Genomic DNA, 57,671 nt, shown 5'->3' on the forward strand with positions numbered 1-57,671 from the left:
CCTGTTCGCTCCCCACGCTTTCGCGCCTCAGCGTCAGTTACAGACCAGAGAGTCGCCTTCGCCACTGGTGTTCCTCCACATCTCTACGCATTTCACCGCTACACGTGGAATTCCACTCTCCTCTTCTGCACTCAAGTTCCCCAGTTTCCAATGACCCTCCACGGTTGAGCCGTGGGCTTTCACATCAGACTTAAGAAACCGCCTGCGCGCGCTTTACGCCCAATAATTCCGGACAACGCTTGCCACCTACGTATTACCGCGGCTGCTGGCACGTAGTTAGCCGTGGCTTTCTGGTTAGGTACCGTCAAGGTACCAGCAGTTACTCTGGTACTTGTTCTTCCCTAACAACAGAACTTTACGACCCGAAGGCCTTCATCGTTCACGCGGCGTTGCTCCGTCAGACTTTCGTCCATTGCGGAAGATTCCCTACTGCTGCCTCCCGTAGGAGTCTGGGCCGTGTCTCAGTCCCAGTGTGGCCGATCACCCTCTCAGGTCGGCTACGCATCGTCGCCTTGGTGAGCCGTTACCTCACCAACTAGCTAATGCGTCGCGGGTCCATCTGTAAGTGATAGCCGAAACCATCTTTCAATTTCGAACCATGCGGTTCAAAATGTTATCCGGTATTAGCTCCGGTTTCCCGGAGTTATCCCAATCTTACAGGCAGGTTACCCACGTGTTACTCACCCGTCCGCCGCTAACCTCAGGGAGCAAGCTCCCATTGGTTCGCTCGACTTGCATGTATTAGGCACGCCGCCAGCGTTCGTCCTGAGCCAGGATCAAACTCTCCAATAAAGAGTTGATATAGCTCATAATTAAATCTTTTAAAACGTTGACGTTTCTGTTTTGTTTAGTTTTCAAAGAACTACTTTAGCTGATTACTTTATCAGCGACAAAAATTATTGTATCAAACATTTTCTTTGTTGTCAACTTCTATGAACCATTTTTCTTAGAAAGAAAAATTAATATCATATCTTGTAGCAACAAATATTATCTTACCATTTCACTTCGCAGAAGTCAATGGTGTTTTTAAATCTTTTTTGTCTTCATATCGCCTTAATTAACGACAAGTAATATCTTATCATCCATCATCACCTATGTCAACTTCCATGAAAACATTTATTTTATTATGATAGATACTCTTCATTATAAAAGATAATTAAATACATCAAATACTAATGAAGCAATTCTATATTCTTTGCTTGATTAAGACTGTTCCTCCTAGTGTCGAGAAAGTTTCATTTCTTGATTTTGATAACTGATTAAACTTTTCTTGCGTTTCTAGAACATCAACATTTATTCGATGTAAGCATTGAAAGGAGATGAAGAATATAATAAAATCAAGTTAACAGGAACACATGTTCTTAACTTGAATAATGGCGGTGATACATATGAAGGCATGGGAAGCAGCATATTTAGCTGGTATTATCGATGGTGAGGGATCAATCACACTAACTAGAATTCATAAAAATGAACATCGGAGACCTTGTATTACAATTGCATCCACAGACAAAGAACTATTAATTTACACTAAATCTTTGACTGGAGAAATTATTAGCAATAAAAAAAATTATAATCCTGAAAAACATAAGGATTCTTTTACTTTAAACATAAAGAAAAAAGAAAAGGTTATTAGTATACTTACCCTTGTTTTACCGTATTTAAGAGTCCCTTTAAAAAGAAAACGTGCACTATAGATTATAGATCACTACGATAATGTCACAATTAGAAACGGTAAATACAGTAAGGAGCGTTTAGAACAAAAGTTAGCTTTTGAAAAAGCATTTTTTGAAAACTGATTAAAAGACAAAATAAAAACCACCAAATTTGTATTTGGTGGAGACGGTGGGACATGCTATTCCATGCTTTCGTCATGGCACTGACTATATCTTGAACCTCTTTAAGGTCCTTCGGCGTCTTATACGAAAAGTAGATTTACCTGAGTTTCAGGCAGATTTTCGTATCCTAGTACTACCAAATACTTGATAGCCTATAAGTCGATACACGGCTGTTGGATTACTCCACATACCGCTCGGCATTGCCCTATCACAATGAGTGACTTAGGTTTCACCGATAAAGCCGAATTTTCACTTATGTGTTACCACATAAGGCGACTAATACTTAATCGAACCCACGTCCAGACATATCGGCACTTAAGCGTCTACGAGCGTAGTCGATATATTCGCGGTTTCGCTAACTCATATGCCTATCGACAGGCGTCAGAGCAGCTAGTCTGATTGGTCTCTTCCATCATCCCCAGACGGAGGAATTAGGCGTAGTCCACTAAGAGTGAGTCCCTTACCCTACCACATGGACGATGGAGGGAGGAACAGCTAAGCAGTTATTAAGCTGCTAAAGCTAAGTTATTGTTAGATTTGCCAGTTATTATTGGCGTGACGTTTTTACGAAGACGATCCCTTCGGCCCGCAACCTAAGCTCGAACTACCCCTGTCGAATCCGTAACGTCCCCATGTAAGCCGTATATACCAGCTAGGGAATACGGGAAGTTTAAAGATAGGTAAGCTTAATTGCTTATTAAGTTTTTAAAAAGTAAGTTGACTGTCTTACAAAACTTATTATATCAGACTGGCTCAAAAATGCAATTGTAAGGTTTTCCCACTACATTTTTTGACGTTCTCTAAAGGCACGTTCGATATCACGCTTTGCTTCCTTCTTCTTCAGATCTTCACGTTTATCGTATTTCTTTTTCCCTTTACCAAGACCGATTAGCACCTTTGCATAACCATTTTTCAGATACATCTTTAAAGGAACAAGGGCATAACCTTCTTCTTTGGTTGCACCAATTAGTTTCACAATCTCACGCTTATGAAGTAATAGCTTCCTTTGTCTTAGTGGATCGTGATTATAGCGATTTCCTTGTTCATACGGGCTAACGTGCATGTTCAATAGAAATACTTCTCCACGATCGATACGTGCATAGGAATCCTTTAAGTTTACACGTCCATTACGAATTGATTTAATTTCCGTACCTTGAAGGACAATGCCAGCTTCAAATGTTTCTTCTATTGAATAGTCATGATTTGCTTTTTTGTTTTGGGCGACTACTTTTCCCATACCTTTTGGCATTGTGTTCACTCCCCTCGATCTAGCGATACGTTCTATTTTAGCAAAAATTGGACTGTAACTCAATAAATAGAGCTAAAGAGAGACTGACACTAAGGATTGTCAGTCCCTTCAGATCATTAGCGTTTTTTCTTACGTTTTGCTTTTGGTGCATTTTCAAAGTGCTTTTTCTTCTTTTTACGAGGAGGACGTGTTGACCATTCGCCATCTTTGTCATTTCCACGTGTTTTGCTGTTATTACCGCCGCCACGACCATTGGAATCTTTTCTTCCTTTACCAGCAATGATGACTTTTGGTTTGTCTTTTTCAGGACGTCTTCTTGTCCCTTTCATACCAACAATTTCGAAATCAATAGCGCGCTCGTCTTTGTTTACATTTACTACACGTACAGTAATTTCGTCACCAATTCTGTAGACATTACCAGTACGTTCACCAATCATCGCATAATGTTGCTCATCATACCGGTAATAATCATCTGTCATATAGCTGACGTGAATAAGACCTTCTATTGTATTTGGAAGTTCCACGAACATACCGAAGTTTGTAACAGAACTGATCATACCGTCATATTCTTCGCCAATTTTATCAAGCATGTACTCCGCTTTTTTCAGTTCATCTGTTTCACGCTCTGCCTCTACCGCTCTTCGTTCCATGTTGGAGGATTGTTCAGCGATCACAGGTAAGCTTTCCGCCCAATGTGCACGAGTTTCTTCATCAACTTTTCCTTCTATTAGATATGTGCGGATTAAACGATGCACAATTAAATCAGGATAACGACGAATTGGTGATGTAAAATGTGTGTAAAACTCCGTAGCTAGTCCAAAGTGACCTAAGCTTTCTGGATCGTATTTCGCCTGTTTCATTGAACGGAGCATAACTGTTGAGATAACTGTTTCTTCTGGTTTACCCTGTACTTCTTCTAAAATATCTTGCAATGCTCTTGGATGAATTTCATTTCCTGCACCCTTTACTGAGTACCCAAAATTCGTAATGAACTGAAGAAATTTTTGTAGTTTTTCAGCATTTGGATCTTCATGAATTCGATATATAAACGGTACATTCATCCAATGGAAGTGCTCTGCTACTGTTTCATTGGCAAGCAGCATAAACTCTTCAATAAGACGCTCTGCTACTGAGCGTTCGCGAATCACAACTTCCGTTGGCTTTCCTTCTTTGTCGACAAGCACCTTTGCTTCTTTAAAATCAAAGTCAATGGCACCACGCTCCATACGCTTTTGGCGCAGTACTGCTGCAAGCTCACCCATTTGTTCAAACATTGGAATAAGACTTTCATATTTTTTTAGAAGCTCTTCATCGCGGTCTTCTAAAATTTTATTTACATCAGAGTACGTCATACGCTCTGTTGTTTTTATCACACTCTGGAAAATTTCATGTTTAACAACTGTTCCTTTTTCATCGATTTCCATCTCACAAGAAAGTGTTAAACGATCCACTTTAGGATTTAAAGAACAAATTCCATTTGATAAACGATGTGGAATCATTGGAATCACACGGTCAACAAGATACACACTTGTTGCGCGGTCTAATGCTTCGCGATCAATTGGTGATTGCTCTGTTACATAATGACTAACATCAGCGATATGAACACCCAGCTTATAGTGGCCATTATCTAACTTTGTTACTGTAACTGCGTCATCTAAATCTTTTGCATCGGCTCCATCAATTGTAACAATTGTTTCGTTCCTTAAATCACGTCTGTCTTTAAGATCTTCTTCTTTTATCGTCTCTGGAACATCGTTTGCTTGCTCGAGTGCTTCAACCGGGAATGGGCCTGGCAATCCGTGCTTATGAATAACGGATAAAATATCAACACCTGGATCATTTTTATGACCAAGAATATCAATAACTTCCCCTTCTGCACTCATGCGTCCTTCAGGATAAGTTGTTAATTTCACAACAACCTTATGTCCCTCTACAGCACCCTTTGATGCATTTTTAGGAATAAAAATATCATTGGCGATTTTTTTATCATCAGGAACAACAAAACCAAAGTTTTTGCTTTCCGTATAAGTACCAACAACCTCTGTTATTCCACGCTCTAAAATACGGACAATCGTTCCTTCTTGTCTTGTCCCACCTGTGCTTGCACTGACTCTGACCATAACAACATCACCGTGCATAGCCGTTTTCAATTCAGTAGGTGGAATAAAGATATCATCTAAAGCAGTGTCCTCAGGGTCAACAAAAGCAAATCCTTTTGAGTGACCAATTAGCTTCCCTTTAATTAAATTCATTTTTTCTGGCAACCCGTAACGGTTGCTTCTTGTTCTTACAACGAGGCCCTGATCCTCCATAACAACTAATGCTTTCACAAAGTCTTTAAACTCCGTTGAATCCTCTATTCCAAATGCTTGCTCAAGCTCTTGAACAGTTAGGGGCTTATAAGCTTCCTCTTTCATAAACGAAAGCAGCTTATCAATATGTACTTGAATTTCTTGATCCATTTTCATCCTCCTTTTCTCGTTCTAAAAAAACCTTACCAATCAAGGCTTTCTAAAAATTGATACACATCCTCATGGAGTTGATCACGTTCTTTATCAAGTGTTAACACATGTCCAGACTCTTCGTACCACTTTATTTGCTTATGATCATTTTCTACTTCATTGTAGATGATGTTTGCACTGTCAGTGTTAATCATATGATCATGTCTACCTTGTGCCACAAACGTTGGCGAATAGATCATGTCTACATTATTTCGGACATCTGCAATTAACTCTTGTAAGGCTTTTAATGTATTCATTGGAGTCTTCTCAAACTCCTTCATCTCTTCTTCTATTTCCTCAGGAGACTTCCCTTCAAACTTTTTATAATTTCTCGCGTACTCGAGAACTCCTTGATACATAACTTCCTCACTTTTAATGTACATTGGTGCACACATTGGGACAATTCCCTTTACAGGTAAAGTGTAACCCAATTTTAATGAGAAAACTCCACCAAGTGATAATCCCCCAACAGCTATGTCCTCAAAACCCATATTTTTCAAATGTTCATACCCTTCTTGTACGTCCTTCCACCAATCTTCAGGCCCTGTATGAACGAGCTCCTCTGGCGGTACACCATGGCCTTTATACTGTGGTGCATGACATGTATAGCCTTTTTCACTAAGAAAGCGTGCCAGCATTCGAACATCCGCTGTGTTCCCTGTAAATCCATGTAATAATAAAACAGCTCTATCGCCGCCTTCAAATGTAAACGGCTTTGGTAAAACTCTTTTCATTCTTACTACTCCTTACTATCTTTTATTTAGTTTATCCCATAAATGCCATCAGTATTACTAAACTAACATTAAGCTATGTATTCTTTACACTTCTATTTAATCAAACACTTTAGCTCTTGAACAATTGTTTGCTTAGTAGCATCTAGCCCCAAACAAAAAAGAGCCTGTTTCTACAGACCCTTTACTTATTATTTATTGAACTACATATGCTACTAAAACAGTTAAAACAAAGAATAAAACAGAAAGTACGACTGTGGCACGGTGTAAAACTAAGTCTAGTCCACGAGCTTTTTGTTTTCCAAAAAGCTGCTCCGCTCCACCAGAGATTGCCCCTGATAACCCTGCGCTTTTACCAGATTGTAATAACACAACTGTAATTAAAGCAACTGAAACGATAACAAGTAGAATAATTAATGCTGTATGCATGAGTTGACACCTCCTGAAATGCGCACAAATAGATAGTTTAAATGTACCATACTTCTTTTTGATTCACAATAAAACATTCATCTGTATATGTTTTTTTCTTAGCAAAACGAAATGTTACTTCCCCGTTAATCATTGATGCAAATGGGGATGTACGGTAAATGTACTTACGTTTCTGTATATGAGCAAAGTGTAAAGCACGCAGAAGGAGGACTTTTTACAGATTTTTTTGTTAAGGCTAACTAGTAATTTCGTGGGTTAACCACGAATATGGGTGGTTATCCGCGATGATGGAGCTTTTATCCGCGATTATTGGAATTTATCCGCGGTGATGGAGCCTTTATCCGCGATTATCGGAATTTATCCGCGGTGATGGAGCTTTTATCCGCGATTCAACTAATTTCGTCCATCGTTACTGACGCTTCCCATTTTCCAGATTGTCCAAGAAATAGATTCTATTTTTATTTTGCCCTGTACTCCTCAAATTCATAGTCTGAAACAGTCTAGTAGCAGTGTCAGAAGAATGTAACTTCAAAAACTCTCTTAGTTCCCTATTAGAAATTGTTGTCTTAATTAAAAGTTGATAATCTTCAACCGCCTTAATATGAGCATGTTTATCTTTTGCCCTGCAACTGGGACAAAACCAATTCCCTTTAACACGTTCCATTGGAAGTGCAGCACATTTAGGACAAAAGACACCTTTAAGAAGGTTACTTTCTATTAAATTAAATTTTTCTAGAATGGAGGAGTCTCCTTCTGTATGTTTTTTTAGTAATAATTTAAATATCTTTTTTAAAGCTTTTTCTTCTAATTGGTTTGTGGTTTTGGATTTTTCTAATTGAAGTATTTTAGTAGGTAACTCTTCTTTGTGGATCACTTTGTGGTGAATATGACGTTCATCTGGGGACGTGGTTATAATTGTGTAGGGATTACTAATAACGACTAATGATTGTATTTCTAATTTTTCTAATTTGTTGATACACAACCATTCTTTTAAGTTAGACTTTTGACGTTCAAGCTGAGTCAATGGATAAGCATAGGCAATCTCTTTCCCGTCTTTTGTTTGAATAAGTTGTTTAAATTTAGGATCAAAATAAATAGTTCCGGAGAAATTCTTTATCTCGAGGATAATCGCCATTTTGTTAGTGAAAATTAACGTGTCCATTTGAAAGAAATGTTTGTCTGTTTTTAATCTTAAATGGTGAAAAACAAAGTAGTTTTTTTCATCAAGGTAGCTGAGCGGATAGTCAATGGACTGCTCCCCTTTATAACCAGCCATTCTCTTGTTGTACTCTTCAGTAATGATCGGCAAAGTTGGATGGTATTCGGGTATCCGTGGAAGTAACGCTTCTAATTGAACGATAATACGGGGCTTTTCACGGTGTTTTATGATCATTTTTTCACTCCATATGTAGTTTTGATGTATGTATTCAATATTTTTTGAGAAAATCCTTCTAGTTCCGGGTAAAAAATCTGTTTATCCGCTATTTCAAGGGGCTTTCCGCGATTCTGGGCTTTTATCCGTGATTCCAAGAGGCTTATCCTCGGTTCTGGGCTTTTATCCGCGATTTCAAGAGTCTTATCCTCGGTTCTGGGCTTTTATCCGTGATTAGACAATTTCAGACAAAAACCGAGCTCCTTCCTTTGCCAGCTTCCACATTCCAGTACGAAGCCTCACGAGCAAAACAGGTTTCGCGCATGCAGTACAGATTATGGTACCCAAAGTTTCCCGCACTCCCTATCTTTCATACACCACAAAAAAACTGCCGCACCACGCGGCAGTTCTCCAACTCAACTTAAATTATTTCTTTAAGTTATAGAAAGTTTTAATTCCATCGTATCTTGAAGCGTCTTGTAATTGATCTTCGATACGTAGTAATTGGTTGTACTTCGCAACACGGTCAGTACGTGATGGAGCACCAGTTTTAATTTGACCAGCGTTTGTTGCAACTGCGATGTCAGCAATTGTTGTATCTTCAGTTTCACCAGAACGGTGAGAGATTACTGCTGTGTAACCAGCGCGTTTAGCCATTTCGATTGCTTCGAATGTTTCAGTAAGTGTACCGATTTGGTTAACTTTGATAAGGATTGAGTTACCGATTCCTTTTTCAATACCTTCAGCAAGTTTTTTCGTGTTTGTAACGAATAAGTCATCACCAACAAGTTGAACTTTACCGCCAAGGCGTTCAGTTAATAGTTTGTGACCTTCCCAGTCGTTTTCATCTAAACCGTCTTCAATTGAGATGATTGGGTATTTAGAAGCCATTTCTTCGTACCAGTCAACCATTTCAGCAGAAGTTTTTACAACACCTTCTCCTGAAAGATGGTATTTACCGTCTTCTTTGTTGTAGAACTCAGAAGAAGCAGCATCCATAGCAAGCATTACTTGCTCACCTGGTTTGTAACCAGCTTTTTCAATTGCTTCGATAATTGTTTGAAGAGCTTCTTCGTTTGATCCTAAGTTAGGAGCGAATCCACCTTCATCACCTACAGCTGTGTTAAGACCTTTAGCAGAAAGAACTGATTTTAGGCTGTGGAAAATTTCCGCACCCATACGTAGTGCTTCACGGAAGTTTTCAGCACCTACAGGCATAACCATGAATTCTTGAATGTCAACGTTATTATCAGCGTGCTCTCCACCGTTAACGATGTTCATCATTGGTACTGGAAGAGTTTTCGCGCTGAATCCGCCAAGGTATTGGTATAAAGGAACTTGTAGGTAATCTGCAGCAGCACGAGCAGCAGCCATAGATACACCAAGGATAGCGTTAGCACCTAATTTACCTTTGTTTTCTGAACCATCAAGCTCGATTAAAGCTTGGTCGATTGCGATTTGCTCAGTAACATCGAATCCAAGTAATTCTGGAGCGATTAATTCGTTTACGTTTTTAACCGCTTGAAGAACACCTTTTCCAAGGTAACGTTCTTTGTCACCGTCACGAAGCTCAACTGCTTCATATTCACCAGTTGAAGCACCACTTGGTACTAACGCGCGTCCCATAGCGCCTGATTCTGTGTGTACTTCTACTTCTACCGTTGGGTTACCACGAGAGTCTAATACTTCACGAGCATATACGTCTACAATGTATGGCATATTGTTTAATCTCCTTTTTTATAAAGAATTTTTTAGTTTGATTTAGTTCTGCCTTTTCATCAATCCATTGTTTGATATCGGAGGTCAGAGGCCGGATTTGAGGCATTCGGAGAAACAACCGATTGCTTTATTTAAAATTACTTTTTAATTAGTGTTGTTCCAGTCATTTCAGCAGGCTTTTCTACATTAAGTAGATCTAGCATTGTTGGTGCTAGGTCACCTAAAATACCATCTTCACGAAGTGTAACTCCCTCTTGTGTCACAATGACAGGTACAGGGTTTGTTGTGTGAGCTGTCATTGGCTCACCGTCTAATGTTACGACTTCATCTGAGTTACCATGGTCAGCTGTGATGATCGCTTTACCGCCTTTTGCAACAATAGCGTCCACAATTTTTCCTAGGCACTCATCAACTGTTTCGATTGCCTTGATTGTAGGTTCAAGCATTCCGGAGTGCCCAACCATATCAGGGTTTGCGAAGTTTAAAAGTATTGCATCAAATTTGTCAGCTGCAATTTCGCCAAGTAACGCGTCCGTTACTTCGTAGGCGCTCATTTCAGGCTTGAGATCATATGTTGCAACCTTCGGAGAATCAATTAAGATTCTTTCTTCGCCTGGAAACTTCTCTTCACGTCCGCCACTCATAAAGAATGTTACGTGAGGATATTTTTCCGTTTCAGCAATTCGAAGTTGAGTTAGATTATTTTGAGATAATACTTCACCGAGCGTATTATCAAGATTAGTTGGCTTGAATGCCACATATCCGTCGACTGTTTCACTAAAGTGTGTTAAACACACAAAGTGTAGGTTTTTCGGATGATTTTCACCACGATCAAATGAACGGAAATCTTCATTTGTGAACGTGTTGGAAATTTGAATCGCACGGTCAGGGCGGAAATTATAGAAAATCACCGCATCATTGTCTTCAATCGTTGCAACTGGTGAACCGTCTTCTTTTGTCATAACAGATGGAATGACGAATTCGTCAAAAATTCCATTGTTATAAGAATCGGCAACAAGCTCATCTGGTGTGCTGTAAGTTGGGCCTTCACCGTATACCATGGCACGGTAAGACTTTTCAACACGATCCCAACGCTTATCGCGGTCCATAGAGTAGTAACGTCCAGATAATGTCGCAATTTCCCCGACACCGTATTCTTTGATTTTTTCTTGAAGTTCATCCAAGTAAACTTTTGCCGTTTTTGGACCAACGTCACGACCATCTAAGAAGCCATGAATGTAAACATTATTTACGCCTTCATCTGCTGCAAGCTTTAAAAGGGCATATAAATGTTGAATATGGCTATGAACGCCACCGTCAGATAGCAAACCGAATAAGTGAAGATTTTTACCTGTGTTTTTCACATGATTAATAGCTTCAACAAACGTGTCGTTTTTTGCAAACTCACCTTCGCGAATTGCTACGTTTACACGTGTTAAGCTTTGGTACACAATACGACCTGCACCAATATTTAAGTGACCTACTTCAGAGTTCCCCATTTGACCTTCTGGAAGACCTACTGCCTCACCTGAAGCGATTAATTGAGCATGAGGATATTGATTCCAAAAGCGATCAAAGTTAGGCTTTTTCGCTTGTGCAACAGCATTACCTTTCGTTTCTTGGCGGCAAGCAAAGCCGTCAAGAATAATTAGTGCAACTGGTGCTTTACTCATTTTTGCTACCCTCCAAAAGTTGAAGGAAAGATTGAGCTTCTAAGCTAGCTCCACCTACTAATGCACCATCAATATCAGATTGTGCCATATATTCTTTGATGTTAGCAGGCTTTACGCTACCGCCGTATTGAATACGAACTGCTTGTGCAACGTCAGAAGAGAATTGCTCTGCAATCACTTGACGAATGTGAGCACATACTTCGTTAGCATCCTCAGCAGAAGAAGATTTTCCTGTTCCGATTGCCCAGATTGGCTCATACGCAACAACAGTTTGTTTTACTTGATCTTCTGATAAACCTTGTAAAGCTTTCTTTACTTGGTCTCCTACTAGATCATTTGTTTTTCCTGCTTCACGCTCTTCTAATGTTTCACCACAACAAACGATTGGCGTTAAACCATGCTGGAATGCAGCTAGAGTCTTTTTGTTTACTGTTTCATCTGTTTCAGCAAACATTTCTCTACGCTCAGAGTGACCTAAGATCACATAGCTTACACCAAGATCTTTTAGTGCTACTGGGCTAATTTCGCCAGTGAAAGCTCCATTTTCTTCAAAGTGCATATTTTGTGCACCTACTTTTAGGTCACTGCCTTCTGTTGAAGCTACAAGGCTTTCTAAAAATAGAGCTGGAGCACAAACTACTGAGTCAACGTTTTCAGCAGAAGGCACTAGACTTTTTACTTCCTCTACAAAGCTTTTTGCTTCTGAAGAAACTTTGTTCATTTTCCAGTTACCTGCGATAATTGGTTTTCTCATTCTTTACACCGTCCTCTTCCGAGTGCAATTTTTCAGCAGAATAGATGTCGCGACAAATCTACATTTGCGAAAAACGCATTCGATTTTTATTTATCGTTTAATGCTACAACACCTGGAAGCTCTTTACCTTCCATGAATTCTAGAGAAGCTCCACCACCAGTAGAAATGTGGCTCATTTTATCAGCCAAATTGAACTTTTCTACAGCGGCAGCTGAATCTCCTCCTCCAATTACGGAATATGTATCATTTGCTTCAGCTAATGCTTCTGCAACTGCTTTTGTACCACCAGCGAATGCTTCTAATTCGAATACACCCATTGGTCCATTCCAGATGACAAGCTTAGAGTTTTTAATAACGTCAGCGTAGATTTCACGAGTTTTTGGACCTGCATCAAGACCTTCCCAATCACTTGGAATGCTATCGATTGATACAATTTGAGTGTTCGCATCGTTTGAGAAGTCATCTGCTACAACAACATCAACAGGCATGTAGAAGTTAACGCCTTTTTCTTTTGCTTGATCAAGGTATGATTTTGCTAAGTCAATTTTGTCTTCTTCTAATAATGATTTACCAACATCATGACCTAAAGCTTTGATGAATGTGTAAGCTAGTCCACCACCGATGATTAGGTTGTCTACTTTATTAAGCAGATTATCTATTACACCGATTTTGTCTTTAACTTTTGCTCCACCGATGATTGCAGTAAATGGGCGCTCTGGGTTTGATAAAGCTTTCCCAAGAACTTCAAGCTCTTTTTCCATTAAGAAACCTGCAACAGCTGGAATATGTTTAGCGATACCTTCAGTTGAAGCATGTGCACGGTGTGCTGCTCCGAATGCATCGTTCACATAAATGTCAGCTAATTCAGCAAAAGCTTTCGCTAATTCTGGATCGTTTTTCTCTTCACCAGGATAGAAACGAACGTTTTCTAATAATAGAAGTCCGCCTTCTTCTAATTTTGCGATTTCAGCTTTAACAGTTTCGCCGTATGCTTCATCTGTTTTCACAACATTTTTACCAGAAAGCTCTTGTAGTTTTTCAGCTACTGCATTTAAGCGAAGCTCTTCAACTACTTCACCTTTTGGACGACCTAAGTGACTTGCTAAAACAACTTTAGCACCTTGCTCACTTAAGTATTGGATTGTTGGTAAAGCCGCACGAATACGTGTTTCGTCTGTTACTTGTCCATCCTTCATCGGTACGTTGAAATCAACGCGACAAAAGACGACTTTTCCTTTTACATCAATGTCTTTAACTGACTTTTTGTTCATGGAAAGCCCTCCTAATTTGAAATGCGGAAGCGCCTCGTTCAGGCCCGACAAGCACAAGACGAGCCTCACAGAAAGGTGTTCTTTACTTTTATGTGAGGATTGGCTTGTGAATCGAGGGTCTAGGCGCTGAAGCTAGACACCAAAACTAGTATAAAGCCTATTTTTCTAAAATAAAAGAGGAAAGGGGATACTCCCCTTTCCCCATTTGAGTATAGCTATAAAGTTTCGTTATCTTTTAAGAATTAAAGACCTTTAGAAGCAAGGTAGTCAGCAAGGTCAACTACGCGGTTAGAGTAACCACTTTCGTTGTCATACCAAGAGATAACTTTTACCATTTGGCCTTCCATTACCATTGTAGATAATGCGTCGATTGTTGAAGAGTGAGGGTTACCATTGTAGTCACCAGATACTAATGGCTCTTCGCTGTAAGCAAGGATTCCTTTAAGATCACCTTCAGCAGCTTCTTTAAGTGCTGCGTTTACTTCATCAACAGTTACTTCTTTGTCTAACTCAGCAACTAAGTCAACTAAAGAAACGTTAGGAGTTGGAACACGCATAGCTCCACCGTTTAATTTACCTTTTAATTCAGGTAATACTAGAGAAACAGCTTTTGCAGCACCAGTTGAAGTTGGGATGATGTTTTCAGCTGCCGCACGAGCACGACGGTAGTCTTTGTGTGGTAAATCTAAGATTTGTTGGTCATTTGTGTATGAGTGAACAGTTGTCATCATTCCACGTTTGATACCGAATTTATCATTTAATACTTTAGCGAATGGTGCTAAGCAGTTAGTTGTACAAGAAGCGTTAGAAATTACATCGTGGCTAGCTGCATCGTATTTGTCTTCGTTAACACCCATAACGATTGTGATATCTTCATCGCTTGCTGGAGCAGAGATGATTACTTTTTTAGCGCCTGCTTCTAAGTGTTTTGCAGCGTCAGCACGCTTAGTGAAGAAACCAGTAGATTCAACAACGATTTCAACACCTTGCTCACCCCAAGATAATTTCGCTGGGTCACGCTCAGCAGATACTTGGATTGTTTTTCCTTCAACTACAAGGTTGTTACCGTCAACAGAAACTTCTGCATCTAATTTTCCGTGAACAGTATCATATTTTAAAAGATGAGCTAACATGTTAGCATCTGTTAAGTCATTAACTGCTACAACGTCAACGTTAGGATTTTTTAAAGCTGCACGGAATACATTACGACCAATACGTCCAAAACCATTAATACCGATTTTTACTGCCATGATAAATTTCCTCCTTTAATTTTGTTCAGGCTATGTACCTTGAACACTTACATTAAGTTTGTTTCACCTTACTTAACACTTAAACAGTATAAAAAATTTATACCTAGTGTAGTTGTCTAGCTTCACCGCCTAGCCCCTCAAGGTCATAAGCCGCAAGTGAATAAAAGACAGAGAACGTCTTCCATTCACTTGCATCTTATGCTTGTCGGGGCTTTGCAAGGCGCTTCCGCTTTTTTTAAGCGAAACATATATAATCAGGGGTGTTTAGTCCCTTATTAACTCATTTGCTGCCCCTTCATCAGTGATAAGGACAGAGTCTAACCCTTGTTTCATATAGGCCTTTATTGCCTTTGCTTTTGATGCACCACCTGCTACAGCGATAACATTAGGTACTTCATCAATATCATCAAGCTGAATTCCCACAGTTTGAACTTTATGGACTATTTCTCCCTCTTGATCAAAATAGTAACCAAATGCCTCTGCAACAGCATTTCCTTGCTCAATTTTAAGGAAATCTTTCTCCGGAGTTTTCCGGCGCTCTGCCATTGTTTTAGCGTCTCCTATTCCATGGATGACCATACTTGAGGATTTCAGAATCGCTAAAAGCTCTTTTATAGAAGGCTCCTCGATGATTGATTGATATGCTTCTTTACTTAGTTGATCTGGTACATGTAACAGTCGATAATTTCCGCTTGCACGCTCTGCCATTTTTGCACAAATAGTGTTTGCTTGATTTTCCACTGTTTCACCAAGTCCTCCACGTGCTGGGACGAATAATATTTCACGGTTTTTACTATCAGGTGTCATCATTTCTGCTACCGATACGAGCGTTGTCCCACCAGTAACGGCGACGATATTTTTACCATTTAACCGTTCTTTTATACATGTCACACATGCTCTTCCCATTTCTTTTTTTACCCATGGAGATTGATCACTATCACCCGAAACAACGATAACTCTGTTTAATTGGAACTTCTCCTTTAATGTATTTTCCAAAGAAGATAATCCTAAAACATCTTTCATCATTTCTTCGAGATTAATAAGTAAAGAAGTGCCATCGTTTGTTAACGTCATACCTGATGTGTGGATCTCAATCAAATTCTGATCTTTTAAAAACTGAACTTCATTCCTTAGAATTCGTTCACTCAGGCCAAGACTAGTAGAGAGACTTCTGCGTCCAATCGGCTGCATTAATCGTATGTATTGAAGAATTTGATAGCGTTTTTGCATAACCGTTAACAGGTCAGGCAATAATTTTCTTTGTACTTCTATAAGTGATTTCATTTGCTATCCCTTTCTGAGTCGATATGGACCTATTTCGTCCCGCTATGACTTATTATGTCCCACCCACTCAAAAAAAAATCTCCCTGCTACAACTTTTATTTTAACAGGGTAAATTTGCATATTCAAGAAATGTTTATTGACTTTTTAAAGTAAGCGATTTCTTATGGAATCTTTATCCAAAATACCATAAGAAACAACCTCATTATCTATTTCCACCACTGGAATCATGATTTGGAACTTTTCCAGCAGTACATCATCTTTGTAAATATCCACCACTTCATAGTGAAAATCCAATTCTTTTTTTAGTTCATGTATGATCGTTAACCCTTTCTCACATAATGAACAGTTCTCTTTTGAATAAAAGGTTATTTTCTTCATTTACTGCTGCACTTCCATTTCGATAATTGGTATTAATACTCTTTTCTTATTGCTGATGTTGGAATATTTAATTGCTCTCTATATTTTGTTACGGTTCTCCTTGAAATACTAATATCATACAAGGTTTTTAACTCATTAGCTATTTTTTGGTCTGAAAGAGGTTTTTTCTTGTTCTCTGAATCTATTAATTTTTTCAGCTTCATTTTCACTGAAGCTGAGGAGATATCTCCATTTTCTTCAGCTACCTTGTTCGTAAAAAATGTTTTCATCATCACTAAGCCATGTGGAGTTTGAATGAACTTATCCTTCACCGTCCGACTAACTGTTGATTCATGAATATCTAAAATATCAGCAACTTCCTTTAATGTTAAGGGTTTTAAATGACTTTTCCCATGAATAAAAAAATCTTGTTGCTTTTGAATGATCACTTTCATTACATTAATCATCGTTTCTTTTCGCTGCTCAATCGCTCTTTGCAACCATTTTCCTTGTGTTAATTTTTTGGAATAATAGCTTTGAGCTTCTTCATCCAGTGAAAAGGGACCACTGCATTCGATTGGCTTGCTTATGAGTAGCTGGGGAATTAATTCATCATTATAAAGTATTCGCCACTCTCCATTAATCTGCTTAATTGTCATATCGGGCTTTACATATGTGCAGTCATCTGACTCATACTTTAAGCCTGGACGCGGTTCTAACTGCTTAACCAGATCATGTATCTCTTGTATCTTACTAATCTTAATATTTAACTTTTTTGACAAATCTCTCCAAGACTTCTCGGCAAATGAACGAAAGTGCTCAGAGATCATTATTTCAGCTAACTCATTGCGAATAGGCAGACGCCTTAACTGTAATAAAATACATTCTTGTAGTGAACGGGCACCAATACCTGCAGGCTCAAGGCTTTGTAAGAAATATAGTTTACTCTCCAGTAACTCCTCACTAACACCCAACACACTAGACAAATCTGTAAGGGAGTCCTTTACATATCCATTTGAACCAATTGCCTGAATTAACAGCTCAAGGCAAGCACGATCGTTTTTATTTAAGGAAAAATCGATCAGCTGTTGACGCAAATGCTCTCGTAAACTTGTTTTTTCTCTTAATGTATTCTCTATAAAGGATTGTTTAGTAGAAGATGATGGTTTCTGACGAAATGGAGAACGATCGTTTTCTCTTACTTCAATAAGTGGATTTTCCATTGTAAGTTCTTGCACATATGATAGAAGATCATCTGAGGAATACTGCAATAACGAAATGGCTTGTTGCAATTCTTGAGTCATATTTAGTTTTAAGGCTTGATGTTGCACTAACTCTATTCTCATTAAAAATCCCCCTAACACATTCTACACTATGCCTTCAAAGAGTAAGCGCTTACAGTTTATTTTACTAATATTGTAGTCTCTATGACAAGTACTTTTATTAAACTGGAAATAAAAAACGATTCCTCACAGCATACTGTTGGTCTTTACATAGTATGTCGGGATTATAAAATCATACGTTTTTTTGTCAGGTTTGGCGCTTAAGGTAATAGCCCAAACCTGACAATTTCTAACGATCTATAATGGGAAAAGTCTTATTCTAGTGAATTTGCGATATTATCAAAGAAGTGAATACCTTTATTTGATACCTCTGCGTTTACCACGTTGCCAAGGTTTGTACGCTGGATTAACCCTTCTTCATACATCTCTTCACATATTTTTTCGAAATCTTCTGAGGTTAAATTGCACTCTTCGGCAGTAGGAATATTACCGTTTATTAGAGAAGATAAAATGGCTGCTTTTCCGTTTATTACATATAGGTCATCGTACATACTCACACCTCCTCGACTACATTATCAGTCAGTGGTGGAAACGATATACATGCTTGTAAAAATTTAAAGTTTATAGTTGGCATAACGAAAGAAGCCTCCTGAAATATCGTATTCAGGAGGCTTCTTTCATGTGACGCGCTCGGAGGGATTCGAACCCCCGGCAGACGTGGTACCGGAAACCACCGCTCTATCCGACTGAGCTACGAGCGCACATTAATATATCAGTATGGAAAATTATACGGGAACTTTAACTTAATTTCAACTGCCTTTTTCTGTGATTATTTCCAACACAAAATCAAAAAATCAATTCACAAAATGTTGTTCTAATTTTATACATTTTAGGTATAATTTAGGGTGTAGTAAAAAAGGAGGAGAAAAAGCATGACTATTTACACATTTTTATTGATTATCCATCTTGTTGCGGCTGTTGTAGGGCTTGGGGCTACATTTGGTATGCCAGTATTAATGAGCAATGTAAAAACTGTATCACAAGCTCAGTTTGCTCATAAGGTTTCTAAAGGCATTGAAAAGTTCGCAAAGGTGGGAAGCATCACATTATTACTTACAGGAATTATTATGGCCATCATCAATCCTTATCTTTTTAAAGAAGTTTGGTACATAGCTTCTCTTGTTATTTACATAGCTGTTCAACCAATCACAGCTGGAATTCTCCCTAAAAAAGAAAAGCAACAATTAAAGTCGCTTGAAAACCATGAAGGTGAGGAGTTACCAGAAGAGTATACAAAACTGGCAAAACAGCTCATTCCATTTAATAATGTTTTACATGCATCAGCGGTTATTTTAATTGTTTTAATGACCGTGAAACCATTTTAATCGTTTTTGTTTTCGGCAGGCCTTTTGTGGTCTGTCTTTTTTATGATTCCGTTAAATTCACAATTTTAGAAGATCTATTAAGTATCGAAAAAAGTATTCACTCAGTTTGAAAAACAACAAATGTGGGAAACATGATTACATGTTATCGTGACCGCATACATAGTATAGTATAGACATCAATGATGGCAATTAAAAATTCATCGTAAAGCATTGGTCTTTTCGTTTGACCTTTATTGACCATAGTTGTATGATGGAGATACATAAGATTTACCTATTTCAAAACATGTTTTATGTGTGAAGTTCTAAAGGATTACATATTAAACCTTATACCCTTTAGAACAAACCTAATCTTTCTTAAAATAAAGGAGGAATATGAAATGAATTTAATCCCTACAGTTATTGAACAAACAAACCGTGGTGAGCGTGCTTATGACATTTACTCACGTCTTTTAAAGGACCGTATCATTATGCTTGGAAGCGGCATCGACGATAATGTTGCAAATTCAATTGTATCACAGCTACTGTTTTTAGAAGCTGAAGATCCAGAAAAAGATATCTCAATTTACATCAACAGCCCTGGTGGATCCATCACAGCAGGTATGGCAATCTACGATACAATGCAATTCATTAAACCACAAGTATCAACGATTTGTATTGGTATGGCTGCTTCAATGGGTGCATTCTTACTTGCAGCTGGTGAAAAAGGTAAACGTTATGCTCTTCCAAACAGTGAAGTGATGATTCACCAACCACTTGGTGGCGCACAAGGTCAAGCAACGGAAATTGAAATTGCTGCAAAACGTATCTTATTCTTACGTGACAAATTAAACAGAATTCTTTCTGATCGTACAGGTCAAGATCTAGAGGTTATCGAACGCGATACAGAGCGTGACAACTTCATGACTGCTGATCGTGCGTTAGAATATGGTTTAATTGACAAAGTGTTAGATCGTAATACGTTAAGTAAATAAGATTAGATGAAGTAGGTCCCAATCCGATTTGATAGTGATTGGGGCTTTTTTGTTTTAGATTGAGGGCATATAAGCACTGAGTCACGGAGGTAGGAGATGGAGCTTATGTCTTATGTGATCAGTTGCTCTTTCTTGTAATTGAGTCACATCTTCTCTTTCCTGGTTTAGTCTTGTCCTGATTCTCGTACTATCGAGACATAAGTGCTCTTTCCTACCCTGGGTTTGTCCCGATTGTCGCACTATCCAGACACATCTTCTCTTCCCTATCCTATTTGTGTCCCGATTCTCGCACTATCGAGACACATCTTCTCTTTCCTCCCCTTTGTTTGTCCCGATTCTCGCACTATTGAGACACATCATCTCTTTCCTGCCCGATTTGTGTCCCGATTCCCGCACTATCCAGACACATCTTCTCTTCCCTATCCTATTTGTGTCCCGATTCCCGCACTATCCAGACACATCCTCTCTTCTCTCTCCCATTTGTGTCCCGATTCCATCACTATCGAGACACAATTCCTATTTCCTCCCCTATTCGTGTCCCGATTCCCGCACTATCGAGACACATCTTCTCTTCCCTGCCCGATTTGTGTCCCGATTCCCGCACTATCGAGACACATCTTCTCTTCCCTATCCTATTTGTGTCCCGATTCCTGCACAATCGAGACACACCTTCTCTTCCCTCCAGATTAAGTCCGTATAATTGTGTAAAAAGAAAAAGGGTTCATTTTATTCACTCTTGGCTACAATGTTTTCAGCTACGATAAACATGAAAAGAGGAATAAGATGACCCAGTTACAGTTTAACCTAGATTTGGAAGTTTTAAAAGATTCTGTATTAAATTCTGATATTGATGCAGTAGTTAAATCAGCAATTGTTTTGGTCTTAAATGAGTTTATGGAAAAAGAGAGAGATGATTATCTACATGCTGCTTCTTATGAACGCTCTGCAGCCCGTCGTGACTATCGCAACGGCTACTATGAACGTGAATTAATTATGAGTATCGGCAAGATACAACTCAAGGTGCCGAGAACTCGTGATGGTGAGTTTTCGACTACAGTTTTTGAAAAATATGCTAGATGTGATCAAGCTTTAGTGATCTCCATGTTGGAAATGGTTATTAATGGGGTCTCAACACGCAAGGTAACACAAATAGTTGAACAGCTATGTGGTAAATCTGTCTCAAAATCGTTTGTTTCTTCATTGACCTTGAAATTAGATCCAATCGTAAATGATTGGGCAAAGCGTCCTTTAAACGTCAAATATTATCCCTATCTTTTTGTAGATGCCATGTATATCAAAGTGAGAGAACACCATAAGGTGGTCTCAAAGGCTGTTTATATTGCCACAGCTATTACAGATAAGGGCCAGCGTGAAATACTTGGTCTAAGTATTGATCATGCAGAGAATTACGAGAGTTGGAGTCGCTTCCTTCAACAGCTAAAATCACGAGGACTTCAGTCTCCGAAACTAGTGATATCAGATGCTCACCAAGGCTTACAAAAAGCCATACAACGTGAATTTTTAGGTACTAGCTGGCAAAGGTGTAATGTTCATTTTAAAAGGAACATTATTGAAAAGTTGCCCAAAAAGGATTCAGCTGATATTCGTATGATGATCAAGCGTGTGTTTGAGGCAATCACTGTTGAAGATATCAGAACCTTTAAGAATGAACTGATGACTCAATTTGGAAATAATCCAAAGTACGAAAAGGCTCTTACTATTTTCGATGAAGGGTTCGAAGATACCATTCAATATATGAATCATCCAGTGAATATGCGCCCTCATATACGAAGTACGAACTCTCTTGAACGATTAAATCAAGAAGTACGAAGAAGAGAAAGAGTTATTCGTATCTTCCCAAACACACAATCTGCTTTTCGTTTAGTAGGAGCTGTTTTAATGGAATACCAAGAATCTGTTTACTCTACAAAATCTATAAGAAGATGCTAATTTTTTCGTAGCTTCCATTATGGAATGATCACATATCCAGGAAAGACTGTCAAAGTGAGGAACCTTTGACAGCCTTCCCTGGATATGTAAGTGAAAGCCCATGGAATTTACGCAAAAAAAAATGTAGGGGATAATACACATATCCAAATGTAGTAGTTGAAAACATTGTATTAAATTTACACAATATTCTGGACTTGACTTCCCTCCACGATTTGTGTCCCGATTCTCGCACTATCGAGACACATCTTCTCTTCCCTATCCTATTTGTGTCCCGATTCCTGCACAATCGAGACACACCTTCTCTTCCCTACACGATTTGTGTCCGATTCCCGCACTATCGAGACACATCTTCCCTTTCCTCCCCTATGATTGTCCCGATTCTCACACTATCGAGACAGTACTCCCACACTTCCCCCAAAAACATAAAAAAAAAGCAGACATTATAATCAATGTCTGCTTCTTCTAACAAATTACCCTTCTTGTTGCACAAACTTCGCTAAAGCTTCAACAGCCTCTTGCTCGTCGTTCCCCTCTGCAATTAAATTAATAACTGCACCAGTGCTAACCGCTAAGCTCATGAGTCCCATAATACTTTTTGCGTTTACTTTTTTGCCGTCTTTTTCTAAAAACACATCAGATGCAAAACGATTTGCTTCTTGAACAAATAATGCAGCTGGACGTGCTTGTAAACCTGTTTTAAGATTTACTTCTACTTGCTTTTCAACCATAGTAATCTCCTCTTCTCTTCTTTAAATTTTTTATTTTTATTTTAGTGAAAACGGTTGACCAGTTCTTAATTGCTCAGCTATTTGATCTAGCTTACGTAGTCGATGATTGATACCCGATTTGCTGATGGTACCACTTGATACCATTTCACCTAGCTCTTTTAACGTGACATCTTGATATTCGACTCTAAGCTTGGCGATTTCCCTTAGTTTATCCGGTAAAGCATCTAAGCCTATTTTATCATCAATAAAGCGAATATTCTCTACCTGTCTGAGTGCGGCACCAATTGTTTTGTTAAGATTGGCTGTTTCACAGTTCACCAGACGATTCACCGAGTTTCTCATGTCTCGAACAATGCGGACATCTTCAAATCGAAGCAGTGCTTGATGGGCACCAATGACATTTAAAAACTCTGTGATTTTTTCTGCTTCTTTTAAATACGTGATAAAGCCTTTTTTACGCTCTAACGTTTTGCTATTCAAATCAAATGTATTCATTAACTCACAAAGAGAATCGTTATGCTCTTTATATAGTGAGAAAATTTCAAGGTGATAGGATGAGGTTTCCGGGTTATTAACGGAGCCTCCAGCAAGAAATGCGCCTCTTATATAAGAGCGTTTGCAACATTTCTTTTTCACAAGATCTTCAGAAATTCTATGATAGAAGGTAAAACCCTCATCTAAAATATTAAGATCCTCTAATATCGTTTTTGCTTGTTCAACAAGTCTTACAATATAAACATTGTTTTTCTTCAAACGCATTTTCTTTCGAACAAGAAGCTCCACTGATACTTGATATTGCTTTTTTAACAAAGTATAAATTCTTCTGGCAATCGCTGCATTTTCTGTTTGAATATCTAAAACCAGCATTTTGTTTGAAAATGACAACGATCCATTCATTCGAATTAAAGCTGATAACTCAGCTCGTAAGCAGCATGGTTTTAGTTCTAGATTCGTTAATTCTTTTTTCGTTTCAGATGCAAATGACAACTCTGCACCCCCATTCTTTACCTGGAACCCGCGTTAGTCTTCTTGAAGAATTCCATATAATAGCTTTGCAACTTTATTTGTGTCATGTCGAATGACACTATTCTCATAACAAACAATATTGTCTGTTATCACTTCAAGACCTAGTGATTTTAACCTTTCAATATCATAATGAACAGGCTTCGCAAGCTCCTCTTCATATAATGACTTTATGTTCTCAGGTATTTCTTCTTCATTTACGAGAATGGTATCAATAAATGATTCATTCATATGCTCATACAATGCTTTCACATGGTCACTTGCAGAGTAATTTAATGTTTCTCCTGCCTGTGTCATCACATTACAGATGTATACCTTTTTCGCTTTTGCTTTGCAAACTTCTTCTCCTATTTTCGGTACAAGAAGATTCGGTAAGATACTTGTGTACAAGCTGCCTGGACCAATGACAATTAAATCAGCTTCTCTGATCACATCAATTGTTTCAGGAAGAGGCTCAATTTCGGTAGGGCTCAAAAACACCTTTTTAATTCTTTTACCTGAGAAAGGAATTTTTGATTCTCCTGATACAATTGTGCCATCTTCCATTTCTGCGTTTAACACAACACTAGAATTAGCAGCTGGTAAAACTTTTCCTCGTACATTTAAGACAGTACTCATTTCTTTAATTGCATGAACAAAATCACCAGTAATGTTCGTCATAGCAGCTAAAATGAGATTCCCTAAGGAATGGCCAATGAGATTATTCCCTTTATTGAAACGATGTTGAAATAGCTCTTCAACGAGTGGTTCAACATCAGATAAAGCAGCTAATACATTTCGGATATCTCCAGGAGGTGGAATATTTAACTCATTTCGGAGCCTGCCCGAGCTCCCGCCATCATCAGCAACAGTCACAATGGCCGTAATATCAACAGGAAAGTGCTTTAACCCTCTTAATAAAACGGATAACCCTGTACCGCCACCGATAATCACAACTTTAGGCAAATGTTCTGTCATCCTTAGTGATTCTTTCTCTTCTCAATATCTCGGTGTGAGACTTGAGTATGATAGTCTTGGTGAAAATGTTTTACAAGATATTCAGCGAGTGTTACTGAGCGATGTTGACCTCCTGTACAACCAATCGCAATAACAATTTGACTTTTTCCTTCACGTTTATAATAAGGCAGTATGAATGTGAGCAAATCTATAAGCTTTTCAAGAAACTTTTGTGTTTCATTCCACTTTAACACGTATGAAGAAACCTCTTCCTGCAAGCCCGTTTTTGGCCTCATATGCTCTATATAATGAGGATTTGGTAAGAAACGAACATCAAAGACAAGATCAGCATCGATTGGGATTCCATATTTAAATCCAAATGATGTTACATTCACGGTAAACGTGTGTTGAACACTTGAAGAAAATTGCTTAAGGATTTTTTCACGTAACTCTCTTGGCTTTAAATCTGATGTATCATAGATTAATTGTGCTCTACCCTTCATCTCTTCTAACAGTTCTCGCTCTAAGCCAATCCCTTCTAATGGAAGACCTTTAGAAGCTAACGGATGTGAGCGCCTTGTTTCCTTATATCTTGTGACAAGAGTAGAGTCTTTCGCATCAAGGAATAAAATATGGGGTGTTACCCATGAGTTTTCCGGTAGATCATCAAGTGCTTTAAATAAACTATCGAAAAACTCTCTTCCACGAAGATCCATAACTAATGCGACTTTATTCATTTTAGAGCCTGATTCTTTCATTAACTCCAAAAACTTTGGTAATAGGGTTGGCGGCAAGTTGTCCACACAGAAGTAACCTAAGTCTTCAAAACTTTGAATAGCAACTGTTTTTCCTGCGCCAGACATGCCAGTAATAATTACCATCTGCACATCTTGCTGTAACATCTGTTGCTCGTTTTGCTCGACAGTCATTCCATCTCTCCTCCTCTCATTTCTCCTGCTACATGTAACGTATCATAATTTCATTCATTCTTTGTAAATTTTGTAAGCAAATATGCCGGTTTATTGTGGATCCAAACGATAAGATAGTAGTTCAAAATCTGGAGTATATGTAAAGGTCCCGTAAAGCATTCCTGTACCTTTCATCACATAATCCAGGATGTGGTGGTCTCCAGGTGCCATCGGTAACTCCTGAACCGCTTCTTTATCATGCCATTTAATTGTTCCTTCTTCTGATTCTCCTACATTCGTTCCTTGATAATCAGTCGCTAAGAAGGTAAACATCATCCATTCTGAAACAATATCTTTTCCGTCTTGTATGATGAACGTAAAAATACCTTTTAATTGAGGGTTTTTTATATAGATTCCTGTTTCTTCCCTATATTCACGTGTGACAGTATCCTTTACAGATTCCCCCAGTTCCATTTTCCCACCGGGAGCTACCCACCAACCTCTTCTAGGCTTTTGTAGGAGAAGAACCTTGTTTCCTTCCATTAAGACGCAGTTGGTTACTCTTTGCAAATTCTTCACCTCTATTATTCACATGACATTGGAATTTTTCCTCATTTTATCTCGTACTTTACTTTTGTTTATTATACTATGTTCAAATAATCTATACAACGAACACGATTAGCTTTTCAATTGGTAAAAAAAGAGGAATTTACTATATGTATATACGGATAAGATGGAAATCTGTTTCATTTTTTTAAAAAGAAATAAAAACAGGTTGAAGAACAAAAAAAGGGAGCACGGGAAAGGGCGCCCATGCTCGAAATTAAGTCTATTTATAAAAGGGGGTCAATTACTATTTATATAGTACCTCATAATTGTTTCAGTCATGTTACAGGAGAGTTAAAACACAATTACGAAATTGTTAACCGCCTTTCGACATTCTTTTACGTTTGTAATATTTATTTATTCACCTTAAGTTTTTCAACTAATTCCTCTACATAGTGTTGAGCACTTTGAGCCGCAATACTACCGTCACCTGTAGCTGTCACAATTTGACGGAGCATTTTTTCACGGATATCTCCTGCTGCAAAAATCCCCTCAACTCTTGTTTCCATACGGTCATTTGTTTCAATATAGCCCATTTCATTCGTAATCCCAAGGCTTTCAAACGGCTTTGATAGTGGAACCATTCCGATATAGATGAACACACCATCTGTTTTGAATTCTTGCTCTTCTCCATTTTGTGTGTTCACTAAGGTCACTTTGCCAACCTTGCCGTCTACATCATGAATTTCTTTTACTGTATGATTCCAGATAAAGTCAATCTTTTCATTATCAAATGCACGTTGCTGAAGAATTTTTTGCGCTCTTAATTCATCACGACGGTGAACAATTGTAACCTTTGAAGCGAATCGAGTTAAATAAACACCCTCTTCTACTGCTGAATCACCGCCACCAACAACAACTAATTCTTTTCCTTTAAAGAAAGCACCATCACAAACTGCGCAATAAGATACGCCACGTCCACCTAATTCTTTTTCTCCAGGAACACCGATTTTCTTGTATTCTGCACCTGTTGCAATAATGATGCTTCTTGTTTTATATTCTTTTTTCCCAGCTTTTACTGTTTTGTATTCTTCACCATCAATAATTTCCTGTATATCACCGTACGCATATTCAGCACCAAATTTTTTTGCATGATCAAACATTTTTGTTGATAATTCAGGTCCTAATATATGATCAAAGCCCGGATAGTTTTCAACTTCCTCTGTATTTGCCATCTGGCCTCCCGGTATTCCACGCTCAATCATTAACGTTGATAAATTCGCACGAGACGTATAAACAGCAGCTGTCATTCCAGCGGGACCTGCTCCTGCAATGATAACGTCATAAATTTTTTCTTCTGACACGTTGTTCACTCCTTAAAATGACCTTTACTTTGATTATCTGCCAATACGAGAAGACACATACACCCTTTTACTACCGTCTTCATCATTTTGCCTTATAGACATCGTATAAAATATAGTGAAATCATGCCATATTTTTGCTCATTACGGAGCGGGAGGATGAATTTGAACTTAAATCGTAGGGATTTCTGATGAGATGATGTATTCCAAACAGCCATGTTACGGTTTATCCGCGATTTTCCTACTTTTATCCGCGATTCTGTGAATTTATCCGCGATTTCACACTTTTATCCGCGATTCTGTGAATATATCTGCGTTTTTAATTCACACATAAAAAAACCCGCCCTCTCTTAGGCAGGTTTCATTTAAGCTAAAATACTTTTCACAAGCTTTACATACTTTCCTACAGACGAGACCGATGTGCCATACTCAGAAGCAATAACAGTTTGTGTAATTGACTGGTTCGCTTGGCTTCTCCATACATAGTCCAGAGCAGCAGCCCAGCCTTGATAGTTTTTTAGCGAGTAATTTTGTTTATAAGCTTTCATTAAAATACGGAATGAGAACAAAAATAATTCATCATGCTCGGAATGAACGAATAAAGACTCTGCTATTTGATAGAGAGACGAGACCTGATCATATGAATCAAAATGTTTAGATAAAGCTAGTTTGATGAATTCCTTTTCAAGCTGTGATTGTGGGACAGCTGATGATTGATATTCATGTAGTTGATCGAGATTTTTTGTTTGTATGGCCAAGAAAATTGCGTATAGGCGCTCTTCTAGTGTCATATTGCTCACTCGCTGATTTGAATCTGCGTTCAAATTCCACGGCTCTGAGCCTGCTTTATCTTTATTTTCCTTTAATACTCGCTCCCACATTTGCTCAGAGAATGATACATTTCCTGTAAAATAAGCTGCATATGATAGCCAATAGTAGAATACTTCATCACCTTCGTAGCCTTGCTTGTGTAGTGAACGAAGCCATTTGTATGCTAAAGGATAATAGCCAACTAAAGCAAATGTTGCCCCCAATTTATAGCGATGTTCGAATAAAAGCGGGTGTACAGTCGATAGAGTATTTGCAAGCTCCTCAACCTTGTCATCCTGGCGTTCATAATAATAGAATACTAAAAGATTACAATAAGCATGTAAATTGCCTGGATTCCGTTCAAGGACAGTTTGCAGGTACTCTTTGGCTTTTTCCACTTCTCCGACATAAAAATAGGCTAAAGATAAGTTGTTGTGTGCCGACCAAAATTCAGGGTATTCAGCAACAATTTCCTCAAGAAGTAAAATCGCTTCTTCAAACTGACTTGTTTCAAGTAGTGATTTGGCCGCATCCTGTTTTAAAATTAAATCATCAGGATCTTTTAAAAATGGCTCTTCATCATCATCTTCCATCGTTAAAAGATCAATAAGATCTTCATTTTCTTCAGTAAACTCACCATATGGCTCTTTATTTGCATATTCAGTCGCACACTTGTAGGCTTCCTGAAATAACCCAAGATGTGCGTAGTTATTTGCCATTAAATAATGACATTCCGTCATATCCTGATCAAGCTCTTTAAGTATGTGTGATAGCAATTCATTTGATTGGCTGTATTTCCCCATATCTGTATAAATGGCTGCTAGCTGTGACAGCTTCATTGAGTCATTCGGATCTAACTCAATGCTCTTTTGTAAATATTTACTTGCCTTTTCATAGTTATATTCACGATATGCCTTTAGGCCCTTATTATAATAATATTGTCCATCTTGGAGAAACGGGACAACCTGTGCTCTTTTTTGTTGTTTGCTCAATTGTCTTCCCACTGAGATCCTCCATTTCATTAAATTCCCGTACGTAAGTATACCACAAGATTCTTCATCAAAATAGTAGATATTTCGATGCACATAGAGATATCTCAACAACATGGCTTCATAAAACGTTGGATTTTTCAAAAAGACATATCATTATATGCAGAAGTTAGTGTAATATTCTTTTTGTAACAACATAAAGGCAATCGCCCTTATAAACGATTGCCTTCATCAGCCTATTTTGAAGCATGTCTCTCCTCTAAAACCTTTAACACATCATCTAGAGGTAATTTCTGCTCTCGCAATAAAACCATTAAGTGAAATACCAAATCAGCCACTTCCCATTTCAACTCGTCATGGTCACGGTTTTTAGAAGCAATAATGACTTCCCCTGCTTCTTCTCCAACCTTCTTCAAAATTTTATCTACACCTTCAGTGAATAAGTAAGTTGTATACGAACCTTCTGGAAGCTCACTTTCACGTTCAGCAATTAATTTCTCTAATGTATTTAAAATCTGGAAACGATCTTGTGCTGGTGTTACTTCTTGTTTCTCAATGGTTTCACTAAAGCATGTATATGCACCTGTATGACATGCTGGACCTTGAGGCTGAACAAGAACAAGAATTGCATCTTGATCACAATCATATCTCATTTCAACCACTTTTTGTGTATTCCCAGACGTTGCACCTTTGTGCCAAAGTTCTTGTCTAGAACGGCTGTAAAACCAAGTTTCCTTCGTATCCAACGTTTTTTGTAACGATTCTTCATTCATATAAGCTAGCGTTAACACTTCTTTACTCGCTGCATCTTGTACGATTGCCGGAACCAAGCCATTTTGGTCAAATTTAACGTTCATCGTACATTCACCCCCTGTTGATCTAAATATGCTTTTACTTCTTTAACCGATGTTTCTTTGTAATGAAAAATCGAAGCAGCTAGAGCAGCATCTGCTTTTCCTTCTTGAAAAGCATGTAAAAAGTGCTCAGCATTTCCAGCTCCACCTGACGCAATAACTGGAACAGTGACCGCTTCACTAACCGCTTTATTTAGGGCGATATTAAAGCCGCTTTTTTCTCCATCACTATCCATGCTTGTGAGGAGAATTTCCCCGGCACCACGTTTCACAGCTTCCTTTGCCCAGTCCACAACTTCCCATTCAGTTGCATTTCGGCCACCATGAGTAAACACTCTCCAGCTGCCTAATTCTTCATCATATTTCGCATCAATTGCGACAACGATACACTGAGAGCCAAAGAAGCCAGCTCCCTCTGTAATAAGCTCCGGATTTACTAAAGCCGCTGTGTTTAAGGAAACCTTATCGGCACCTGCACGAAGAATTCTTTTCATATCTTCGAGTGAGTTAATTCCTCCTCCAACTGTAAAAGGAATCGCTAGCTGAGCAGCAACCTGTTCTACAACATCAACCATTGTTTTTCGGCCTTCATGTGAAGCTGAAATGTCCAAAAAAACAAGCTCATCTGCACCTTCTTGGTCATAAAACTTGGCAAGCTCAACTGGGTCACCTGCGTCTCTTAGTCCTAAAAACTGAATTCCTTTTACAACTCGTCCTTCTTTTACATCTAAGCATGGTATGATTCGTTTTGTAATCATGATGTTTTTCCTACCTTTAAAGCATCAGTAAGAGAAAATTGATTTGTGTATAGCGCCTTTCCTACAATCGCTCCCGCAACACCTTCTTGCTGATATTCAGCAAGAGTCTCTAAATCTTTTAATGAGCTTACCCCACCAGAAGCAATTACTTCTTTTCCTGTTGCTTTTGCCATTTCAACGACCGCATCCACATTAGGTCCAGAAAGCATTCCGTCTGTTGCGATATCTGTAAAAATAAACACCTCGGCACCTGCAGCAGCAAGCTCTTTTCCAAGATCTGTTGCTTTCACATTTGATGTATTCAACCAGCCCTCTGTTGACACATAACCATCTTTCGCATCAATACCAATTGCGATTTTTTCTCCATATGTAGCTAGCATTTTTTTCACAAAATCAGGATTAGAAATTGCTGCACTACCTAAAATCACTCGGCCAACTCCGTTTGAAAGGTAGAACTCTACATCTTCCTCCGTACGAATGCCACCACCAATTTGAATTTTAGCTGATAGTTTCGTAGCTGCATCAATGACATGCTGATGGTTTACAAGCTTACCTGCTTTCGCTCCATCTAAATCTACCATATGAATCCAGCTTGCTCCTTGGTCATCAAACGTCTTCGCCATATCAAAAGGAGAGTCACCGTACACCGTTTCCTTGTTATAATCACCTTGAAGCAATCGCACGCATTTGCCGCCGCGCATATCAATTGCCGGATAAATAATAAATTGGCTCATCGTTTTTCTCCCTCCACAATGCTGATGTAATTTTCTAAAATGGCTAATCCCAGTTCACTGCTTTTTTCCGGGTGGAATTGTGTCCCATACACATTATCACGTCCAACAACAGCTGGGACCTCTACCCCATAGCTTGCCGTGGCTAACAATGTATCTTGATCTGCTGCATCCACATAATAAGAATGAACAAAATAAGCATAACCACTGGAAAGACCTGCAAGTAACGGGCTGTCATTTTTCATATTTAAGTTGTTCCAGCCCATATGTGGCACTTTAAGTTGCTCACCGCCTGCTAACTCAGGTATTCTAATAACTTTACCAGGTAAGAAAGCAAGCCCCTTCGCTTCCCCGTTCTCAATACTTTCCTCAAAAAGCAACTGCATCCCCAAGCAAATACCTAACAAAGGTTTGCCTTCTTCTACAACTTTTTGAATAAAGCTTGTTAAGCCTGTTTCGTCTAAAATGGACATTGCATCTTTAAAAGAACCTACTCCAGGTAAAATGTAGCCGTCAGCTTTAGCCAGTTCCTTTTCATCACTTGAAAGAATATAGTCAGCATTCATACGCTCTAACGCTTTACTTACGCTGTATAAATTACCCATTCCATAATCAATAATCGCGATCATGCTTATAACATCCCTTTCGTTGAAGGAAGTACCCCTTCCATACGCGGGTCAATACTTGTTGCCTCATCCAATGCTCTTGCTAATGCTTTAAAAATCGCTTCAATAATGTGGTGTGTATTATGACCGTAGTGAACAATCACATGTAAATTCATGCGTGCCTCAAGAGCCAGCTTCCATAAAAATTCATGAACATTCTCTGTATCGAATGTGCCGACTTTAGGACTTGGCAGTTCAGCGCGAAACTCAAGATGTGGACGGTTACTCAAGTCAACTACAACTTGTGCTAACGCCTCATCCATCGGAACAAATGCATTTCCGTAACGTTTAATGCCACGTTTATCGCCTAATGCCTCACGCAATGCGTTTCCAAGGCAAATGCCGATATCTTCTGTTGTGTGGTGATCGTCGATTTCAACATCTCCATTTGCATTTACCGTTAAATCAAATTGCCCGTGCTTTGTAAAAAGATCAAGCATATGATCCATGAATGGCACATCTGTTTTAAGAGATGATTGACCTGTTCCATCTATATTAAAAGACAGTGAAATTTGCGTTTCTTTCGTTTGACGTTCAATCGATGCTGTTCTTGTCATATTCATTTCTCCTCCTTATTTAAGTCGTTCTTCCATTGCGCGTGCATGTGCTTCTAAACCTTCTAAGCGTGCAAGCTTTGCAACTTTTGAATAGTTATTTAAAAATGCTTTTTCACTATAAGAAATAATGCTGGATTTTTTCATAAAATCATCAACATTTAATGGACTTGAAAAACGTGCCGTACCATTCGTTGGCAACACATGGTTAGGACCTGCGAAATAGTCACCGACTGGCTCAGAGCTATATCTTCCAAGGAAAATGGCTCCAGCGTGACGGATATCATTTAAGCTCCCCAATGGATTTTCCGTTAACACCTCAAGATGCTCAGGAGCTAGCTCATTAACAACCGCAATTGCTGTTTCCAAATCATCCGCAACATAAATGTGACCGTATGCTTCAACAGATGCCTTTGCAATCTCTTTTCTAGGGAGCGTTTCTACTTGCTTTTCCACTTCCGCTTTCACTTCTTCAGCCTGTTTCATTGATGTTGTGACAAGAATACTAGATGAATTTTTATCATGCTCAGCCTGTGACAGGAGATCTGCTGCAATTTCGTTTGGTTTAGCTGTTTCATCTGCTAGTACCACAATTTCACTTGGACCTGCAATCATGTCGATATCAACAATGCCGAACACTTCACGCTTCGCAAGGGCAACAAAAATATTACCAGGACCCATAATCTTATCAACTGCCGCAATCGTTTCCGTTCCATACGCTAACGCAGCAATTGCTTGAGCGCCGCCAACTTTATATATTTCAGAAATGCCAAGCTCCTTCGCCGCAACTAAAACACCTGCCGGTAGTGTTCCTTGCTCATTTGGAGGAGAAGTGATGACTATTCTTTTCACCCCTGCGACTTGGGCCGGAATGACATTCATTAAAACTGAAGATGGATAGGCTGCTGTCCCACCTGGTACATACACACCTACTGCATCTAAAGCTGTAATTTTTTGTCCAAGCATCGTGCCGTTATCATCATAGCTGATCCAAGATTCTCTTTTTTGCTTTTCATGAAATACACGAATATTAGCTGCTGCTTCACGGATAATCTCAACTAATTCTTCATCAAGTGTTTCGTATGCAGCTGTAAATTCCTCTTCGGTTACTTTAAGGTTAGACAAGTTAACGCGATCGAATTTTTCTGTATAAGAAAAAAGAGCTGAATCTCCTTCTTCTCGAACGGTTGCGATAATTGATTGAACAATTTTACGTTGATCTTCTGTTCCCGTATCAATCGTTCTTCTTAGTGATACCTTTTTGTCTGTAATTTGAGTAATCTTCATTCACTTATCCTCCAATTACTTTCGATAAACGTTCCACTAGCTCATCAATCGGTTCATCCTTCATACGATAGCTCACCGGATTTACAATAAGACGTGATGTAATATGGCAAATATGCTCAAGCTCCACTAAGCCATTTTCTTTTAATGTTCGTCCTGTTGAAACGATGTCAACAATTCGGTCAGCCAAGCCAATTAAAGGGGCAAGCTCAATTGAACCATTTAGTTTAATAATTTCAACCTGCTCACCTTGCTCACGGAAATAGCTTGAAGCAACTTTCGGATATTTTGTTGCTACTTTTGGAGCTACATCTGATAGTTTGGCATTCGGAAGACCAGCAACAGCTAAGTAGCATTCGCTAATCTTCAGATCCAGCACCTCATACACGTCACGATCTTCCTCAAGCATAACGTCTTTTCCAGCAATTCCAACGTCAGCCACACCGTGCTCAACATATGTGACAACGTCCATTGGCTTAGCCAAGATAAAGCGAATATTCTCATTTGGAACATCTAAAATTAATTTTCTTGATTCATCAAACTCAGGAGGAAGCTGATAATCTGCTTTACGAAGCATATCTGCTGCCTCTTCAAAAATTCTTCCCTTTGGCATCGCAATCGTTAATAACTGACTCATCCTACAGCTCCTCCTTTCTTGATCCGATAAAATAGCTTACTTCTTCAAATTTCTTCGTATAGGCATCAACATCTTTAATACCTGTGATATCCTGCATCACCACTCGTTTGCCATCTTCACGTAGCTCTGTTGCAAACGAAATCGCTTCAACACGTCGTTCTTGACTATAAATTACACATTGAAGTTTAGCCTCTTCTGTTTCATTAAGTGCTTCAATCAATCGATCAAGGTGAAGACCAAAACCTGTTGCTGGTGCAGCACGATTGAATTTCTCGAATAAGTGGTCATAACGTCCACCATTTCCGATGATAAAACCAACATTGTCAGCGTACACCTCAAATAAAACACCCGTATAATAGCTCATATGACTCACAATATTTAAATCTAGCTTTAAATAGTCTGTAACTTGATATGCTTCAAGCGCATTCCATAATTGAGAAACTTCTTCTAATGAACTTCGTGCTTCTTGAGAGGTAACAAGCTCCTTCGCCTCATCTACCTTCTCGATCCCACCACGTAATTTTAGTAATGTAAATAAACGTTCTTTATCAATTGATGATAATGGCAAGCCCTTCACATGCTCACGATAGCCAACATAATTTTTCTCATAAAGAAAACGTCTTAACACGTCTGCACGTTCTTGATTGCCAAGTACCTCTTTGAATAAGGCGTTAGCATATCCAATATGACCGATTGCAATTTTAAAGTTCTTAAGTCCAGCTTTCTTTAAAACAGAAATCATTAACGCAATGGCTTCAGCATCTGCGCTTGTCGTTCCGTCACCAATTAATTCAACACCCACTTGTTCAAACTCAGCCGGGCGGCCACCTTCGTTCTGCTGTGCACGGAAAACATTTGCAGAGTAAGCAAGGCGCTGCGGATAAAGATTATTAAATAATTTCGATGCAGCCACACGTGCGATTGGTGCTGTCATATCCGGACGCAGCACTAAAGTATGACCTTGTTGATCTAGCAATTTAAAAAGCTGTTGATCTAATATCGCAGACTGTACTCCGACGGTTTCGTAATATTCAAGAGTCGGTGTTTCAATAAATTCAAAACCCCATGCTTCTATCTCATTCGTCATCGCACGACGAGTCTTCTTCTTTACTTCATATAAATTTGGTAATGTATCAACCATTCCAAGCGGTTTTTCAAACATAAACATGTGTGTCTGTACCCCCGTCATTGTTTACTTATCATTAATTTTCAGAATCCTTTACCTCGCTAATATGCTAATATACTACCAAAGTGAAGGAGCTTTTTCAAGGAAATCATGCTTATTTTGGATATAAAAGGCTATTTAATTTCACGCGCTATTCTGACTTCTTTAGTTAAACAAACGTTTAATTAAATGTTAATAGAGTGGTGGTGTGCCTGTGGTGTTGCATATTAATTGGGCCTTTATCTTTATGAAGGTTATTTCTCGTGATTGCTGTACCTGTTTTGGGCTTCATACGCTTATGAAGACCTTTTCTCGTGCTTGCCACTCCCGGTTTGGTCTTCATCAACCTTATGAAGACCATTTCTCGTGCTTGCTCCTCCCGGTTTGGTCTTCATCGTGCTTATGAAGACCATTTCCCGTGCTTGCTACTCTTGGTTTGGTCTTCATCAACCTTATGAAGACCATTTCCCGTGCTTGCTACTCTTGGTTTGGTCTTCATCAACCTTATGAAGACCTTTTCCCGTGCTTGCTACTCTTGGTTTGGTCTTCATCAACCTTATGAAGACCTTTTCCCGTGCTTGCTACTCTTGGTTTGGTCTTCATTAACCTTATGAAGACCATTTCTCGTGCTTGCTCCTCCCGGTTTGGTCTTCATCGTGCTTATGAAGACCATTTCCCGTGCTTGCTACTCTTGGTTTGGTCTTCATCGACCTTATGAAGACCATTTCCCGTGCTTGCTACTCCCGGTTTGGTCTTCATCAACCTTATGAAGACCTTTTCCCGTGCTTGCTACTCTTGGTTTGGTCTTCATCAACCTTATGAAGACCATTTCTCGTGCTTGCTACTCTTGGTTTGGTCTTCATCAACCTTATGAACGACACTACCTGCTCTTTCACCCTCTATTTCGTCGTTCACCACACCCACAAACAACACTCCAAAAGCTTGTCCACACCCAGACCTTAAAAAGAAAAGACCACTAGTCATGACTAGCAGCCTCTCCTCCCCTGTTTGCCAGCTCTTCTTTTGTATAGATGATTCTCATGGGGTTACCGCCGACAAATGCTCCTGCTGGGACATCTTTGTGAACAAGAGTTCCTGCTGAAACAATGGCCCCATCTCCGATGATCACACCTGGTAAAATCGTTGAGTTAGCGCCAATTAGTACTTCGCTACCAATTTCAACATCTCCGAGGCGGTATTCATTAATCAAATATTCATGAGCTAAAATCGTGGTATTATAGCCAATTACCGTGTTTTGACCAACTGAAATTTTTTCTGGGAACATCACATCAAGCATGACCATAAGGGCGAATGATGTTTGATCGCCAACCTTCATCCGCAAAAAATTGCGGTACAGCCAATTTTTCATTCCTAAAAACGGTGTATACCTCGCAAGCTGAATCACAATAAAGTTTTTAACAACCTTCCAAAACGGCACGGTTTTATATACATGCCATAATGAATTTGCTCCTGTGACAGGATAACGTGTTGTTCTTCTCACCTTATTCCACTCCGACTATTGGTAATAGATCACTCATTGTTTCAAGTAAGTAATCGGGATTGTGGCTGCTAATGTAGTCTCTTCCTTTAATGCTCCACGCAACTCCCGCTGTTTTAGTGCCAGCATTTTTACCTGCCTCTACATCATGGTGATTATCTCCGACCATAATGGCTTCCTCAGGTTTTGATCCTAACTGCTCCAATGCTTTTAGAACTGGCTCTGGATGTGGTTTTGCATTTTCAACATCATCAAGCGTGACAACTACATCAAAAAACTGATCAAGCTTTGTTAATGTTAAGCCCATATTTACAGTGGCACGAATTTTCGTTGTGACAATACCTAGCTTAAAACCTTTTTCCTTCAATGTTTTTACTGTTTCAAAAACGGTCTCATACTCTTTTACAAGAACATCATGCTGTTCATGATTGAATTTGCGGTACACTTTCACCATTTCTTCCACTTTTTCAGCGTTAATGCTATTGAACGTATCATAAAGAGTTGGTCCTATAAACGGTAACACATCTTCTCTTTTATATTGATTCGGGTAATACGAATGTAAAGTATGGAGAAAGGATTCAATGATTAATTCATTTGTATTGATTAATGTTCCGTCTAGGTCAAATAATAGAGTATTAATTTTCATACGTCGCTTCCTTTCTTCTTGGTGCTGCTTCAAGTTTTCGCCAAATTGCGGCAACTGTTATAGTTAAAATAATGGCTACTGATAAACGAATAGCTAGCAATGGCCAAACTGGGATCCCCAGTGGAATGAAGATTAACGTATCCTCTACAACAGCATGACAGGATACTAGAAAAATAAATGCTAATGTTAAATCTTTATAGCTAACACCATCTTCTTTTACAGCCTGAATCATGACACCTGCTCCATATGCTAAGCCAATTGTAAGGCCTGCCACTAAGGTCATCGATGTGTTTTCTTTCATCCCAAGCATGCGAGTAACAGGGGCCATCCATCTTGTAAATACATTTAATAAACCTAAATCTTTCATATATTGAATCACAATCATTAGCGGAATAACGATAAGTGCTAATTGAACAACACCTAATGCTGCCTTTTGTAAAGCTAACCCGATAATCTCTAGCCATCCATCTGGAGTTACAGCTGTTTGACTAACAAATCCGTACTGAGCCATCTCGCTTCCACCTTGCCAAACAAGGTTAATAATGATAGCTGAACTAAAGGCAAGGCCAAGTCTAACAAGCAAAATAATCCAAAGCTTTAAACCGACCTTTGCCGCAACAGAGGATTCCACTAATAGATTGTGTGAAAACGAAAGCATTGTGGCTAGTATAAATACTTCTTTTACACTTAAATCCAAAGATAAGATCGCACCAATTCCTGCATAAAGATTTAGGAAGTTTCCGATAACCAATGGAATTGCCGCTTCTCCTGAAAGCCCAAAGATCCCCATTAGAGGTGAAATAAGCTGAACAATCCAATCCAGAATTGGCGTATACTGCAGCAAGCTCACAACTAATGTAATTGGAAAAATAACCTTACCCAGTGTCCATGTTGTTTGTAAGCCAGATTGCAGACCGGTTTTAAAGCTTTTTCCCACTTCAACCCTCTCCCTTAATGTTAAGCAAACTTATTGACTCGTATCTAAATATCTTACATTAGAATAGCCTTTTAAACGTCTGAAGATGATAATGCCTACAGCAACTGCAACAAGAACAATTGAGATGACTTGCGCAATTCTTAACGTTTCTGTCAGCATTAAACTGTCAGTTCTTAGTCCTTCAACAAAGAATCTTCCTACTGAATACCAAATCACATAGGTTAAGAAAAGTTCCCCGCGTCTGAAGTTTGCTTTTCTTAGTAGCATTAATCCGATAAATCCAGCGAGATTCCATAATGATTCATATAAGAAAGTTGGATGATAATACTGACCATTAATATACATTTGATTTACTATGAAATCTGGTAAAAACAATCCTTCTAGAAATTCTCTTGTAACGGGACCACCATGTGCTTCTTGGTTCATAAAATTACCCCATCGTCCAATCGCCTGCCCAAGAATAATACTTGGTGCCGCAATATCAGCTAGCTTCCAGAACGAAAGCTTTTTCACTTTTGCAAATACTGCTCCAGTAATAATCGCCGCGATCAACCCACCATGAATCGCGAGACCGCCATTCCAGATTTTTATAATATCGCCCGGGTTTTGAGAATAATAATCCCATTGAAAAATAACATAATAGGCTCTTGCTCCTAAAATGGCAATTGGGATCGCAAACAGAACAAGATCAACAAATGTGTCTTTATGCAGTCCGCGTCGTTCACTTTCTCTTACAGCAATAAGTAAGGCAAGCAATGCGCCCAAGCCGATAATCACACCGTACCAATGTACTTGAATCGGACCTAATTCAATGGCTATCGGGTTAAGTGGCTTAATACTTTCTTCCATTTCTTCAACTCCCTGCATATGTAGTTTCTATGTATATCCATCTTTTGATTACCTTTGACCAACCATCCTTATTTTACTTTTTATCGATCAAGAATACTACCTTATTATTCCAAAACAATAGAACCGGAGCGATGACTCCGATTCCACATGGTTAGTATTCCTTATTCTTCCTCGTTGTCTCCATCTTCAATCACACCGGCAAGCTTATTTGTAAATTGCTCCGCTGCATTTACACCCATTCGTTTTAAACGGTGATTCATCGCAGCTACTTCGATAATAACAGATAAGTTACGTCCAGGACGAACAGGAACTGTTAGCTTGGTAATATCTGTATCAATGATTCTCATTTTATCTTCTTCAAGACCTAGGCGGTCGTACTGTTTATTTTGATCCCATAGTTCTAAGTTAATCACAAGTGTAATACGTTTAAAGCTTCGAACCGCACCTGCACCGAATAGTGTCATCACATTGATGATTCCTAGTCCTCTAATTTCTAATAAATGTTCAATTAGCTCAGGGGCACTTCCAATAAGCGTATCCTTATCTTCCTGACGTATTTCCACACAATCATCTGCGACAAGACGGTGACCGCGTTTTACTAGCTCAAGGGCTGTTTCACTTTTACCAACACCGCTTTTTCCAATAATTAGAACACCCACACCATAGATATCAACTAACACTCCATGAACAGCAGTTGTTGGGGCAAGCTTTCCTTCAAGGAAGTTCGTCAAATGACTTGATAAACGGGTTGTTTTCATCGATGAACGTAACACAGGAACTCCTTCACGTTCAGAGGCATCGATCAGCTCCTGAGGAGTTTCCATTTCTCTAGTCACAATAATGGCAGGAGTAATCTCTGTACAAAGCTCGTCCATACGATGCTTTTTCTCTTGCGCGGAAAGCTGGTGAAAAAATGATAATTCCGTCTTACCAAGTAATTGAACACGTTCTTTCGGATAATATGTAAAAAAACCAGCCATCTCAATACCAGGACGTGACAAATCACTTGTTGTAATTGGACGATTTATTCCTTCTTCTCCACTAATCACTTCAAAATTAAATTTGTCAATAAGATCCTTTGTGCGAACTTTTGGCACGGTGTGTCCTCCTTTGTTAACTAGAAAGAAAATCTTTCTATGTTCATTAATATCTGTTTAAATCCTTGCTAGTCTTCAGTTTCTTACACCAAATACTTGTTCATCTGGAAAGAAAGACTTCTTTTTCTATTCTAGCATTAGTGTCCTGCTTTCCAAAACTATTTATTAGATAATCAGAAAACTCTCCTACTGGTGAGCCTGTAAGGTGTAGTAGCTACTAATTAACGTATAAAAAAATGGTGCATTTCATCATGAAATGCACCATCATTTATTAACGAACGAATCACCCCAAAACGTAACATCGTTCTTTCCATTTTCTTTTACTTCATAAAGGGCATGATCCGCTCTCTTAATTAATTCTTCTGATGATAATTCTTCCTCATTATAGATTGAGATTCCAATAGATGCTGTAATATAGATTTGATGATGTTCAAAAACTATTGGTTGTTTTAGCTCAGCTTGAATTTGAGAAGCAATGTTTCGAACAACTTCCTCATCACTTGGAATTGAAACAATAATAACAAATTCATCACCACTTAAGCGGCAAACAATATCTTTATTTCGAATGCTTTTTTGAATTCTTTTTGAGAATTCGATCAAAATGGCATCACCGCCAGCATGTCCAAACGTATCATTTACTTGCTTAAAAGAATCAATATCAAGGTACATTATAGCCATTTCCATTGAGTGGACCTTAGATTTTCTCATTTCGTCTTTTAATAATTCATTAAAATAATATCGGTTTGGCAGACCTGTTAAAGAATCATGAAAAGCTATATTTCTTAATTCTTCTTCATACTTTTTACGTTCACTGATATCTCTTGACACAATAATCGTTCTTTTTTTATCCTCATCAACTACATAAGAACCCCTTAATTCCATCCAAATCAAACAGCCACTTGCGTGTTTATAACGAAGCTCTGTTTCTAGAACTGTATTTGTTTTTTCTAGCTGTTCACCCCAGTTCATAAAAGAAAGTATGTCATGTTCAGAAATGAATACCGAAATATGCTTGTCCAGACATTCTACTGAAGAGTACCCCAACAACGGTTCTGAGGAAGGTGAAACATATGTGATTGATTTTTGATTATCAAGAATCATAATTAAGTCTGATGTATGATTGGCAATAAATCTATATTTTTCTTCACTTTCCCTTAACTTTCTTTGGGCCTCAATCTGTTTTGTTACGTCCTTATACATTCCGACCGTGCATACTAGCTCCCCATTATGATTATGCACAGGACAGTAGGAGGATACAATATCAATCACTTTCCCTTCCTTTGTCACCCGTTGCGCTTCATGATATTTGATGATTTCACCTTTTTTCATTCTTTCTAAAAAGCCTTTTTGCTTCTGGAGTGTTGGCAGAATTGGAGGGTGTGGGTTACCGATTAATTCTTCAGTGCTGTAACCAAGAATTTCCTCAAATGCAGGATTTGCTTTTAATAGAGCCCCATCCGGAGCAATTAAAAAGATGGCATCATTCGTATTATTCCAAATGATTTCAAGTTCATCAATGGAGGTAATTTCTTTATGATCGGATACGATGTAACGTTTGTTTGAGTTCAACACAATTCCCCCGTAATTTATGTAAAAAATAGAACGTTAGTTTTTATAGCTCTAATTATAATAAAAAATATCTATAATAGGAAAGTTATAACATGTTAAATTTTAACTTTTTTCAAATGTCCGCTACTCTAACCTATCAGAAAGTCTATATACACAGTGAAAGAATAAGTAAAAATTGGAGGTTTTAGCATGAGGATCATGATTGATGCTGGACATGGCTACAGCACCCCTGGTAAACAAACCGTTGATGGTATGAAGGAATATGAATTTAATCGAGCCGTTGCCATTGAAATGAAAAAAATATTTACAAGCTACCAAGGTGTCACAATTTACTTTTCACACTCAGACGAAAAAGATGTCCCTATCATCGAAAGAACAACAATGGCAAATCAAGCAAAGGTTGATTTATTTGTCTCTATCCACGCAAATGCACATGGCAATGGAAAGGAATGGACTTCTGCAGAAGGAATTGAAACATTTGTATATATCTCTAGACCAAAAACTGCCCTTGGTTTGGCATCAAAAGTACAAGCAGCATTAATTCACCGTACTGGTCGGAAAAATCGAGGAGTGAAATCAGCAAGCTTTTATGTTTTAAAAGCAACAAAAATGACAGCCATTCTTTGCGAATGCGGGTTTATGACAAACAAAACAGAGGCAAAGCTATTGCGGACTGCTGATTATCAAAAATCATGCGCCAAAGCAATTGTTGAGGGAATTGAATCATATTATAAGCTTAGTAAGTAAATAAAAAAGTGATGAGATCAACCTCATCACTCTTTTTGATATGCTACCTTCTCACCTGTAAGATGTTTATAGATGTTCACTTCAAAATACGTAGTTGCAATCATCTTCTGCGTTCTCTTCACATTAATGTCCATTGTAAACTGTTCTTTATCTGGATACTTTTCAGGATCATAATAGTGATACTGATTCAAATAAGGGGAATAGGTCCCAACATCAATTGAGTTTGTTTCTTCATCAATATGAAGCAAGCGTAAAAACCCATTTCCTCCTTCTCCACCTTTTTGATAATCCGCAAGAATTTGATATACCTTCCGATCAACATCTCCATCTTGATTATCATCAAGCTCATCAACCTTTAGCTGACTGCTATGATAATGACCGCATAGAACAGCAACAACATTTTTATTTGGAACAACCACTTTTTCAAATAATTCATTTCCTTCACGACTTCGTTTTCCGTTCTTTTTTAAATACTCATGAAACGAGAGAATCGCTGTTCGATCAGAGTGTCGCTGAAGAACCTTATTCATCCATTTCATTTCTTCTTCCCCAATATCCCAGCCCATATAAACAAAGATATAATCCTTTCCATTTGCAGAAATCAAGTCATAATGACCCCGATTATCATCATAAGAGCCGCCATAATAGGATTTATGCTTAAATCGATGTTCACCAAAATACTGCTTATATTTTTTGAAATCGTCTCCTTCGTCATGATTGCCCGGGAGAACTCCATAAGGAATCTTCGCAACATCTAATGTATTCATATAAGCACTTGCTCGTTGCCATTGCTTTTCATCATGAGCTTTATTGACAATATCGCCGGTATGAAACACATAACGGATATTCATCACATCTTTGTTTTGAGCAATCCATTCTGTGATGCTTTTAAAAATGGCGGGATAATCCTGTGCATAATATTGAGTATCTGTCATCCAAACAAACGAATAATCATAGCTTTTTCCATGTTTCGGAAGCTGATCTTGAACAATCACACTGATTCTACGGTCTTGCACGTATTCATCTGCTTTTATCGTTCCATTTAACGCAAATTCTTCATCACTAGCTATCGTACCATCAAGCTCCGTCCACTTTTCATTTGCTACATTCCAGGCATACATGGTAACTTGCCTTCCCGGAAGTGACTTTCCCTCCCAATGAAGTGTTACCTTATCCGCCGGTTTTATATTTCGGTTCACCTTTACGTCAAAGCGGTGATAAGGAAATTTTGTGATAGAGTCTGTTCGATTCACATCACTGTTTTTCTCTATTAGCGAAAGATACTTTTTATAGGAAAACTCTTTTTCACCCTTGGGAGCAAAAACTTTAGGTGGTTCCGTTGATGTTGCATTTTCACTGACCACTAAAGAATCTTGACTAATTGAATTGTACTGATGAGCATGATAGTAATTTTGTACCACACTCACTTCCCTGCTAAGTGAAAGCTGGTACTGATGATCAGAAGGAAATGCTGCAGGTAAAAGAAAGGTCATACAAAGAATTGAGATAAGCTTTTTTAATCGTTGTTTGAACATGCTACTCACCCAGTACTAGTATGTGCAGGATGAGGTAGTTTTACCAAAGGTTGATGAAAGAAGTATTTTTAGGAATTGTCTGTTCAATTCACCTGATGCATTCAACTTCCATAGACTTAGTTGCTATGTAACAGGTGTTGTGTAGGTTGATTCCCGCTCTAGGTTGCTCGCTCCAATCAACCTTAATAAGTTTATTGTTCATAAATATTATTTCGAAAGTTTTCTAACTGAATCTGATAAAATTGGTTTTGATATTTTCTTATAAGTTCATCTATTCAATGCCTTGAAAAAACTATGAAAACAACTAAAAAAGAGCAAGACTACTCTCACTCTTTTTAAACAAACGTTTATTTATCCTTCTTCATCGGCTCTATAATTCCCTTTTGAATCAACAAATGAAGAATGGAAATAAAAACAGAGGCTAGTAAAGCTGTACCAAAGCCATCGATAACAAAGGAATCTCCCATTAACCCTTGAGCGATCATAAGAGTTACTGCATTAATAACAAATAAAAATAACCCAAGCGTTAATACCGTAACAGGTAATGTTAATAAAATTAAAAATGGTTTTACTAACACGTTAAGAATAGACAAAAGTAAGCTTGCTCCCAAAGCTGCTGCAACACCACTTAATTGAAACGAATCAAAAAATCCTGCAACAACAATTAATATAAGCGCATTTACTAGAATACTTATAAGCCATCTTATCATCCTAATAATCCGTTTCTTCTGGCATTAAAAAGATCGAGACTATATAAATCAGTGCCAATGGAAAAAATCCAGTAAAGATTAATAAAACAACGAACAATATTCGTAATAGTGATGCATCAATACCTATATAGTTTGATAAGCCTCCAAGTACACCTGATAACTTCCGATCATGACGTGATCGAAACAATCTTTTCATTTTCCATCATCCTTATTTATTTAATTGTAATAGATCCTGTTTTTGAATCTGCAAAAACAGTTAATTTCGCTTCGTGTGCTGTTCGAAATTTCAATTCTTTTTGAATGGTTTCATTCTTTTCAAAGGAAACTTCGACATTCTTTACTTTTGTGGAAAGAGCCCCTAAATTCGACTTTAATTCCCCGATCATACTGGTGTCCTCAGGTACATGAATATCAATGTTACCTGTTGTTGTTTTAGCATAAAGTGTTTCACAATTCTCATCATGTAAAGTGAGCTGCACATTACCATTGAAACTTTGCGCATCCACTTTTTCAGCTGAACCATTAAACTGAATCAAGCCACTAATTGTTTCTGCTTCTATTTTACCAAAGCTCGAGTTTGCTACTTTAATTTGTCCATTCGCAGTCTCAAATTCACCTGTTGTCGCTTTTATATCTGAGAAGGAAAGAACACCATTTGCTGTTTTCGCCTTGATTGTCCCTACTAGTAAACCTTCCCCTCTTATTGGTCCATTAAACAACTTGATCTTTACTCTTTCATAAGATTGCTGCGGTACTCTTATATACACATTGATTTTCATCATTTTTTTCTCTGTAAAGAAAATAAAACGATTTCCTTCCATTTGGCAGTCAACACCTGTTAAAAAGGTTTCTCTTGCCTGTTCATTGTTTTCAACTCGATAAACTTTCACATCACATTCGACTCGAATATCTTCTTCCTTCCATGGTTCAATTATGACACTTCCGTTTGGCAAGTGAATATCAATATCCTGAAAATCAGAGTCTTGAAACTGAAAAATATGTTTAAGATCAATAGACTTGCCAAAGTTTAAATCCAGGTCCATATCCTTTACTTTTTTCACAGCAGAATCAACCCAATCCATCAGCTTATTTCCTAATGATTGCTGTTTTGATTCATTTGTGTCATGTTGTTCTTGCTTATAGTCAGCTATGACCTCAGTTGAAAGAGCTGTGATCTTCTCTGCCTTCACTTTTTCTTCATTTTCCAATGATTCTATTAATGAAAGAGCCTCAACTGCAGATAGTTTCCCTTCTTCTACCAACTTTAAAATTCTTATTTTTTGATGCTTCATGAACATTCCTCCTCAGAAATTTTGTGTTTTTTAATCCCTAATTAAAAGCTGTATTCCTTTTACAATGTTCCAAATCCCAACAATCAAATTAATCAAACCTACAAAAAGAAATCCAAAAATGAAGGATAAAAATATTCCCTCCTGAGAAGAGCCAGCTCCTGCTGAAAAGAAGAGTACCATGACCACACCGATCAGTGACAAAAACGGTATGATATGTGACACGAGTGCTTTTTTCGCATGACTCTTAACTTCCAACTGATCAACAATAAAATAAATCGCAATCGGTAACAAAAAAGGCGCAAAGAACACGCTAAAGTAATTCAAAGATGCTAAAAATCTATTTGTTTTATCCATTTGTTCTTTTCACTCCCTTATCATTAATACGTATGAAAAGATAAGAGGTTTCAGGCTTTGATATGTATTTTTTCTATTTCCCTCAATTATTTATGATCTACATAAAGTTTGAAGAGCACTTCCCTTTAACTTTTTATATGTATTCGTCTTACTTGAAGACCATGCAAAATTGGTATATGATGGATATAAAAACATATACTAAAAGACGATTGGTGAACGTACACCAACCGCCTTTCATTGTTTCAGTTACTCCGCAGTGCAAGTTGCGGTGGCTGAGGCTTGTAGAACATAATACGATTAGCTCACTTCCTTCATCGCCAAATGTCAGGGTGGGCTAGTCGTTTTTATTTCCGCTGTTTCCTGTTGCGGCTATAATCGAAACGACCAGAGCGGCAAATGCAATCATCGTATCCAACTCTTCACGCGTGATGTACAAGGCATCACCCCCGATCTGCCCCGGGAGTAACCACCGCAGCCCAACCCCTGCATAGTAACTTGTTATATTATACCATTTTTAGAATCTGCTTTTTATCTCACTATTTTCCTATCTACTGCTAAATTATAATTTAAATTTATTGACAACTACCTTTAATTCCTCAGCCATTTGCGCAAGAGCTTGAGCTGATGCATCAATTTCTTCCATCGAAGCCAATTGTTCTTCAGCTGAAGCTGCTACCTCTTCAGAGCTTGCCGCATTAGCTTGGGAGAGTTGAGATATTTCCATAGCTGAATTGGTAATTTCATCAATGCTAGCCGATATTTGTTGAACAGTTGCTGTTACCTGTTCAATTTGTGGTGTCATATTTCTTGTACTAGAAAGGATTTGCGTGAACTTATCAGATGTTTGTTCTGATACTTTTACCCCTTCCTCAACATTCGTGACAACTTCATTCATGATGTTCACTGATTCATCAGTATCTTTTTGGACTAAGGCAATTAACTCTGCAATACTTTTTGTGGACACTTGTGATTGCTCAGCTAATTTTCTTACCTCATCTGCAACAACAGCAAAACCTTTACCATGCTCACCAGCTCTAGCTGCTTCAATCGCTGCATTTAAGGCTAATAAATTTGTTTGTTCAGCAATACCGCTGATCACATCTAATATCGAGCCAATTTCTTTTGATCGTTTTGATAATGAGGTCACTTTTTCGTTTGAACGACTAATAGACTCAGAGATAAACTTCATTTGTGCCAAATTATTTTCAACAAACGTTCCACCTTCCTCGGCTTCTTTTGTTGTTTGTCGTGATAGTTCAGACACATTTGCTGAGCTTTCAGAAATATGTTGAATTCCTTGTAAAACCTCTTGTAATGAAGTTGTGTTGCTTTCTAATTTTGTTGTGGTTTCTTCAGCCCCACTTGAAATCTCCTGAATTGCAGATGAAACAGTTTCTGATGCTCTACTTGATTGTTCCGCACTTGCATTCAATTGCTCTGCTGATGCCGCTACTTGATCAGAGCTTGTAGAAATCGAACTAATCATTTCTTTTAAGTTATCTGTCATTTGTTCAAAAGACTCATTTAGATAATAGATTTCATCTCTACTCTTAATCTTTAATTTTTCGACGTTTAAATCTCCAGCTGCTACTTGCTTTGCCATGTTTCCTAATTTTACAACAGGTCGTGATATGAGGATGGAAATAACAACACCACATGCAATAGCAAATAATAGGGCAAAAACACTTAAAATCACTACTTTCACTCTTGCGTTATCTGATGATTCATGTGTTTCCTTATATCGAACATCTAATATTTCTTTTAACCAATTATGCATTGAAAGGGTATCTTCTGTTAGACGAGTGCTTATAGGAACAATTTGCGCTAGTCCCTTATCAATAGCTTTCTCTTTATCAACTAAACTTTCATCCAGAATTTGATTTGCCTTTTCTCTAAACTCAATATTCGAGTTCTCAATTGTATTCAAACGATCAACCGTTTCCTGCAAAGTGGATAATTCTTTCCCTTTCAAAATTGCCGCATTAATACGATCATTCGCTTCATTCATTTTGTCTCGATAGCTATTATCACCATATAGTAAGAATGCACGATAATATCCTGATTGTAGCGCTGAATCGGTTTGAATAGATTGAGTAATTGCACGTACCTCATTAACAGTTTCAACAATATAATTGTATGATTCATTTGACTGCTTCATATTGGAATATGACACATATGAAGCGATCCCAAAGATCAATGAGACGATTAGGAAGCTTCCTATTAATTTCCGTTTGATTGTTAATTTCATGATGTAAATATCTCCTTTTGTCTGATTTAGTAAAAAACAAAAAAACACCTTTAATCCAAGCATGTACATCTTGGAATTAAACGCGTTATTAGCAAGTGGCAGGATCGCTACCCTTATACCAATATCTCTTCCTTATACAAAACTAAATATTATAAAGTAACAGGGTCGCTATTCTTTCCTAATATTATTCTCTGGTATTCTGATTAGCCATTACTAACATCAGCATAATTGCTTAATAACTGCGGTCTCCCTAGTAAAAAACCTTGGCCTAATGGAACGGATAGGCTTTGAGCTATCTGTAAGTCTTCCACTGTTTCTATGCCTTCGAGAATGACAGTATTATTATATCGTCTGCAATACTCTAATATTAAATAGATAAATGCTTGTTTTTTTTCTGACCGGTGCAAATCTTTGGAAAAATAGCGATCGAGTTTTATATATTCGGGGTCAAGCTCAATAATATCTTGTATATACGCTTTACCCTTTCCTACATCATCAAATGCAATACTAATACCATAATTTCTTAAAATAGCAATTCTCTCTTTTAATTGTGCAAGATCTCTAACAGTCTCAACCTCTGATAATTCAAATGTGATATTTCGATTGGATAGCAACTTTTCTGTAGCTAGCTTGTTTATGAAATCCAGAAAATCATGATGGAAAATAGTTGATGGAAAAATGTTTAGAAATAGCTTTTCTTTTGATTCATTCGGGCGAAACATTTTAAGAGCTTTGTAAACGGACTGAGTATCTAGTTGATATAATTGATTGTTTATGATTGCTTGTTGAAAAAATAATTCCGGATTAGAAAAATCAGTAGATCTTAGAAGTCCCTCATAACCAATCCTTTTCTTATCCTTTAATGAAAAAATAGGTTGAAAATGATGATAGATGTTTCCTTCGTTGATCGTCACGTAAATCCCCCCTTTGTTAGAAAAAAAGTGAACGAGAAGAATACTCGCTCACTTTACAATAGTAAAATATTCTCCGGCGGCTAGGCTACCATAGTAGATGATCTACCTTAGGTCCTTGGCTTTGCGCCCTTATTTTTCAATAAGTTTGCCTTTATCATTTTGTAGGTCTATTATACCACAACAAATTATTACAATTTCACCAACCGTTCGACAAATAATGACATTTTTCCCATTTACTATATTAACTCTACTTCTTAGATATGAAAAATAGATAAAGAGGCTGAACATATCATTCAGCCCCTACCTCAAATTAACCAAATTAACTTTGCGCTACTTCTTCTTTTTCTTTAATCAGATTTCTCATTCGCTCACGATCGCGCTCTATAATTGGCTTTAAATATTTACCTGTATAAGATTGTTCGTTATTCATAATATCCTCTGGTGTACCAAACCCTACGATCTGACCACCTTTGTCTCCACCTTCAGGACCAAGATCAACAATATAATCGGTACCTTTAATAACATCAAGGTTATGCTCGATGACAAGAACGGTATCACCATTATCCACTAGGCGTTGAAGAACTTTTAAGAGTCTTGCGATATCATCAACATGTAAGCCTGTTGTTGGTTCATCAAGGATGTAGAGTGATTTACCTGTTGAACGTCGGTGCAGTTCTGATGCAAGTTTCACCCTCTGTGCTTCCCCACCGGAAAGTGTCGTTGCGGGTTGACCAAGAGTAATGTAACCAAGCCCTACATCAAAAATCGTTTGCAGCTTTCGTTTAATCTTAGGAATATTTTCGAAAAACGTTACTGCATCTTCGACTGTCATTTCTAAGATATCAGAAATGTTTTTCCCTTTGTAGGTAACTTCCAATGTTTCACGGTTGTATCGTTTCCCATGACAAACTTCACATGGGACATACACATCAGGTAGGAAGTGCATTTCAATTTTAATAATTCCATCTCCACGGCAGGCTTCACAACGTCCACCTTTAACATTGAAGCTGAAGCGGCCTTTTTTATAGCCTCTAACCTTTGCCTCATTTGTTGTTGCAAACACATCACGTATGTCATCAAATACACCTGTATATGTTGCAGGATTGGATCGCGGTGTCCGACCGATCGGTGATTGATCAATATCAATGACCTTTTCAAGTTGTTCAATCCCTTTAATTTCTTTGTGCTCACCTGGCTTCGCCTTAGCATTATGGAGCTTTTGCGCTAGAGATTTATGCAGTACTTCATTGACTAATGTACTCTTACCTGATCCTGAAACACCAGTAACAGCGATAAACATCCCTAGCGGAAATTTCACATTCACATTACTCAGGTTATTTTCTTTTGCACCTTTAATTTCAATATATCGGCCATCAGGTTTTTTACGCTCGTATGGTAAAGGAATAAACTTTTTCCCTGATAAATATTGTCCTGTTAATGAGTTTTCATCACTCATGACTTCTTCAGGTGTGCCTGCCGAAATAACCTGTCCACCATGAATGCCTGCTCCAGGACCAATATCAATTAAATAATCGGCAGCAATCATTGTATCTTCATCATGTTCAACAACAATTAGTGTATTTCCGATATCACGCATATTTTGCAGGGTCTGAATGAGACGGTCGTTATCACGTTGATGAAGTCCAATTGATGGCTCATCAAGTATGTATAAAACACCTGTTAAACGTGAGCCAATTTGAGTGGCAAGACGAATTCGCTGTGCTTCTCCTCCAGATAGGGTTCCAGCTGCACGATTTAATGTTAAATAATCTAAGCCAACATTATTTAAGAAACCTAACCGTTCGCTAATCTCTTTTAAAATCAAATTCGCAATCGTCATTTCTTTTTCTGTTAGAGATAAATTTTGAAAGAATTTAAGTGAATCCTGAACAGACAGCTTTGTTAGCTCTCCAACATGGTTACCCTGAATTAACACAGCAAGAGATTCCTTTTTCAAACGATGCCCCTTACATGTTGGACAGTTTTGCTGTCCCATGTATTTCTCCATTTGCTCACGGATAAAATCAGAGCTAGTTTCTTTGTAACGTCTTTCTACATTGCGAATAACGCCTTCGAACTGAATATAATTTTCTCGAATTTGTCCGAAATCATTTTCATAACGGAAATATATTTCCTCGCCATCGCTGCCGTAAAGGATTTTATCTAGTAGGTGCTTTGGAATGTCCTTTACTGGAATATCCATATCAATTCCATAATGATTGCAGACTGCTTCAAGCATTTGCGGATAATATTGAGAACTAGTTGGTTCCCATGGGGCAATCGCATGCTGTTTCAAGGTTAAATCTTTATTAGGAATAACAAGATCTAAATCCACTTTAAGCTTTGAACCGAGACCATCACATTCCGGACATGCTCCAAACGGGCTGTTAAACGAGAACATTCTTGGCTCAAGCTCACCAATTGAGAAACCACATTGGGGGCAGGCATGATGCTCACTGAAAAGCAGCTCTTCTTCACCCATTACGTCGATAATGACTCTTCCTTCTCCAAGACCTAAAGCTGTTTCTAATGAATCAGCAAGTCGTGAAGCAACACCTTCTTTTACAACAATACGGTCTATTACAACCTCAATCGAATGCTTTTTATTCTTTTCTAAAGAAATTTCTTCCGATAATTCCTGCATTTCTCCGTCTATTCTTACACGGACATAGCCTTGTTTTTTAATGTCCTCGAACACTTTAACATGCGTTCCCTTGCGACCTGACACAACTGGAGCAAGAACCTGTAGCTTTGTTCGCTCTGGATACTCTAGAATACGATCAACCATTTGTTCAATGGTTTGGGACGATATTTCAATGTCATGAATCGGACATGTGGGACGCCCGACTCTTGCGAAGAGAAGACGCAAATAGTCATAAATTTCCGTTACAGTCCCAACCGTTGATCGTGGGTTTCGGCTAGTTGTTTTTTGGTCAATTGAAATAGCTGGTGATAATCCTTCAATCGCATCAACATCAGGCTTATCCATTTGCCCTAAAAACTGACGAGCATATGCTGATAAAGACTCTACATAGCGACGTTGTCCTTCAGCATAAATCGTATCAAATGCGAGTGAGGACTTACCGGACCCAGATAGCCCGGTAAGCACCACAAGCTTGTCACGCGGAATGGTTACATCTATGTTTTTTAAGTTGTGGGCACGTGCTCCCTTCACAACAATATGTTCCATTGCCATTATCGCTTCATCCTTCCGCTTTTAACTCTAAAATCAAATCACGCAGCTCAGCAGCACGTTCAAAGTTCAATGATTTGGCTGCTTCCTTCATTTCATTTTCCATTTCAGCAATCACTTTATCTCGCTCTTTCTTCGTTAATTTCGTTAACTTATTCGCAGCTGTTGCCTCGTAATCTTCAGGAGTTTCTGCAGCAGTTGTTGCACGAATAACATCACGAATTTCTTTTTGAATGGTTTGAGGAGTGATTCCATGCTTTTCATTAAATTCTATCTGAATTTCACGACGACGCTTTGTCTCATTAAGTGCAATTTCCATTGAATTTGTAATTTTATCGGCGTACATAATAACATGTCCCTCTGCGTTACGGGCCGCACGACCGATTGTTTGAATAAGAGAACGTTCTGATCTTAAGAAGCCTTCCTTGTCTGCGTCAAGAATAGCAACAAGTGAAACCTCTGGAATATCCAAGCCCTCTCTTAGCAGGTTGATTCCAACAAGAACATCATATTTCCCAAGACGAAGTTCCCGGATAATTTCAATCCGCTCTAATGTTTTTATTTCAGAATGTAAGTAGTTTACTTTAATCCCTATTTCTTTAAGGTAGTTTGTTAGATCCTCAGACATTTTTTTCGTTAGTGTTGTAATGAGGACACGTTGATTTTTTTCAACTCTTGAGTGAATTTCGCCAATTAAATCATCGATTTGTCCTTCAATTGGACGAATATCAATCGTAGGATCTAATAGTCCAGTCGGGCGGATAATCTGCTCAATCATCTCAGGTGAATGGTCCATTTCATAAGGACCAGGAGTAGCAGATACATACACAATATTTTCAATATGCTTTTCGAATTCCTCAAATCTAAGAGGACGGTTATCCATTGCAGATGGTAATCGGAATCCGTGGTCCACTAGCACCTGTTTACGAGCCTGGTCACCATTAAACATACCCCGAATTTGCGGCAATGTAACATGTGACTCATCGATAACAATTAGTGAATCTTCAGGAAAGAAATCTAGTAACGTATAAGGAGTGGATCCTGATGGGCGAAGTGTTAGGTGACGAGAGTAGTTTTCGATACCGGAGCAAAAGCCCATTTCCCTCATCATTTCTAGGTCATATCTCGTTCTTTGCTCAAGACGCTGAGCCTCTAGCAGCTTACCATTTTCACGCATTTCCTCTAAACGTTCCTCTAGCTCTGCTTCGATATTTTTTATGGCTTTCTCCATTTTTTCTTCTCTTGTTACAAAGTGAGAGGCCGGGAAAATGGCCACATGCTCGCGCTCTCCCATAATTTCTCCTGTTAAAGCATCAACTTCACGAATACGGTCAATTTCATCACCGAAAAATTCTACGCGAATGCATTGTTCATCTCGAGATGCCGGAAAGATTTCCACCACATCACCGCGAACTCGGAACGTTCCTCTTCGGAAATCAATATCATTTCGCTCATATTGAACATCTACCAATCTTCTTAACAGCTGATTTCGTTCAATTTCCATTCCTGTTCTTAATGAAACAACTAGCTCTTTATATTCTTCTGGCGAACCGAGGCCGTAAATACAAGAAACACTAGCAATGATGATTACATCATTTCGTTCAAAAAGAGATGATGTTGCCGAATGACGAAGCTTATCTATTTCATCATTAATGCTGGCATCTTTTTCAATAAACGTATCCGTTTGTGGAACATATGCCTCTGGCTGATAATAATCATAGTAACTAACAAAATACTCAACTGCATTATTTGGGAAGAAGTCTTTAAACTCACTGTATAGCTGCCCAGCTAATGTTTTGTTATGGGCAATAACTAATGTTGGTTTGTTTACTTCTTTTATTAGATTCGAAACGGTAAAGGTTTTTCCTGTACCTGTTGCACCTAGTAATGTTTGATGCTTTTTTCCTTGGTTAATTCCCTCAACTAATGCTTGAATTGCCTTAGGTTGATCACCTTGCGGCTTGTATTTTGAGACTAATTCAAATTGCTCGCTCACGCATAAGCCTCCATTCAGAAAATGTCAATATCAATAGTTTACCACAACTGTGTGGAAAATCACTAAAAATACGAACTAAAGTTCGTGTTTAGTTTTAAATTATTATTCATATTTGTATTCCGACTGTTAATTCAGCTAACGTAAAAACGCTGTCGTTCCATTGCGCTCCAGACACTTGCTTTCCGCGGGGAGGAAGCTGAGCCTCCTCGGCTTCGCCTGCGGGGTCTCAGCCTTTCCTCTACCTCCCGCAGGAGTCAAGTGTCTTCCGCTCCATTACACTATAGTTTTATAAATATTATTCAAAAAGAACAATTGTTACGGATAAGGATTTCTATAATACAAACAAGTTTATGTAAATAATTCATTTTTGCAACTTTCAAAGTCAATCTTGCAACCAAAGAAAAAAGAGCATACAGAGCAGCCCTTTTTCTTTAAGTATTTCTTTTTTAGTAAAACCTCAAACCTATTTCTTCTTTAGGAGGCTTTCCTTCATTTTTTTCGCATAGAAGAAGCCTATTCCTAGAGACACGATGTCAATAAAGTAAATACTCGGGCCGTGTGTGTAGCCTTTTATGTAAGAGGCTGTTAGTAATGCCGCCGTTAGGGCTGTTCCTACATAGTGGTTATAGCTGACACGTGTAAACAGAAGGACAAGAAGGAATGGCATAAAGATGGCTAAAATGATTTTGATTACCATATAATCCTCCTGTTAAATTGATAAATTGTAAAAATAAACAGCATCTTCTTTTTCATAGCCTAAGCTTTCATAAAGGGCCTGTGCTTTTACATTGTCTTTTGTTGTTTCTAATAGAATGCCCGCGGCCTTTGTTTCGACTGCAAGATCCTTTGCTTTATTCATCAATGCTTTTCCTACTCCATGACGGCGATGTTCTTCGGCAACAAATAAATCGTTTAATAGCCATTTGCGGTTCATTCCTACTGATGTGAAAATTGGATAAAGCTGAACAAATCCAGCAGGAGAGCTATTTTCCATCGCTAAGAAAATAACAGATTCATTGTTTTCGATTCTCTCTTTTATAAATTCTTTTGCACCTTCGAGATTTGATGCTTGTCCGTAAAACATTCTGTATTGATTGAATAACTGTGATACTTGGTCTAATTCATTTAAGGTCACTTTTAGAATATTCAATTGTTTTCCCTCTATTCCCTAACTTTATGTTTTCATCATATCATGGAAAATTGTCAAAAAACCACAAAAAGACTAATCCCCTTGAGGAATTAGCCTTCTACCTTACTTTTGTGATGTTACACCTTGATAGTCGTTTTCTTCTAATAAATCGACTAGTTCAATGTCTTTTTGATTTTCTAAGAAATAACGTAAAGTGAATTCATTTTCAAACAGGACAGCATACGCACCATAACGGTCACGAACAAGCATACTTCTCGAATCAAAGAAACGTTTATCAAACTTTTCACTTTTAATCCATCTTGGAATTCGTTCACCTAGTGGAGTGAACTCGATATCAACGTTATACTCTGCTTTCATACGGTATTCAAATACCTCAAATTGCAGCTGACCAACCGCACCGAGAATAATTGAATCATTCATTTCCTGACGATATAGCTGAATCGCCCCTTCTTGAACAAGCTGCTCAATTCCTTTACGGAACTGCTTTGCCTTCATCACGTTTTTCGCTTGCACTCGTTTGAACAATTCTGGTGGGAACTGTGGAAGTTCTTCATATTGATATGAATCTTTTCCCCCAATTAAGGTATCACCAATTTGATAGATATTTGGATCATAAATTCCGATAATATCACCAGGATATGCTTCATCAACTGTATCGCGGTCCTTCGCCATAAAAGCTTGTGTTTGATTTAACTTAATTGTTTTGTTCGTTCTGCTTAAGTTTACACTCATGCCACGCTCAAATTTGCCTGAGCACACACGGAAAAACGCAATACGATCACGGTGAGCTGGATTCATATTCGCTTGGATTTTGAAAATATACCCTGAGAACTGATCTTTTTCCGGCTCAATTAAGCCTTGATCTGTTTTACGAGGCTGTGGTTGTGCAGCAAATTGAAGGAATGTATCAAAAAATGTTTGAACCCCAAAGTTTGCAAGAGCACTACCAAAAAATACTGGCGTAAGCTCTCCT

The 57,671-nt window shown here is 38.3% G+C and carries 52 protein-coding genes, 1 tRNA gene, 1 rRNA gene, 1 other RNA gene and 1 riboswitch (2 of these 56 cut by a window edge); of the genes, 5 read left to right on the plus strand and 50 right to left on the minus strand.

From position 1 onward, the window contains the following. A 16S ribosomal RNA gene (locus tag LPC09_RS21675) occupies positions 1-792 on the minus strand (it extends 758 nt beyond the left edge of the window). 596 nt (positions 793-1,388) lie between these two features. Here LPC09_RS21675 and LPC09_RS21680 point away from each other — a divergent pair. Further along, the gene (locus LPC09_RS21680; protein WP_231308264.1) at positions 1,389-1,694 is read left to right on the plus strand and encodes an LAGLIDADG family homing endonuclease; all 306 of its coding nucleotides are present in this window, start codon (positions 1,389-1,391) and stop codon (positions 1,692-1,694) included. 425 nt (positions 1,695-2,119) lie between these two features. On the opposite strand, the gene ssrA is transcribed toward LPC09_RS21680, so the two are convergent. From ssrA to LPC09_RS21760, 16 genes are all read right to left on the minus strand, one after another. Beyond that, positions 2,120-2,459, minus strand: a transfer-messenger RNA (tmRNA) gene (ssrA, locus tag LPC09_RS21685). A gap of 157 nt (positions 2,460-2,616) precedes the next feature. After that, complete coding sequence (gene smpB, locus LPC09_RS21690) at positions 2,617-3,084, minus strand: SsrA-binding protein SmpB (protein WP_098797845.1); 468 nt, start codon at positions 3,082-3,084, stop codon at positions 2,617-2,619. Positions 3,085-3,200: 116 nt separating this feature from the next. Beyond that, a complete protein-coding gene (gene rnr / locus LPC09_RS21695) occupies positions 3,201-5,546 on the minus strand; it encodes a ribonuclease R (protein ID WP_098797846.1) in 2,346 nt (781 codons plus the stop codon). A gap of 32 nt (positions 5,547-5,578) precedes the next feature. Next, positions 5,579-6,319, minus strand: a complete 741-nt coding sequence (locus tag LPC09_RS21700) for an alpha/beta hydrolase (protein ID WP_098797847.1) — start codon at positions 6,317-6,319, stop codon at positions 5,579-5,581. A 192-nt stretch (positions 6,320-6,511) separates the two neighbouring features. Further along, positions 6,512-6,745: a preprotein translocase subunit SecG gene (gene secG / locus LPC09_RS21705; protein WP_098797848.1), complete on the minus strand. Its 234-nt coding sequence runs from the start codon at positions 6,743-6,745 to the stop codon at positions 6,512-6,514. Positions 6,746-7,154: 409 nt separating this feature from the next. Next, entirely contained in the window at positions 7,155-8,138 is a 984-nt protein-coding gene (locus LPC09_RS21710) for a nuclease-related domain-containing protein (protein WP_098797849.1), read from the minus strand. Positions 8,139-8,543: 405 nt separating this feature from the next. Next, positions 8,544-9,836 carry a phosphopyruvate hydratase gene (gene eno / locus LPC09_RS21715; protein ID WP_121663488.1) on the minus strand — a complete coding sequence of 431 codons (1,293 nt, stop codon included), beginning with the start codon at positions 9,834-9,836 and terminating at the stop codon, positions 8,544-8,546. Between the two features lie 137 nt (positions 9,837-9,973). Next, positions 9,974-11,509, minus strand: coding sequence for a 2,3-bisphosphoglycerate-independent phosphoglycerate mutase (gene gpmI / locus LPC09_RS21720; protein WP_098797851.1), 1,536 nt, complete (start codon positions 11,507-11,509; stop codon positions 9,974-9,976). After that, positions 11,502-12,263 (minus strand): triose-phosphate isomerase, encoded by a 762-nt coding sequence (gene tpiA / locus LPC09_RS21725; RefSeq protein ID WP_098797852.1) that lies wholly within the window; start codon positions 12,261-12,263, stop codon positions 11,502-11,504. Before tpiA ends, gpmI begins: the two co-directional genes overlap by 8 nt. An 86-nt stretch (positions 12,264-12,349) precedes the next feature. Continuing rightward, entirely contained in the window at positions 12,350-13,534 is a 1,185-nt protein-coding gene (locus LPC09_RS21730) for a phosphoglycerate kinase (protein ID WP_231308265.1), read from the minus strand. Positions 13,535-13,776: 242 nt separating this feature from the next. Further along, positions 13,777-14,784: a type I glyceraldehyde-3-phosphate dehydrogenase gene (gene gap / locus LPC09_RS21735; RefSeq protein WP_098797854.1), complete on the minus strand. Its 1,008-nt coding sequence runs from the start codon at positions 14,782-14,784 to the stop codon at positions 13,777-13,779. 264 nt (positions 14,785-15,048) lie between these two features. Beyond that, positions 15,049-16,068 carry a sugar-binding transcriptional regulator gene (locus LPC09_RS21740; protein WP_231308267.1) on the minus strand — a complete coding sequence of 340 codons (1,020 nt, stop codon included), beginning with the start codon at positions 16,066-16,068 and terminating at the stop codon, positions 15,049-15,051. Between the two features lie 144 nt (positions 16,069-16,212). Beyond that, positions 16,213-16,446, minus strand: a complete 234-nt coding sequence (locus tag LPC09_RS21745) for a glutaredoxin family protein (protein WP_098797856.1) — start codon at positions 16,444-16,446, stop codon at positions 16,213-16,215. A 32-nt stretch (positions 16,447-16,478) separates the two neighbouring features. After that, positions 16,479-17,771, minus strand: coding sequence for an RNA polymerase factor sigma-54 (rpoN, locus tag LPC09_RS21750; RefSeq protein WP_098797857.1), 1,293 nt, complete (start codon positions 17,769-17,771; stop codon positions 16,479-16,481). A gap of 251 nt (positions 17,772-18,022) precedes the next feature. Further along, on the minus strand, positions 18,023-18,259 hold the full coding sequence (locus LPC09_RS21755) for a hypothetical protein (protein ID WP_098797858.1): 237 nt from the start codon (positions 18,257-18,259) through the stop codon (positions 18,023-18,025). Between the two features lie 134 nt (positions 18,260-18,393). After that, positions 18,394-18,469 (minus strand) — tRNA-Arg (locus LPC09_RS21760). 171 nt (positions 18,470-18,640) lie between these two features. Here LPC09_RS21760 and LPC09_RS21765 point away from each other — a divergent pair. The 3 genes from LPC09_RS21765 (at position 18,641) to LPC09_RS21775 (ending at position 22,014) form a co-directional block, all read left to right on the plus strand. Continuing rightward, positions 18,641-19,093: a DUF2269 family protein gene (locus LPC09_RS21765; RefSeq protein WP_098797859.1), complete on the plus strand. Its 453-nt coding sequence runs from the start codon at positions 18,641-18,643 to the stop codon at positions 19,091-19,093. Between the two features lie 377 nt (positions 19,094-19,470). Beyond that, a complete protein-coding gene (clpP, locus tag LPC09_RS21770) occupies positions 19,471-20,064 on the plus strand; it encodes an ATP-dependent Clp endopeptidase proteolytic subunit ClpP (RefSeq protein WP_098797860.1) in 594 nt (197 codons plus the stop codon). A 783-nt stretch (positions 20,065-20,847) separates the two neighbouring features. Then, the gene (locus LPC09_RS21775) at positions 20,848-22,014 is read left to right on the plus strand and encodes an IS256 family transposase (protein ID WP_098798984.1); all 1,167 of its coding nucleotides are present in this window, start codon (positions 20,848-20,850) and stop codon (positions 22,012-22,014) included. 470 nt (positions 22,015-22,484) lie between these two features. Here LPC09_RS21775 and LPC09_RS21780 read toward each other — a convergent pair whose 3' ends face one another. The 21 genes from LPC09_RS21780 to LPC09_RS21880 all read right to left on the minus strand — a co-directional run bounded on the left by LPC09_RS21780 (position 22,485) and on the right by LPC09_RS21880 (position 42,559). Then, entirely contained in the window at positions 22,485-22,742 is a 258-nt protein-coding gene (locus LPC09_RS21780) for an HPr family phosphocarrier protein (protein WP_098797861.1), read from the minus strand. A 36-nt stretch (positions 22,743-22,778) separates the two neighbouring features. Beyond that, entirely contained in the window at positions 22,779-23,729 is a 951-nt protein-coding gene (gene whiA, locus LPC09_RS21785; RefSeq protein WP_231308268.1) for a DNA-binding protein WhiA, read from the minus strand. Positions 23,730-23,762: 33 nt separating this feature from the next. Beyond that, complete coding sequence (locus LPC09_RS21790; protein ID WP_098797863.1) at positions 23,763-24,722, minus strand: gluconeogenesis factor YvcK family protein; 960 nt, start codon at positions 24,720-24,722, stop codon at positions 23,763-23,765. A gap of 2 nt (positions 24,723-24,724) precedes the next feature. Continuing rightward, the gene (gene rapZ / locus LPC09_RS21795) at positions 24,725-25,630 is read right to left on the minus strand and encodes an RNase adapter RapZ (protein ID WP_231308270.1); all 906 of its coding nucleotides are present in this window, start codon (positions 25,628-25,630) and stop codon (positions 24,725-24,727) included. A 90-nt stretch (positions 25,631-25,720) separates the two neighbouring features. Continuing rightward, complete coding sequence (locus LPC09_RS21800) at positions 25,721-26,188, minus strand: 8-oxo-dGTP diphosphatase (RefSeq protein ID WP_098797864.1); 468 nt, start codon at positions 26,186-26,188, stop codon at positions 25,721-25,723. 380 nt (positions 26,189-26,568) lie between these two features. Continuing rightward, positions 26,569-27,519 (minus strand): thioredoxin-disulfide reductase, encoded by a 951-nt coding sequence (gene trxB / locus LPC09_RS21805; RefSeq protein ID WP_231308271.1) that lies wholly within the window; start codon positions 27,517-27,519, stop codon positions 26,569-26,571. A 362-nt stretch (positions 27,520-27,881) separates the two neighbouring features. Then, positions 27,882-29,330, minus strand: a complete 1,449-nt coding sequence (locus LPC09_RS21810) for a tetratricopeptide repeat protein (protein WP_231308272.1) — start codon at positions 29,328-29,330, stop codon at positions 27,882-27,884. 221 nt (positions 29,331-29,551) lie between these two features. Continuing rightward, a complete protein-coding gene (gene hisIE / locus LPC09_RS21815) occupies positions 29,552-30,172 on the minus strand; it encodes a bifunctional phosphoribosyl-AMP cyclohydrolase/phosphoribosyl-ATP diphosphatase HisIE (RefSeq protein WP_098797867.1) in 621 nt (206 codons plus the stop codon). Beyond that, positions 30,169-30,927, minus strand: coding sequence for an imidazole glycerol phosphate synthase subunit HisF (gene hisF, locus LPC09_RS21820; RefSeq protein ID WP_098797868.1), 759 nt, complete (start codon positions 30,925-30,927; stop codon positions 30,169-30,171). Before hisF ends, hisIE begins: the two co-directional genes overlap by 4 nt. Next, complete coding sequence (gene hisA / locus LPC09_RS21825; protein ID WP_098797869.1) at positions 30,924-31,661, minus strand: 1-(5-phosphoribosyl)-5-[(5-phosphoribosylamino)methylideneamino]imidazole-4-carboxamide isomerase; 738 nt, start codon at positions 31,659-31,661, stop codon at positions 30,924-30,926. Before hisA ends, hisF begins: the two co-directional genes overlap by 4 nt. Beyond that, positions 31,658-32,293 (minus strand): imidazole glycerol phosphate synthase subunit HisH, encoded by a 636-nt coding sequence (gene hisH, locus LPC09_RS21830; protein ID WP_176551109.1) that lies wholly within the window; start codon positions 32,291-32,293, stop codon positions 31,658-31,660. Before hisH ends, hisA begins: the two co-directional genes overlap by 4 nt. Next, complete coding sequence (gene hisB / locus LPC09_RS21835) at positions 32,290-32,880, minus strand: imidazoleglycerol-phosphate dehydratase HisB (RefSeq protein WP_098797871.1); 591 nt, start codon at positions 32,878-32,880, stop codon at positions 32,290-32,292. The genes hisH and hisB overlap by 4 nt, the downstream gene beginning before the upstream one ends. Before the next feature lie 15 nt (positions 32,881-32,895). After that, the gene (gene hisD, locus LPC09_RS21840; RefSeq protein ID WP_098797872.1) at positions 32,896-34,164 is read right to left on the minus strand and encodes a histidinol dehydrogenase; all 1,269 of its coding nucleotides are present in this window, start codon (positions 34,162-34,164) and stop codon (positions 32,896-32,898) included. Positions 34,165-34,168: 4 nt separating this feature from the next. After that, positions 34,169-34,798: an ATP phosphoribosyltransferase gene (hisG, locus tag LPC09_RS21845; protein ID WP_098797873.1), complete on the minus strand. Its 630-nt coding sequence runs from the start codon at positions 34,796-34,798 to the stop codon at positions 34,169-34,171. Position 34,799: 1 nt separating this feature from the next. Then, positions 34,800-35,966 (minus strand): ATP phosphoribosyltransferase regulatory subunit, encoded by a 1,167-nt coding sequence (locus LPC09_RS21850; protein ID WP_442920001.1) that lies wholly within the window; start codon positions 35,964-35,966, stop codon positions 34,800-34,802. Positions 35,967-36,939: 973 nt separating this feature from the next. Continuing rightward, positions 36,940-37,464, minus strand: coding sequence for an acyltransferase (locus LPC09_RS21855; RefSeq protein WP_231308274.1), 525 nt, complete (start codon positions 37,462-37,464; stop codon positions 36,940-36,942). Position 37,465: 1 nt separating this feature from the next. Then, positions 37,466-38,107, minus strand: coding sequence for a pyrophosphatase PpaX (gene ppaX / locus LPC09_RS21860; RefSeq protein ID WP_231308275.1), 642 nt, complete (start codon positions 38,105-38,107; stop codon positions 37,466-37,468). Continuing rightward, complete coding sequence (locus LPC09_RS21865) at positions 38,097-39,044, minus strand: nucleoside recognition domain-containing protein (protein WP_098799194.1); 948 nt, start codon at positions 39,042-39,044, stop codon at positions 38,097-38,099. The genes ppaX and LPC09_RS21865 overlap by 11 nt, the downstream gene beginning before the upstream one ends. A gap of 30 nt (positions 39,045-39,074) precedes the next feature. Beyond that, on the minus strand, positions 39,075-39,893 hold the full coding sequence (gene lgt / locus LPC09_RS21870; protein WP_098799195.1) for a prolipoprotein diacylglyceryl transferase: 819 nt from the start codon (positions 39,891-39,893) through the stop codon (positions 39,075-39,077). Between the two features lie 161 nt (positions 39,894-40,054). After that, the gene (gene hprK, locus LPC09_RS21875) at positions 40,055-40,990 is read right to left on the minus strand and encodes an HPr(Ser) kinase/phosphatase (protein WP_121663515.1); all 936 of its coding nucleotides are present in this window, start codon (positions 40,988-40,990) and stop codon (positions 40,055-40,057) included. A gap of 264 nt (positions 40,991-41,254) precedes the next feature. Then, positions 41,255-42,559, minus strand: a complete 1,305-nt coding sequence (locus LPC09_RS21880) for a diguanylate cyclase domain-containing protein (RefSeq protein ID WP_231308276.1) — start codon at positions 42,557-42,559, stop codon at positions 41,255-41,257. A gap of 189 nt (positions 42,560-42,748) precedes the next feature. Between LPC09_RS21880 and LPC09_RS21885 the strand changes: the two genes are divergently transcribed. After that, positions 42,749-43,306: an N-acetylmuramoyl-L-alanine amidase family protein gene (locus LPC09_RS21885; RefSeq protein ID WP_231308277.1), complete on the plus strand. Its 558-nt coding sequence runs from the start codon at positions 42,749-42,751 to the stop codon at positions 43,304-43,306. Between the two features lie 26 nt (positions 43,307-43,332). On the opposite strand, the gene LPC09_RS21890 is transcribed toward LPC09_RS21885, so the two are convergent. The 12 genes from LPC09_RS21890 to LPC09_RS21945 all read right to left on the minus strand — a co-directional run. Further along, on the minus strand, positions 43,333-44,841 hold the full coding sequence (locus LPC09_RS21890) for a metallophosphoesterase (RefSeq protein ID WP_231308278.1): 1,509 nt from the start codon (positions 44,839-44,841) through the stop codon (positions 43,333-43,335). Positions 44,842-45,188: 347 nt separating this feature from the next. Further along, entirely contained in the window at positions 45,189-45,551 is a 363-nt protein-coding gene (locus tag LPC09_RS21895; RefSeq protein WP_121663519.1) for a phage holin family protein, read from the minus strand. A 1-nt stretch (position 45,552) separates the two neighbouring features. Beyond that, the gene (locus LPC09_RS21900; protein ID WP_231308279.1) at positions 45,553-45,747 is read right to left on the minus strand and encodes a PspC domain-containing protein; all 195 of its coding nucleotides are present in this window, start codon (positions 45,745-45,747) and stop codon (positions 45,553-45,555) included. A 16-nt stretch (positions 45,748-45,763) separates the two neighbouring features. Then, positions 45,764-46,843, minus strand: coding sequence for a DUF4097 family beta strand repeat-containing protein (locus LPC09_RS21905; RefSeq protein WP_231308280.1), 1,080 nt, complete (start codon positions 46,841-46,843; stop codon positions 45,764-45,766). Between the two features lie 30 nt (positions 46,844-46,873). After that, entirely contained in the window at positions 46,874-47,197 is a 324-nt protein-coding gene (locus tag LPC09_RS21910; protein WP_231308281.1) for a magnetosome magnetite crystal formation protein family, read from the minus strand. A 559-nt stretch (positions 47,198-47,756) separates the two neighbouring features. Continuing rightward, positions 47,757-49,445 (minus strand): methyl-accepting chemotaxis protein, encoded by a 1,689-nt coding sequence (locus LPC09_RS21915; protein WP_231308282.1) that lies wholly within the window; start codon positions 49,443-49,445, stop codon positions 47,757-47,759. Between the two features lie 203 nt (positions 49,446-49,648). Next, entirely contained in the window at positions 49,649-50,359 is a 711-nt protein-coding gene (locus LPC09_RS21920) for an EAL domain-containing protein (protein ID WP_231308283.1), read from the minus strand. Between the two features lie 72 nt (positions 50,360-50,431). After that, positions 50,432-50,519: riboswitch (cyclic di-GMP riboswitch) on the minus strand. A 159-nt stretch (positions 50,520-50,678) separates the two neighbouring features. Further along, positions 50,679-53,555: an excinuclease ABC subunit UvrA gene (gene uvrA / locus LPC09_RS21925; protein WP_231308284.1), complete on the minus strand. Its 2,877-nt coding sequence runs from the start codon at positions 53,553-53,555 to the stop codon at positions 50,679-50,681. 7 nt (positions 53,556-53,562) lie between these two features. Beyond that, positions 53,563-55,548: an excinuclease ABC subunit UvrB gene (gene uvrB, locus LPC09_RS21930; protein ID WP_098799206.1), complete on the minus strand. Its 1,986-nt coding sequence runs from the start codon at positions 55,546-55,548 to the stop codon at positions 53,563-53,565. Positions 55,549-56,011: 463 nt separating this feature from the next. Further along, positions 56,012-56,245: a DUF2198 family protein gene (locus LPC09_RS21935; protein WP_176551213.1), complete on the minus strand. Its 234-nt coding sequence runs from the start codon at positions 56,243-56,245 to the stop codon at positions 56,012-56,014. 12 nt (positions 56,246-56,257) lie between these two features. After that, positions 56,258-56,698, minus strand: coding sequence for a GNAT family N-acetyltransferase (locus LPC09_RS21940; RefSeq protein WP_098799207.1), 441 nt, complete (start codon positions 56,696-56,698; stop codon positions 56,258-56,260). Between the two features lie 102 nt (positions 56,699-56,800). Beyond that, positions 56,801-57,671, minus strand: partial view of a peptide chain release factor 3 gene (locus LPC09_RS21945; RefSeq protein ID WP_098799208.1) — the 3' portion only. Its footprint extends 716 nt past the window's final position; 871 of the gene's 1,587 nt are visible here — the last part of the coding sequence; its start codon lies beyond the right edge, outside the window — the gene reads right to left on this strand; the stop codon is at positions 56,801-56,803.

Origin of the sequence: Metabacillus sp. B2-18 (genome assembly GCF_021117275.1) — a bacterium.
Classification (GTDB): domain Bacteria; phylum Bacillota; class Bacilli; order Bacillales; family Bacillaceae; genus Metabacillus.

Coding starts and splice junctions, on each gene's coding strand:
- rapZ (WP_231308270.1), bottom strand. CDS start 25,630: ATGACTGTCGAGCAAAACGAGCAACAGATGTTACAGCAAGATGTGCAG.
- LPC09_RS21910 (WP_231308281.1), bottom strand. CDS start 47,197: ATGGATAAAACAAATAGATTTTTAGCATCTTTGAATTACTTTAGCGTG.
- smpB (WP_098797845.1), bottom strand. CDS start 3,084: ATGCCAAAAGGTATGGGAAAAGTAGTCGCCCAAAACAAAAAAGCAAAT.
- hisG (WP_098797873.1), bottom strand. CDS start 34,798: ATGAGTCAGTTATTAACGATTGCGATGCCAAAGGGAAGAATTTTTGAA.
- LPC09_RS21900 (WP_231308279.1), bottom strand. CDS start 45,747: ATGAAAAGATTGTTTCGATCACGTCATGATCGGAAGTTATCAGGTGTA.
- LPC09_RS21850 (WP_442920001.1), bottom strand. CDS start 35,966: ATGTTTATGTTTGAAAAACCGCTTGGAATGGTTGATACATTACCAAAT.
- clpP (WP_098797860.1), top strand. CDS start 19,471: ATGAATTTAATCCCTACAGTTATTGAACAAACAAACCGTGGTGAGCGT.
- hisF (WP_098797868.1), bottom strand. CDS start 30,927: ATGATTACAAAACGAATCATACCATGCTTAGATGTAAAAGAAGGACGA.
- LPC09_RS21710 (WP_098797849.1), bottom strand. CDS start 8,138: ATGATCATAAAACACCGTGAAAAGCCCCGTATTATCGTTCAATTAGAA.
- LPC09_RS21740 (WP_231308267.1), bottom strand. CDS start 16,068: ATGAAATCACTTATAGAAGTACAAAGAAAATTATTGCCTGACCTGTTA.
- LPC09_RS21780 (WP_098797861.1), bottom strand. CDS start 22,742: ATGGTTGAAAAGCAAGTAGAAGTAAATCTTAAAACAGGTTTACAAGCA.
- hisB (WP_098797871.1), bottom strand. CDS start 32,880: ATGACAAGAACAGCATCGATTGAACGTCAAACGAAAGAAACGCAAATT.
- ppaX (WP_231308275.1), bottom strand. CDS start 38,107: ATGAAAATTAATACTCTATTATTTGACCTAGACGGAACATTAATCAAT.
- LPC09_RS21745 (WP_098797856.1), bottom strand. CDS start 16,446: ATGAAGAAAATAACCTTTTATTCAAAAGAGAACTGTTCATTATGTGAG.
- LPC09_RS21730 (WP_231308265.1), bottom strand. CDS start 13,534: ATGAACAAAAAGTCAGTTAAAGACATTGATGTAAAAGGAAAAGTCGTC.
- LPC09_RS21885 (WP_231308277.1), top strand. CDS start 42,749: ATGAGGATCATGATTGATGCTGGACATGGCTACAGCACCCCTGGTAAA.
- LPC09_RS21905 (WP_231308280.1), bottom strand. CDS start 46,843: ATGAAGCATCAAAAAATAAGAATTTTAAAGTTGGTAGAAGAAGGGAAA.
- secG (WP_098797848.1), bottom strand. CDS start 6,745: ATGCATACAGCATTAATTATTCTACTTGTTATCGTTTCAGTTGCTTTA.
- LPC09_RS21790 (WP_098797863.1), bottom strand. CDS start 24,722: ATGACAGAACATTTGCCTAAAGTTGTGATTATCGGTGGCGGTACAGGG.
- LPC09_RS21935 (WP_176551213.1), bottom strand. CDS start 56,245: ATGGTAATCAAAATCATTTTAGCCATCTTTATGCCATTCCTTCTTGTC.
- gpmI (WP_098797851.1), bottom strand. CDS start 11,509: ATGAGTAAAGCACCAGTTGCACTAATTATTCTTGACGGCTTTGCTTGC.
- LPC09_RS21890 (WP_231308278.1), bottom strand. CDS start 44,841: ATGTTCAAACAACGATTAAAAAAGCTTATCTCAATTCTTTGTATGACC.
- hisD (WP_098797872.1), bottom strand. CDS start 34,164: ATGAAGATTACTCAAATTACAGACAAAAAGGTATCACTAAGAAGAACG.
- LPC09_RS21915 (WP_231308282.1), bottom strand. CDS start 49,445: ATGAAATTAACAATCAAACGGAAATTAATAGGAAGCTTCCTAATCGTC.
- LPC09_RS21765 (WP_098797859.1), top strand. CDS start 18,641: ATGACTATTTACACATTTTTATTGATTATCCATCTTGTTGCGGCTGTT.
- LPC09_RS21700 (WP_098797847.1), bottom strand. CDS start 6,319: ATGAAAAGAGTTTTACCAAAGCCGTTTACATTTGAAGGCGGCGATAGA.
- rnr (WP_098797846.1), bottom strand. CDS start 5,546: ATGGATCAAGAAATTCAAGTACATATTGATAAGCTGCTTTCGTTTATG.
- tpiA (WP_098797852.1), bottom strand. CDS start 12,263: ATGAGAAAACCAATTATCGCAGGTAACTGGAAAATGAACAAAGTTTCT.
- LPC09_RS21680 (WP_231308264.1), top strand. CDS start 1,389: ATGAAGGCATGGGAAGCAGCATATTTAGCTGGTATTATCGATGGTGAG.
- gap (WP_098797854.1), bottom strand. CDS start 14,784: ATGGCAGTAAAAATCGGTATTAATGGTTTTGGACGTATTGGTCGTAAT.
- hisA (WP_098797869.1), bottom strand. CDS start 31,661: ATGAGCCAATTTATTATTTATCCGGCAATTGATATGCGCGGCGGCAAA.
- hisIE (WP_098797867.1), bottom strand. CDS start 30,172: ATGAACGTTAAATTTGACCAAAATGGCTTGGTTCCGGCAATCGTACAA.
- LPC09_RS21755 (WP_098797858.1), bottom strand. CDS start 18,259: ATGTACGATGACCTATATGTAATAAACGGAAAAGCAGCCATTTTATCT.
- LPC09_RS21775 (WP_098798984.1), top strand. CDS start 20,848: ATGACCCAGTTACAGTTTAACCTAGATTTGGAAGTTTTAAAAGATTCT.
- rpoN (WP_098797857.1), bottom strand. CDS start 17,771: ATGAGAATAGAGTTAGTGCAACATCAAGCCTTAAAACTAAATATGACT.
- lgt (WP_098799195.1), bottom strand. CDS start 39,893: ATGGAAGAAAGTATTAAGCCACTTAACCCGATAGCCATTGAATTAGGT.
- LPC09_RS21895 (WP_121663519.1), bottom strand. CDS start 45,551: ATGATAAGATGGCTTATAAGTATTCTAGTAAATGCGCTTATATTAATT.
- eno (WP_121663488.1), bottom strand. CDS start 9,836: ATGCCATACATTGTAGACGTATATGCTCGTGAAGTATTAGACTCTCGT.
- uvrA (WP_231308284.1), bottom strand. CDS start 53,555: ATGGCAATGGAACATATTGTTGTGAAGGGAGCACGTGCCCACAACTTA.